The sequence below is a fragment of the Streptomyces sp. A5-4 genome, assembly GCF_051131715.1.
GTDB lineage: Bacteria > Actinomycetota > Actinomycetes > Streptomycetales > Streptomycetaceae > Streptomyces.
The window spans coordinates 4995115-5051789 of the sequence record NZ_CP178591.1 but is presented as its reverse complement, the minus strand read 5'-3'; the positions used below and the strand labels follow the sequence as shown (position 1 = coordinate 5051789).

Annotated in this window: 50 protein-coding genes, 1 tRNA gene and 2 pseudogenes (1 of these 53 running past the window's edge); 19 read left to right on the top strand and 34 right to left on the bottom strand. The window is 70.5% G+C overall.

The genetic code is table 11. The features are described from left to right. Positions 1-15 precede the first annotated feature (15 nt). The 3 genes and pseudogenes from ACLLJJ_RS23515 to ACLLJJ_RS23505 form a co-directional block, all read left to right on the top strand. Positions 16-1317 carry an amidohydrolase family protein gene (locus tag ACLLJJ_RS23515; protein WP_434594929.1) on the top strand — a complete coding sequence of 434 codons (1302 nt, stop codon included), beginning with the start codon at positions 16-18 and terminating at the stop codon, positions 1315-1317. 34 nt (positions 1318-1351) lie between these two features. Further along, the gene (locus tag ACLLJJ_RS23510) at positions 1352-2008 is read left to right on the top strand and encodes an SDR family oxidoreductase (RefSeq protein WP_434594926.1); all 657 of its coding nucleotides are present in this window, start codon (positions 1352-1354) and stop codon (positions 2006-2008) included. Positions 2009-2152: 144 nt separating this feature from the next. Next, positions 2153-2611 (top strand): annotated as a pseudogene (locus ACLLJJ_RS23505) (GyrI-like domain-containing protein); the annotation flags it as partial. Positions 2612-2694: 83 nt separating this feature from the next. On the opposite strand, the gene ACLLJJ_RS23500 reads toward ACLLJJ_RS23505, so the two are convergent. After that, positions 2695-2776: transfer RNA gene (locus ACLLJJ_RS23500), tRNA-Tyr, on the bottom strand. 218 nt (positions 2777-2994) lie between these two features. On the opposite strand from ACLLJJ_RS23500, the gene ACLLJJ_RS23495 reads away from it, so the two are divergent. The 3 genes from ACLLJJ_RS23495 (at position 2995) to ACLLJJ_RS23485 (ending at position 4833) form a co-directional block, all read left to right on the top strand. Then, complete coding sequence (locus ACLLJJ_RS23495) at positions 2995-3483, top strand: YajQ family cyclic di-GMP-binding protein (protein WP_434594923.1); 489 nt, start codon at positions 2995-2997, stop codon at positions 3481-3483. Positions 3484-3664: 181 nt separating this feature from the next. Then, a complete protein-coding gene (locus ACLLJJ_RS23490) occupies positions 3665-4174 on the top strand; it encodes a methylated-DNA--[protein]-cysteine S-methyltransferase (protein WP_434594921.1) in 510 nt (169 codons plus the stop codon). Further along, on the top strand, positions 4171-4833 hold the full coding sequence (locus ACLLJJ_RS23485; protein WP_434594918.1) for an alpha-ketoglutarate-dependent dioxygenase AlkB family protein: 663 nt from the start codon (positions 4171-4173) through the stop codon (positions 4831-4833). The genes ACLLJJ_RS23490 and ACLLJJ_RS23485 overlap by 4 nt, the downstream gene beginning before the upstream one ends. A gap of 72 nt (positions 4834-4905) precedes the next feature. On the opposite strand, the gene ACLLJJ_RS23480 is transcribed toward ACLLJJ_RS23485, so the two are convergent. The 13 genes from ACLLJJ_RS23480 to ACLLJJ_RS23420 all read right to left on the bottom strand — a co-directional run bounded on the left by ACLLJJ_RS23480 (position 4906) and on the right by ACLLJJ_RS23420 (position 16864). Continuing rightward, positions 4906-5175 carry a GlsB/YeaQ/YmgE family stress response membrane protein gene (locus ACLLJJ_RS23480; RefSeq protein ID WP_434594915.1) on the bottom strand — a complete coding sequence of 90 codons (270 nt, stop codon included), beginning with the start codon at positions 5173-5175 and terminating at the stop codon, positions 4906-4908. Positions 5176-5318: 143 nt separating this feature from the next. Continuing rightward, the gene (locus tag ACLLJJ_RS23475; RefSeq protein WP_434594912.1) at positions 5319-5711 is read right to left on the bottom strand and encodes a YccF domain-containing protein; all 393 of its coding nucleotides are present in this window, start codon (positions 5709-5711) and stop codon (positions 5319-5321) included. Positions 5712-5713: 2 nt separating this feature from the next. Then, complete coding sequence (gene htpX / locus ACLLJJ_RS23470; protein WP_434594910.1) at positions 5714-6571, bottom strand: zinc metalloprotease HtpX; 858 nt, start codon at positions 6569-6571, stop codon at positions 5714-5716. A gap of 209 nt (positions 6572-6780) precedes the next feature. After that, positions 6781-8325: an NADH-quinone oxidoreductase subunit N gene (locus ACLLJJ_RS23465; RefSeq protein WP_434594907.1), complete on the bottom strand. Its 1545-nt coding sequence runs from the start codon at positions 8323-8325 to the stop codon at positions 6781-6783. Further along, positions 8322-9872, bottom strand: a complete 1551-nt coding sequence (locus ACLLJJ_RS23460) for a complex I subunit 4 family protein (protein WP_434600500.1) — start codon at positions 9870-9872, stop codon at positions 8322-8324. The genes ACLLJJ_RS23465 and ACLLJJ_RS23460 overlap by 4 nt, the downstream gene beginning before the upstream one ends. Positions 9873-9899: 27 nt before the next feature. Then, positions 9900-11897 (bottom strand): NADH-quinone oxidoreductase subunit 5 family protein, encoded by a 1998-nt coding sequence (locus ACLLJJ_RS23455; protein ID WP_434594904.1) that lies wholly within the window; start codon positions 11895-11897, stop codon positions 9900-9902. After that, entirely contained in the window at positions 11894-12253 is a 360-nt protein-coding gene (gene nuoK, locus ACLLJJ_RS23450) for an NADH-quinone oxidoreductase subunit NuoK (protein WP_434594901.1), read from the bottom strand. The genes ACLLJJ_RS23455 and nuoK (ACLLJJ_RS23450) overlap by 4 nt, the downstream gene beginning before the upstream one ends. Further along, on the bottom strand, positions 12253-12852 hold the full coding sequence (locus tag ACLLJJ_RS23445; protein WP_434594898.1) for an NADH-quinone oxidoreductase subunit J family protein: 600 nt from the start codon (positions 12850-12852) through the stop codon (positions 12253-12255). Before ACLLJJ_RS23445 ends, nuoK (ACLLJJ_RS23450) begins: the two co-directional genes overlap by 1 nt. Then, on the bottom strand, positions 12849-13457 hold the full coding sequence (locus ACLLJJ_RS23440; protein WP_434594897.1) for a NuoI/complex I 23 kDa subunit family protein: 609 nt from the start codon (positions 13455-13457) through the stop codon (positions 12849-12851). Before ACLLJJ_RS23440 ends, ACLLJJ_RS23445 begins: the two co-directional genes overlap by 4 nt. Then, positions 13457-14425 carry a complex I subunit 1/NuoH family protein gene (locus ACLLJJ_RS23435; protein ID WP_283520188.1) on the bottom strand — a complete coding sequence of 323 codons (969 nt, stop codon included), beginning with the start codon at positions 14423-14425 and terminating at the stop codon, positions 13457-13459. Before ACLLJJ_RS23435 ends, ACLLJJ_RS23440 begins: the two co-directional genes overlap by 1 nt. Further along, positions 14422-15804, bottom strand: a complete 1383-nt coding sequence (locus tag ACLLJJ_RS23430) for an NADH-quinone oxidoreductase subunit C (protein ID WP_434600499.1) — start codon at positions 15802-15804, stop codon at positions 14422-14424. The genes ACLLJJ_RS23435 and ACLLJJ_RS23430 overlap by 4 nt, the downstream gene beginning before the upstream one ends. A gap of 35 nt (positions 15805-15839) precedes the next feature. Next, the gene (locus ACLLJJ_RS23425; protein WP_434594893.1) at positions 15840-16466 is read right to left on the bottom strand and encodes an NADH-quinone oxidoreductase subunit B; all 627 of its coding nucleotides are present in this window, start codon (positions 16464-16466) and stop codon (positions 15840-15842) included. Continuing rightward, on the bottom strand, positions 16436-16864 hold the full coding sequence (locus ACLLJJ_RS23420) for an NADH-quinone oxidoreductase subunit A (RefSeq protein ID WP_434594891.1): 429 nt from the start codon (positions 16862-16864) through the stop codon (positions 16436-16438). Before ACLLJJ_RS23420 ends, ACLLJJ_RS23425 begins: the two co-directional genes overlap by 31 nt. A 222-nt stretch (positions 16865-17086) precedes the next feature. Between ACLLJJ_RS23420 and ACLLJJ_RS23415 the strand changes: the two genes are divergently transcribed. From ACLLJJ_RS23415 to ACLLJJ_RS23395, 5 genes are all read left to right on the top strand, one after another. Next, positions 17087-18289 (top strand): sensor histidine kinase, encoded by a 1203-nt coding sequence (locus tag ACLLJJ_RS23415; RefSeq protein WP_434594889.1) that lies wholly within the window; start codon positions 17087-17089, stop codon positions 18287-18289. Between the two features lie 290 nt (positions 18290-18579). Further along, positions 18580-19923 (top strand): sensor histidine kinase, encoded by a 1344-nt coding sequence (locus ACLLJJ_RS23410; RefSeq protein ID WP_434594886.1) that lies wholly within the window; start codon positions 18580-18582, stop codon positions 19921-19923. A gap of 152 nt (positions 19924-20075) precedes the next feature. Beyond that, on the top strand, positions 20076-20735 hold the full coding sequence (locus ACLLJJ_RS23405; protein ID WP_434600498.1) for a LuxR C-terminal-related transcriptional regulator: 660 nt from the start codon (positions 20076-20078) through the stop codon (positions 20733-20735). A 271-nt stretch (positions 20736-21006) separates the two neighbouring features. Further along, positions 21007-22974 (top strand): 2-oxoacid:acceptor oxidoreductase subunit alpha, encoded by a 1968-nt coding sequence (locus ACLLJJ_RS23400; protein ID WP_434594884.1) that lies wholly within the window; start codon positions 21007-21009, stop codon positions 22972-22974. Then, positions 22967-24016 carry a 2-oxoacid:ferredoxin oxidoreductase subunit beta gene (locus ACLLJJ_RS23395; protein WP_434594881.1) on the top strand — a complete coding sequence of 350 codons (1050 nt, stop codon included), beginning with the start codon at positions 22967-22969 and terminating at the stop codon, positions 24014-24016. Before ACLLJJ_RS23400 ends, ACLLJJ_RS23395 begins: the two co-directional genes overlap by 8 nt. Before the next feature lie 51 nt (positions 24017-24067). Here the strand turns inward: ACLLJJ_RS23395 and ACLLJJ_RS23390 are convergent, their stop codons facing one another. Further along, positions 24068-24463: a winged helix-turn-helix transcriptional regulator gene (locus ACLLJJ_RS23390; protein WP_434594879.1), complete on the bottom strand. Its 396-nt coding sequence runs from the start codon at positions 24461-24463 to the stop codon at positions 24068-24070. A gap of 92 nt (positions 24464-24555) precedes the next feature. Here ACLLJJ_RS23390 and ACLLJJ_RS23385 point away from each other — a divergent pair, with 92 nt between their 5' ends. Both ACLLJJ_RS23385 and rarD read left to right on the top strand, forming a co-directional pair. Next, positions 24556-25416, top strand: coding sequence for an SDR family oxidoreductase (locus tag ACLLJJ_RS23385; protein ID WP_434594878.1), 861 nt, complete (start codon positions 24556-24558; stop codon positions 25414-25416). A gap of 152 nt (positions 25417-25568) precedes the next feature. Beyond that, a complete protein-coding gene (rarD, locus tag ACLLJJ_RS23380) occupies positions 25569-26570 on the top strand; it encodes an EamA family transporter RarD (protein ID WP_434594875.1) in 1002 nt (333 codons plus the stop codon). An 18-nt stretch (positions 26571-26588) separates the two neighbouring features. Here the strand turns inward: rarD and ACLLJJ_RS23375 are convergent, their stop codons facing one another. Together ACLLJJ_RS23375 and ACLLJJ_RS23370 are read right to left on the bottom strand one after the other, a co-directional pair. Continuing rightward, complete coding sequence (locus ACLLJJ_RS23375; protein ID WP_434594872.1) at positions 26589-26990, bottom strand: SRPBCC family protein; 402 nt, start codon at positions 26988-26990, stop codon at positions 26589-26591. Beyond that, positions 26990-27637 (bottom strand): CGNR zinc finger domain-containing protein, encoded by a 648-nt coding sequence (locus ACLLJJ_RS23370; protein WP_434594870.1) that lies wholly within the window; start codon positions 27635-27637, stop codon positions 26990-26992. Before ACLLJJ_RS23370 ends, ACLLJJ_RS23375 begins: the two co-directional genes overlap by 1 nt. 37 nt (positions 27638-27674) lie before the next feature. Between ACLLJJ_RS23370 and ACLLJJ_RS23365 the strand changes: the two genes are divergently transcribed. Together ACLLJJ_RS23365 and ACLLJJ_RS23360 are read left to right on the top strand one after the other, a co-directional pair. Continuing rightward, on the top strand, positions 27675-28124 hold the full coding sequence (locus ACLLJJ_RS23365; protein ID WP_434594867.1) for a VOC family protein: 450 nt from the start codon (positions 27675-27677) through the stop codon (positions 28122-28124). A 256-nt stretch (positions 28125-28380) separates the two neighbouring features. Further along, on the top strand, positions 28381-29688 hold the full coding sequence (locus ACLLJJ_RS23360; protein WP_434594865.1) for a M28 family peptidase: 1308 nt from the start codon (positions 28381-28383) through the stop codon (positions 29686-29688). Positions 29689-29709: 21 nt separating this feature from the next. Here ACLLJJ_RS23360 and ACLLJJ_RS23355 read toward each other — a convergent pair whose 3' ends face one another. The 6 genes from ACLLJJ_RS23355 to ACLLJJ_RS23330 form a co-directional block, all read right to left on the bottom strand. Next, positions 29710-30309 (bottom strand): TetR/AcrR family transcriptional regulator, encoded by a 600-nt coding sequence (locus tag ACLLJJ_RS23355; RefSeq protein ID WP_434594862.1) that lies wholly within the window; start codon positions 30307-30309, stop codon positions 29710-29712. A 206-nt stretch (positions 30310-30515) separates the two neighbouring features. Further along, entirely contained in the window at positions 30516-31400 is an 885-nt protein-coding gene (locus ACLLJJ_RS23350) for an ABC transporter permease (RefSeq protein WP_434594859.1), read from the bottom strand. Then, the gene (locus tag ACLLJJ_RS23345) at positions 31387-32346 is read right to left on the bottom strand and encodes an ABC transporter ATP-binding protein (protein ID WP_434594857.1); all 960 of its coding nucleotides are present in this window, start codon (positions 32344-32346) and stop codon (positions 31387-31389) included. Before ACLLJJ_RS23345 ends, ACLLJJ_RS23350 begins: the two co-directional genes overlap by 14 nt. Before the next feature lie 38 nt (positions 32347-32384). Beyond that, positions 32385-33680, bottom strand: a complete 1296-nt coding sequence (locus ACLLJJ_RS23340; protein WP_434594854.1) for a LolA family protein — start codon at positions 33678-33680, stop codon at positions 32385-32387. Between the two features lie 255 nt (positions 33681-33935). Continuing rightward, complete coding sequence (locus tag ACLLJJ_RS23335; RefSeq protein WP_434594851.1) at positions 33936-34916, bottom strand: CHRD domain-containing protein; 981 nt, start codon at positions 34914-34916, stop codon at positions 33936-33938. Between the two features lie 122 nt (positions 34917-35038). Beyond that, positions 35039-36049 (bottom strand): polyprenyl synthetase family protein, encoded by a 1011-nt coding sequence (locus ACLLJJ_RS23330; protein ID WP_434594849.1) that lies wholly within the window; start codon positions 36047-36049, stop codon positions 35039-35041. A gap of 177 nt (positions 36050-36226) precedes the next feature. Here ACLLJJ_RS23330 and ACLLJJ_RS23325 point away from each other — a divergent pair. Both ACLLJJ_RS23325 and ACLLJJ_RS23320 read left to right on the top strand, forming a co-directional pair. Continuing rightward, positions 36227-37589, top strand: a pseudogene (locus tag ACLLJJ_RS23325) (peptide MFS transporter). 8 nt (positions 37590-37597) lie between these two features. Beyond that, positions 37598-39601 (top strand): CocE/NonD family hydrolase, encoded by a 2004-nt coding sequence (locus tag ACLLJJ_RS23320; protein ID WP_434594846.1) that lies wholly within the window; start codon positions 37598-37600, stop codon positions 39599-39601. Between the two features lie 232 nt (positions 39602-39833). Here the strand turns inward: ACLLJJ_RS23320 and ACLLJJ_RS23315 are convergent, their stop codons facing one another. Continuing rightward, on the bottom strand, positions 39834-41033 hold the full coding sequence (locus ACLLJJ_RS23315) for an NAD(P)-binding domain-containing protein (RefSeq protein ID WP_434594843.1): 1200 nt from the start codon (positions 41031-41033) through the stop codon (positions 39834-39836). Between the two features lie 26 nt (positions 41034-41059). After that, complete coding sequence (locus tag ACLLJJ_RS23310) at positions 41060-42307, bottom strand: ATP-grasp domain-containing protein (protein ID WP_434594840.1); 1248 nt, start codon at positions 42305-42307, stop codon at positions 41060-41062. Between the two features lie 231 nt (positions 42308-42538). Here ACLLJJ_RS23310 and fahA point away from each other — a divergent pair, with 231 nt between their 5' ends. Further along, positions 42539-43765, top strand: coding sequence for a fumarylacetoacetase (gene fahA, locus ACLLJJ_RS23305; protein WP_434594837.1), 1227 nt, complete (start codon positions 42539-42541; stop codon positions 43763-43765). Continuing rightward, entirely contained in the window at positions 43765-44448 is a 684-nt protein-coding gene (locus tag ACLLJJ_RS23300) for a GOLPH3/VPS74 family protein (protein WP_434594835.1), read from the top strand. Before fahA ends, ACLLJJ_RS23300 begins: the two co-directional genes overlap by 1 nt. 189 nt (positions 44449-44637) lie before the next feature. Here the strand turns inward: ACLLJJ_RS23300 and recQ are convergent, their stop codons facing one another. From recQ to ACLLJJ_RS23255, 9 genes are all read right to left on the bottom strand, one after another. After that, positions 44638-46719: a DNA helicase RecQ gene (recQ, locus tag ACLLJJ_RS23295; protein WP_434594833.1), complete on the bottom strand. Its 2082-nt coding sequence runs from the start codon at positions 46717-46719 to the stop codon at positions 44638-44640. A 188-nt stretch (positions 46720-46907) separates the two neighbouring features. Further along, positions 46908-48563 (bottom strand): NADH-quinone oxidoreductase subunit NuoN, encoded by a 1656-nt coding sequence (nuoN, locus tag ACLLJJ_RS23290; protein ID WP_434594830.1) that lies wholly within the window; start codon positions 48561-48563, stop codon positions 46908-46910. Then, positions 48560-50170, bottom strand: coding sequence for an NADH-quinone oxidoreductase subunit M (locus ACLLJJ_RS23285; protein WP_434594827.1), 1611 nt, complete (start codon positions 50168-50170; stop codon positions 48560-48562). The genes nuoN and ACLLJJ_RS23285 overlap by 4 nt, the downstream gene beginning before the upstream one ends. 5 nt (positions 50171-50175) lie before the next feature. Further along, positions 50176-52128, bottom strand: a complete 1953-nt coding sequence (gene nuoL, locus ACLLJJ_RS23280; protein WP_434594824.1) for an NADH-quinone oxidoreductase subunit L — start codon at positions 52126-52128, stop codon at positions 50176-50178. A 15-nt stretch (positions 52129-52143) separates the two neighbouring features. Then, positions 52144-52443 carry an NADH-quinone oxidoreductase subunit NuoK gene (gene nuoK / locus ACLLJJ_RS23275; RefSeq protein WP_018101339.1) on the bottom strand — a complete coding sequence of 100 codons (300 nt, stop codon included), beginning with the start codon at positions 52441-52443 and terminating at the stop codon, positions 52144-52146. Next, positions 52440-53267: an NADH-quinone oxidoreductase subunit J gene (locus ACLLJJ_RS23270; protein WP_434594819.1), complete on the bottom strand. Its 828-nt coding sequence runs from the start codon at positions 53265-53267 to the stop codon at positions 52440-52442. The genes nuoK (ACLLJJ_RS23275) and ACLLJJ_RS23270 overlap by 4 nt, the downstream gene beginning before the upstream one ends. After that, complete coding sequence (gene nuoI / locus ACLLJJ_RS23265; protein WP_434594817.1) at positions 53264-53881, bottom strand: NADH-quinone oxidoreductase subunit NuoI; 618 nt, start codon at positions 53879-53881, stop codon at positions 53264-53266. The genes ACLLJJ_RS23270 and nuoI overlap by 4 nt, the downstream gene beginning before the upstream one ends. Then, positions 53874-55226 carry an NADH-quinone oxidoreductase subunit NuoH gene (gene nuoH / locus ACLLJJ_RS23260; RefSeq protein ID WP_434594814.1) on the bottom strand — a complete coding sequence of 451 codons (1353 nt, stop codon included), beginning with the start codon at positions 55224-55226 and terminating at the stop codon, positions 53874-53876. Before nuoH ends, nuoI begins: the two co-directional genes overlap by 8 nt. After that, a protein-coding gene (locus tag ACLLJJ_RS23255) for an NADH-quinone oxidoreductase subunit G (protein WP_434594812.1) crosses the window boundary here: on the bottom strand, positions 55223-56675 show its 3' portion. The gene runs 1043 nt beyond the window's last position; the window shows 1453 of its 2496 coding nt (coding positions 1044-2496); the start codon falls outside the window, past its right edge — the gene reads right to left on this strand; its stop codon occupies positions 55223-55225. Before ACLLJJ_RS23255 ends, nuoH begins: the two co-directional genes overlap by 4 nt.

Here is a 56675-nt window from a genome sequence, read left to right as displayed (position 1 = left end):
CCCACCAGGAGCCCGATGTCGGACAGCCAGCAACAGCCTCCCCGCCCCTCGGGCAACTCGGGAAACTCGGAGAACTCAGGCACCTCGGGGGCCCCGGGAAGCGGCGGCGGAAGCGGCACCGACACCACCTCGCTCCTGCTGTGCGGCGCCCGTCTCACCGACGGCCGCACAGTGGACGTCAGGCTCGGCGCCGGGCGCATCGAGGCGGTCGGCACCGTGGGCAGCCTGCCCACGTCGGGCGCCCGCGTCGACCTCACGGGCTACCTGCTGCTGCCCGCCCCCGCCGAGCCGCACGCCCACAGCGACACCGCCCTGTCCGCCGACGACGGCGGACCGGTGTCGTACGCGGCCGAGGACGTCCAGCGCCGCACCACCGAGGCCGCGCTGCTGCAGCTCGGCCACGGCGCGACCGCGCTGCGCTCGCACGTGCGGATCGGCGATGTGCAGGGGCTCGGGCCGATGGAGGCGGTGCTCCAGTCCCGGCGCTCGCTGCGCGGCCTGGCCGACCTGACGGCGGTCGCCGTGCCCCGGCTGCTCACCGGGATCGCCGGGGCCGACGGGCTCGCGATGCTGCGGGACGCCGTGAAGATGGGCGCCGGCGTGGTCGGCGGCTGCCCGGACCTCGACCCCGACCCGGCGGGCTACGCGGAGGCCGTCCTGGAGATCGCCGCCGAGCACGGCCGCCCGGTGGATCTGCACACGGAGGGTGACGATCCGGCCCGGCTGGCCCGGCTCGCCGCGATGGCCGGCGGACTGCGGCCCGGCGTCGTGATCGGCCCCTGCGCCGGCCTGTCCCGCCTCCCCTCGGCTTCCGCCGCCCGCGCCGCGGACCAGCTGGCGGCCGCCGGGGTGACCGTGGTCTGCCTGCCACAGGGCGACTGCGCGGGCCTGGAGCGGCGGGGCGCCGGATCGGCCCCGGTGCGGCTGCTGCGCGCGGCCGGGGTTCGGGTCGCGGCGGGCAGCGGGGCGCTGCGGGACGTCGCCAACCCGGTGGGGCGCGGCGACCCCCTGGAGGCCGCCTACCTGCTGGTCTCGCAGGGCGGGATGCGGGCGCCGGACGCGTACGGGGCGGTGAGCTCGGCCGCGCGTGAGGCGATGGGGCTGCCCGACGTACGGGTGGAGGCGGGCTTCCCCGCCGAGCTGGTCGCGGTGCGCGGAGAGCGGCTCACGGGGGTGCTGTCCCTGGCGTACAGCCGCATCGTCATCCACCGCGGGCGAGTGGTGGCCCGTACCAGCGCGATGCGCGAATACTGCGACTCGGCGGTCGCCGTCGCGCTCGATCTGCCCCGTCAGGGGCGAATCGAGCCGGGACCCTGAGCACGGCCGGGCCCGTACGCGTACCGTCTGAATCATGCGCATTGTCATCGCAGGTGGACACGGTCAGATCGCGCTGCGGCTGGAGCGTTTGCTCGCCGCACGCGGACATGGGGTCGCGGGCATCGTCCGCGACGCCGGGCAGAGCGACGATCTGCGGGAGGTGGGCGCGGAGCCGGTCGTACTCGACCTGGAATCGGCCTCCGTCGAGCAGGTCGCGGAGGCGCTGAGCGGCGCCGACGCCGTCGTCTTCGCGGCGGGCGCCGGACCCGGCAGCAGCACCGAGCGCAAGGAGACGGTGGACCGCGACGCGGCCGTGCTCCTCGCGGACGCGGCGGAGCGGGCGGGCGTGCGCCGGTACGTCATCGTGTCGTCGATGGGCGCGGACGCGGAGCACCAGGGCGACGAGATCTTCGACGCGTATCTGCGGGCCAAGGGCGCTGCCGACGACGCCGTGCGCTCCCGGGCCGGCCTGGACTGGACGGTCCTGCGGCCGGGCGCGCTGACCAACGACGCGGGCACCGGGCTGGTGACGCTCGAGGCCTCGACGGGGCGTGGGCCCGTACCGCGCGACGATGTGGCGGCGGCCCTCGCGGAGCTCCTGGAAACGCCGTCGACGGCGGGCCTGACGCTGGAACTCATCAGCGGCGCGGTGCCTGTCACGGTCGCGGTGAAGGACGTCGCCGGTAACTGACCAGGGGGCGTGGACGAGCGTGCCGGGTGGGTGAACGGCCCTGGTGGATGAACGGTCCCGGTGGATGAACGTCCCCGATCGGCCGATGAGTTCCGGACCGTTTCGATGTCCTACGTGGACAACTAGTGGGGCGAGCAGCCCTATGCGGCGATCAGGGGGCAGCTCACCATGGAGACCGTCGGCCTGATCGCCGACCGGATGCCGGAGCTCTTCGCCTGGGTGGCCACGCATGGAACCGAACCGGTCGGCGGGCCGTTCTTCCGGTACAACGTCATCGGCGCGGACGGCCAGTTGGAGGTCGAGGCCGGTGTGCCCGTCTCGACCGCCCCGGAGCCGGAGGGTGACGTCCTGGTCCGCCTGCTGCCGGCCGGGCGGTATGTGACGATCACTCACGTCGGACATCCGGACCGGCCGATCGAGGTCACCGAGCGGCTGCTGGCCTGGGCGACGGAGCGCGGCCTGGAGTGGGACCTGGTCCGGACAGACGACGGGGGCGCGCGGTGGGCCTGCCGTCTGGAGATCTTCAAGACGGACCCGCGCGTGGAGATCGATCCCGCGAAGTGGGAGGCGGAGGTCGCCCTCCGGCTCGCGGACAGCTCCTGACTCACGGCACCGCTCCTGGGCCGCACGCACGAAAAACCCCTTCGGGACTGCATTTCTGCAGTCCCGAAGGGGTTCTCGACCTGTGGCGGCGCCAGGATTCGAACCTGGGAAGGCTAAGCCGGCGGATTTACAGTCCGCTCCCATTGGCCACTCGGGCACACCGCCATGGGATGTCGCCGGTGGAGTGGACCGCCTGGGCGGTGCTCCGTGGCAACGACGTAAACGATACCTGATTCCCGGGGGTGCTACGCCACTGGATTGATCAGCCCGCCGGGCGGGTGGGGGTGGCTAGGCTTGCGGCAGCGGTTGGGGGCGGCCCGGCCGCGTACGGCGCCCAGCAGAGGCATCGATACCAAGCACCCCGATACAAGGAGCCACAGGACATGGCCGACTCCAGTTTCGACATCGTCTCGAAGGTCGAGCGGCAAGAGGTCGACAACGCCCTCAACCAGACCGTGAAGGAGATCGCTCAGCGCTACGACTTCAAGAACGTCGGAGCTTCGATCGATTGGTCCGGCGAGAAGATCCTGATGCAGGCGAACTCCGAGGACCGCGTCAACGCGATCCTCGACGTCTTCCAGAGCAAGCTGATCAAGCGCGGGATCTCGCTGAAGGCGCTGGACGCCGGTGAGCCGCAGCTGTCCGGCAAGGAGTACAAGATCTTCGCGTCCATCGAGGAGGGCATCTCCCAGGACAACGCCAAGAAGGTGGCGAAGATCATCCGCGATGAGGGCCCCAAGGGCGTCAAGGCACTGGTGCAGGGCGACGAGCTGCGGGTCAGCTCGAAGAGCAGGGACGACCTGCAGACGGTGCAGTCGCTGCTCAAGGGCAAGGACTTCGACTTCGCGCTGCAGTACGTGAACTACCGCTGACCTGGCGGTTCGCAGTATGGCGGGGGTGGGGGCGGCGCGGCCGGCACCACCCCCGCCGCGATGTCCGAATCCCGCCGGACTCGGCGGGACGGGCGTCGCACACTCGTCACATACGGATGCGGATACGGATGCGGACGCACTGGAGTGTCCGGGTGACGTGTGGTGAGGGAAGGAACTGACGATGACGGTCTACGCGACCATGGACAGCCCCCTGGGCGAACTGCTGCTGGTCGGCGAGGAGTCCGCGACCGCCGCCGGTGGTACCGCACTGGCCTCGCTGTCCGTACCGGGACAGAAGGGCGGGGCCGTCGTCCAGGAAGGCCTGCGTCACGCCCCTGGCGCCTTCGACGAGATCGTGCGGCAGGTCCGGGCGTACTTCGGCGGGGAGCTGACGCACTTCGACGTGGAGTACGCGGCAGGCGGCGGCACGGAGTTCCAGCGGCGGGTGTGGGACGCGCTGGACAGCGTTCCGTACGGGACGACCACTTCGTACGGCAAGCTCGCCGAGCGGATCGGGGTCTCGCGGGCCGGGGTGCGGGCGCTGGGCACTGCGATCGGGCGCAATCCGCTGCTCGTCGTGCGGCCGTGCCACCGGGTGATCGGCGCGGACGGCTCGCTGACCGGTTACGCGGGCGGCCTCGACCGCAAGAAGCGGCTGCTGGATCTCGAAGGCGGCGGGACGAGGGCGTGACAGGGCTGTTCCCGCGTCCCCGGGCGCTGGTGGCACCGGGGGCGGTGCACGTGCCCGATTGGCTGTCTGTGGAGGAGCAGCGGGCGCTGGTGGGGGCGTGCCGCGCGTGGGCGCGGGGGCCCGTACCGATTCGGCACACCCAACTGCCGAACGGCGGGGTCATGTCGGTGCGCACCATGTGCGTCGGGTGGCACTGGCAGCCGTACCGGTACACGCGCACGGCGGGCGATGTGAACGGCGCGCCGGTCGCGCCGTTCCCGGACTGGTTGGCGGAGCTGGGGCGCCGGGCGCTGGCTGAGGCGTACGGCGAGGGGGCCAACCCCGGTGGGCCGGAGTACGCGCCGGACACCGCGCTGGTGAACTTCTACGACGGCGACGCGCGGATGGGCATGCACCAGGACAAGGACGAGAAGTCCGGGGCCCCGGTGGTGTCGTTGAGCATCGGCGACACCTGTGTCTTCCGGTTCGGGAACGCCGAGGGACGCGGGCGGCCCTACACCGACGTGGAGTTGGCCTCGGGCGACCTCTTCGTGTTCGGCGGGCCCTCGCGCTTCGCGTACCACGGCGTGCCCAAAGTGCTGCCGGGAAGCGGGGATCCGGCGACAGGGATGGCCGGTGGGCGGCTCAACATCACCATGCGCGAGACCGGGCTCGGGTAGGTGACGGGCCTCGGCCGTCGAGCGGACCGACTGCCCTCGCCCCCCCAGCCCGCAGCCGGTGGCCCTCAGCCCTCAGCGGGAGCGTGAGTTGCCGAAGAGGAGCCGGTAGACGATCAGGAGGGCGAGCGCGCCACCGATGGCGGCGGCCCAGGTGGCGCCGTCGTAGAACTCGTTGGAGATGGGGCGGTCGAGCCAGCGGGCCGAGGCCCAGCCGCCGATGAACGCGCCCGCTATGCCAATGAGGGTGGTGCCGATCAGGCCGCCCGGGTCGCGGCCCGGGAGCAGGATCTTGGCGGCGGCTCCGGCCAGCAGTCCGAGGATGATCCAGCTGATGATGCCCATGCCATGAGCCCCTTTCGTCGTAGTGCGTCTCTCGTGGCTCGTAGGTGGAGACGCCAGGGGGCACGGAGGCGGTTGCGCAGCTCAGCGAGGTGCGGCGCAGGACACAGGGGCGCGGTCGGTACCCGCGGACCCCGTGTGCCCGGCTAGCGGGTAGCGAACGGCTGGTCCGTCGGGACGATTTCGCGGCCCATCGGCAGCAGCGAGAGCGGGATCATCTTGAAGTTGGCGATGCCGAACGGGATGCCGATGATCGTGACGCAGAGCGCGATGCCCGTCACGATGTGGCCGATCGCCAGCCACCAGCCCGCGAGGACCAGCCACAGGACGTTGCCGACGAAGGAGGGCGCTCCGGCGTCGCGGCGCTCAACTGCCGTGTAGCCGAAGGGCCACAGGGCGTACCTGCCGATGCGGAAGGACGCCAGCCCGAAGGGGATCCCGATGATCGTGATGCATAGCAGGAGACCTGCCAGCAGGTAGCCCAGGAACAGCCAGAAGCCGCTGAGGACCAGCCAGATGACGTTGAGGATTGTCTTCACGGTCAGTGACCTGCCATTTTTTCGAGCCGGGCGATGCGCTCCGCCATCGGCGGGTGGGTGGAAAACATCTTGGCCATGCCCTGGCCGGGGCGGAAGGGGTTCACGATCATCATGTGGCTCGCGGCCTCGATCCGGGGCTCGGGCGGCAGCGGCAGCTGCTTCGTACCGGCGTCGAGCTTGCGCAGCGCGCTCGCGAGCGCGAGTGGGTCCCCGGTGAGCTGGGCGCCCGCGGCGTCCGCCTGGTACTCGCGGGAGCGGCTGACGGCGAGCTGGATGACGGAGGCGGCCAGCGGGCCCAGGATCATGATCAGCAGCATGCCGACGATGCCGGGGCCCTCGTCGTCGTTCGACCGGCCGATGGGGATCAGCCAGGCGAAGTTCACCAGGAACATCACCACGGAGGCCAGGGCGCCCGCCACGGACGAGATCAGGATGTCCCGGTTGTAGACATGGCTGAGCTCGTGCCCGAGGACGCCGCGCAGCTCGCGCTCGTCGAGGATCCGCAGGATCCCGTCCGTGCAGCAGACGGCGGCATTGCGGGGGTTGCGCCCGGTCGCGAAGGCGTTGGGGGCCTGGGTCGGGGAGATGTACAGGCGGGGCATGGGCTGGCGGGCGGCCGTCGACAGCTCACGGACCATGCGGTACAGCTGCGGCGCCTCGAATTCGCTCACAGGGCGGGCCCGCATGGCACGCAGGGCCAGCTTGTCGCTGTTCCAGTACGCGTACCCGTTGGTACCGACTGCGACGACAAGCGCGACAATCAGGCCCGTACGGCCGAAGAAACTGCCGATGAGGATGATGAGCGCGGACAGTCCCCCGAGGAGTACGGCCGTCCTCAACCCGTTGTGCCGGCGGTGCACGGTACGCCCTCCAAATGGTGCGGCGGGGAACCCCTTGCTGGGTGGGTTTGCTGGATGGGTGCTTCCACATCCAGTGGACCCTTCCTCACCGGTCAACGCGAGGCGAGGGGGGCTAGTTCCCTTGTGCACGCGCGCGCGGACCCGACCGTCGGTGGGCCGTACGGGAGAAGGGCCCGGGGCGTGCGGCCCACTGCCCCCGGGCGTACGGCCTACTGGAAGAGGTCGCCTGTGGCGAAGCGCAGCACCAGCTGGGGGGCGCCGGACAGGGCGATGCCCGCGACGGCCGTGAGAGTGATGGCGACGGCGACCGGCATGGGCACCGCGTGCTCGACCCGCTCGCCCGGGGCGTCCGCCCCACCCTCGGCCCCCGCCTCGTCCTCGGCGGGTGCGCGGAAGAGGGCGGTGGTCCACTGGAGGTAGTAGTAGAGCGCGATCACGACGTTCACTGCCATGACGACGGCGAGCCAGCCGAGGCCCGCGTCGACGGCCGCGGAGAAGACCGTGACCTTGGCGAACAGGCCGATGATGCCGGGCGGCAGGCCGGCCAGGCAGAGCAGGAAGAAACCGAGGGCCAGGGCCGCGAGGGGGCGGGTCGCGTAGAGGCCGCGGTAGTCGGCGATGCGGTTCAGCGGGTTCGTACGGGCGACGAGGGCGGCGACCGCGAAGGCGCCCAGATTCACCACGGCGTACATCAGGGCGTACGCGACGGTGGCGCCGATCTGGTCGTCGCTGGAGTAGGCGGCGGCAGCGATCGGGACCAGGAGGTAGCCGGCCTGCGCGACGGAGGACCAGGCCAGCAGGCGAACCGCGCTGTACGCGCGCGTGGCGGACTGGCGCAGGGCCGCCACATTGCCGACGGTCATGGTGAGCGCGGCCAGCCCCGCGATCGCGGGGCCCCACACGTCCGCGTACGACGGGAAGGCGACGACGGTGACGAGGATGAGCCCCGTGAAGCCGACCGCCTTGCCGACGACCGACAGGTAGGCCGCGACGGGAAGGGGCGCCCCCACGTAGGTGTCGGGGACCCAGAAGTGGAACGGAACGGCGGCCGTTTTGAAGGCGAAGCCGACGAGCGTCAGGGCGACCCCCGCCTTGGCCAGCGTGTCCAGCTGCGCCGGCACGTCGTCCAGGTGGCTGGCGATCTCCGTGAGGTGCAGGGTGCCGGTCGTCGCGTACACGAAGCTGACGCCGAGGAGCATCACGGCGGTCGCGGTGACGGATGACAGGAAGAACTTCAACGCCGCTTCCGAGGAGAGGCGGTCACCGCGCTTGAGCCCCACGAGGGCGAAGGCCGGCAGCGAGGCCACTTCGAGGGCCACTACGAGCGTGGCGAGGTCCCGCGAGGCGGGCAGCAGGGCGGCGCCCGCCGCCGACGACAGCAGCAGGAACCAGAATTCGCCGGCCGGGAGCTTCTTCGTCCCGGTCAGCGAGAGCAGCGCCGTGAGCAGCGCGCCGCCGAGCACCAGCAGCTGGACGACCAGTGTGAAGTGGTCCGCGGTGTAGCTGCAGACAGCGGCGTCGGAGGTGAGGCAGAACGTCGAACGGTCCCCCTCGCGCAGCGGCAGCAGGGCGAGCAGGGCCACGACGAGACCGGCGATCGAGATCCACCCGAGGAGCTGTTTCCTGCTCTCGCGTACGAAGAGATCGGCGACCAGGACGAGCAGGCCGACCGCCGCCGTGATCGTCGGCGGTGCGATCGCCGCCCAGTCGACGGACTGGACGAGGCTGGCTGCGCTTTCGGCGGCCACGGTCACGACTTGCCTCCTGCGAGGAGCTTCTGCACGGCCGGGTCGGTGAGGCCGAGGAGGACCGCGGGCCAGAGTCCGGCGAGGACGGTGAGGGCGACGAGCGGGGTCCAGGCGGCGAACTCGTAGCCCTGGATGTCGGCGATGGGCTCGGGGGTTTCGCGCTGCTCCCCCATGCAGACACGGCGTACGACGAGGAGCAGGTACGCGGCGGTGAGCAGGGTGCCGATGCCGGCGATCACCATGAAGGTCAGGAACGCGGGGCGGCTGAGCCCTTCGGCGGGCTGGAAGGCGCCGAACATCGTGAGCATCTCGCCCCAGAACCCGGCGAGGCCCGGCAGGCCGAGCGAGGCGACGGCGCCGAAGGCGAGCAGGCCGCCGAGGCGGGGGGCCCGGCCGTAGAGGGCGGCGCCGGTGGCTCCGGCCAGGGTGTCGAGGTCCGCGGTGCCGTAACGGTCCTTGAGGGCGCCGACCAGGAAGAACAGCAGGCCGGTGATCAGTCCGTGGGCGATGTTGGCGAAGAGCGCGCCGTTGACGCCGGTGGGGGTCATGGACGCGATGCCGAGGAGCACGAAGCCCATGTGGCCGACGGAGGAGTACGCGATGAGGCGCTTGAGGTCGCCCTTGGCGCCCTTGCGGGCGAGGGCGAGGCAGGCCAGGGATCCGTAGATGATGCCGACGACCGCGAAGGCGGCGAGGTACGGCGCGAAGGTGTGCATGCCGTCGGGGGTGATGGGCAGCGCGATCCGGACGAAGCCGTACGTGCCCATCTTGAGCAGGACGCCCGCGAGAAGGACCGAGCCGATGGTCGGGGCGGCGGTGTGGGCATCCGGGAGCCAGCTGTGCAGTGGCCACATCGGGGTCTTCACGGCGAGCCCGATGCCGATCGCGAGAACGGCTACGACCTGCACCGATGTGGTCAGGCCACCGCCGTTGTCAGTGGCGAGTGCCACCATGTCGAATGTGCCCGATTTCAGTCCGATGAGGAGGATGCCGAGCAGCATGACGACGGAGCCGAGCAGCGTGTAGAGGATGAACTTCCAGGCGGCGGCCTGCTTCTGGGCGCCGCCCCAGCGGGCGATCAGGAAGTACATCGGGATGAGGACCATCTCGAACGCCAGGAAGAACAGCAGCAGATCGAGGACGGCGAAGGTCGCCAGGGTGCCGGACTCCAGGACGAGCACCAGGGCGACGAATGCCTTCGGGGACGGGCCCGTTGGCATCTTGAAGTAGCTGTAGAGCGCGCAGAGGAAGGTCAGCAGCGCGGTCAGTACGAGAAGGGGGAGCGAGATGCCGTCGATGCCGAGGTGGATCCTGACGTCGAGCGCCGGGATCCAGCTGATGTCGGTCGTGGCCTGCATCTTCGACGGGTGGTCGTGGTCGAAGCCGAGCGCCAGGACCACGGCGGCGATGAGAATCGCGCCGGTGACGACCATGCCGTGGCGGAGCACGGCCTGGTCGGGGTTGTTGCCCTTGAGCCCGGGAGGGGCCGGCAGGAGCGCGGCGGCGGCGCCGACGAGCGGGGCGACGACGATGAACGCCAGGAGGAACTGCATCACGGACGGGCTGATATCGATCACTGCTCACGCTCCGACGGCGGCGACGATGACGGCGGCGATCGCCAGGACGACGGACCCGGCGAGCAGTGCGCTGAGATAGGTCTGCACATTGCCGGTCTGGGCGCGGCGGACGCCCGCGCCGAGCAGCCGCGGGAGGTTGCCCGCGCCGCGTACGTAGGTGTCGACGACCTCGCGGTCCAGGAAGCGGACCAGCTCGGCGGCTGCTTGGACGGGCCGTACGAAGAGGGTGTGGTAGACGGCGTCGAGGTGGAATCCGGCGGCGGCGTGCCGATGGAATGGGCCGAGCAGGAGCCGGCCGGGGTCCGCCGGGTCGGGGGCCGACGCGATGTCACCGTAGGCGGCGGTGTGGGTGGCGATGGCTTCGGCCTCGGAGGTGGCCGGGTCGGCGTCCGGGTGGGCGGCGACGGCGCCGATCGGGGGCCGGGCCGCCGCGTGGGCCGTCGTGTGGCGCCAGGCACCGTAGGTGACGAGGCCGCCGACCAGGGCTACGCCGGTGCCGAGGACGGCGGTGGTGACGGTCGGGGTGAGGGAGTGGACGTCGAACCAGCCCGCGAGTTGGCCGACGGTGAGGCCAAGTCCGAGTGAGGGGACTGCCAGGAGCCACAGCACGCCGTTCATGGCGAGTGGCTGCTTGCCGTGGTCCGGCGCGGCGGGGCCGCGGCCCCGGAAGGCCAGCAGCCACAGGCGGATGGCGTACGCGGCGGTGAGGAGGGCGGTGGCCAGGCCCGCGACGAGCACGATCCAGCCGACGCCGGAGGGGACCCCTCGGGTGTCGCCGAGGGAGGCGTGCTCGGCGGCGACGAGGACGGCTTCCTTGGAGAAGAAGCCGGCGAAGGGCGGGATCGCGGCGAGCGCCAGCAGGGCGATCGTCATCGTCCAGTAGGCGTCGGGGATGCGCTTGGCGAGGCCGCCCATGCGGGACATGGCGGCCAGCGAGTTGGTGCCGGCGGCGTGGATGATCACGCCCGCGCCGAGGAAGAGGAGCGCCTTGAAGGCGCCGTGGGTCAGGAGGTGGAAGACGGCCGCGCCGCGGTCACCGACGGCCAGGGCGCCGGTCATGTAGCCGAGTTGGCCGATGGTCGAGTAGGCGAGGACACGCTTGATGTCGTCCTGGGCCAAGGCGGCGAGCGCCGATCCGACCATGGTGACGGCGGCCATCACGGCGAGGACGGTCAGGGCCGCGGCGGAGGACGCGAAGACGGGGAGGAGGCGGGCCACGAAGTACACACCGGCGGCGACCATCGTCGCGGCGTGGATCAGCGCGGAGACGGGCGTGGGGCCCGCCATCGCGTCGGGCAGCCAGGTGTGCAGCGGGAACTGCGCCGACTTGCCGGCGACGCCCGCGAGGAGCAGCAGCGCGATCAGGGTGGGGTGGTCGAGGCCCCGGTCGCCGACCACGTCCAGGATCGTGGAGATCTTGAAGGAGTTCGCGTCGGCTGCGAGCGCGAACAGGCCGAACAGGAAGGGGACATCACCGAGCTTGGTGACCAGGAAGGCCTTCAGGGAGGCGGCGCGGGCCTCGGGCGTCTCCCAGTAGTGGCCGACGAGGAAGTACGAGCAGATGCCCATGATCTCCCAGCCGACCAGGAGCACCATCAGGTCGCCGGAGTAGACGACGAGCAGCATCGCGGAGGTGAACAGGGAGACCAGGGCGGCGTACGAGGGGTAGCGCGGATCGTCGCGCAGATAGCCCGTCGAGTAGATCTGCACGCAGGTCGCGACGACCCCGACCAGGACGGCGACCAGGACCGCGAAGCCGTCGAGGTGCAGGGCCAGGTCGATCGGGACCGAGCCGGTGGGGGTGAGCCGGGTCGAGGCCCCGATGTCCTTGCCGCCGCCCTGGCGTACGGCGACGAGCACGGCCAGCACGGCGGCGGCCACGGTCGGCAGTACGGCCAGGGGCCGCACGAACCCGGGGGCGGTGCGGCCGAGCAGCAGACCGGCCACGGCACCCAGGAACGGAAGGAGCGGAACGAGGACGGCGAGGGTCGTGATGGTCACGCGGCGGCCTCAGCCTTCTGTGCCGGGGCGGAAGCTTCGTCGTCGGCGGGGCCTTCGGCGGTGTCGCGAAGCCGGTCGATGTCCGAGGTGCCGCGGTTGCGGTAGACCGTCAGGACGATCGCCAGGCCGATGCCGATCTCCGCCGCGGCGATGGCGATGGTGAAGAGCGTGAGGGCCTGGCCGGAGTGCAGCGCGTCGCGGAGCCAGACGTCGAAGGCGACGAGGTTGAGGTTGACGGCGTTGAGCATCAGCTCGACGGACATCAGGACCAGGATCGCGTTGCGCCGGGCGAGTACGCCGTACAGCCCGGTGCAGAAGAGGAGGGCGGCGAGCACGGCGGGATAGGCGAGGTGCATCAGCGCTTGTCCTCCGGGGCGGTGGCGGCCGGGCTGGTGGCGGCGTTCGGGTCGTCGGTGTCCTTGCGGGAGAGGACGATCGCGCCGACCAGCGCGGCCAGCAGCAGGACCGAGAGCGCCTCGAAGGGCAGTACCCAGTGCTGGAAAAGGATCTCGCCGGTCACCTTGGTGGAGCCCTGGGCGGGCCCGTCCAGGTCGATCCAGGTCGTACGGAACGCGTCGACGACCACCCACACGAGGGCCGCCGCCGCGGCGAGGGCCACGGTGAGAGCGACCCAGCGGTTGCCCGAATCGGCGTCCGGGGAGCGGCCGATGGGGGCCTTCGTGAGCATCAGGCCGAAGAGGAGGAGGACAACGACGGACCCGACGTAGATGAGGACCTGGACCCAGGCGATGAACTCGGCCGTCAGCAGGAGGTACTCGACGGCGATGCCGCCGAGCGCCACGACCAGCCAGAGGGCGGCGTGCACCAGCTGCTTGGTCGTGACGGTGATGACGGCCGCGCCGAGGGTGGCGATGCCGACGAGCAGGAAGGCGATCTCGACGCCGGTCGGGGAGAGGAAACCGGGCGCGGCGGCGGCTGCGGCGAGGTGGCTCATTCGGTGGCCCCCTCTTCGTCCTGCCCCGGCCGGGCTGTGCGCTCCTGGGCGGCTGTCTGGTCCTGCTGGGCGGCCTGTTCCTGGGCGGCTGCGAGCTTGTCGGCGGTTTTGCGGGCTGCCGCGATCTCCTTTGGCTCCTCGGCCGCCGGGTCGAGCGCGGGCGGCGCGGGCACCGTCCACATCCACTCGCGCAGCTTGTCCCGCTCATGGGTCAGCTCGTGAATGTCCGTCTCCGCGTACTCGAACTCCGGGGACCAGAAGAGCGCGTCGAAAGGACACACCTCGATGCAGATACCGCAGTACATGCAGAGCGAGAAGTCGATCGCGAAGCGGTCCAGGACGTTGCGGCTGCGCTCGCGCCCGCCGGGCGCGGCGGCCGGCAGGGTTTCCTTGTGGGAGTCGATGTAGATGCACCAGTCGGGGCACTCACGGGCGCAGAGCATGCAGACGGTGCAGTTCTCCTCGAACAGGCCGATCACGCCGCGCGAGCGGGGCGGGAGGTCGGGCTGGACGTTGGGGTACTGCGCGGTGACGGTCTTCTTCGTCATGGTGCGGAGCGTGACGGCCAGGCCCTTGGCGAGGCCGGACCCGGGGATCGGGGCCATTACTGGATCGCCACCTTCACGATGCCGGTGAGCGCGATCTGCGCGAGAGCGAGCGGGATGAGCACGGTCCAGGCGAGCTTCTGCAACTGGTCCTCGCGCAGGCGCGGGTAGGTGACGCGCAGCCAGATGACGCCGAAGGCGAGGATCGCGGTCTTCAGGAGCGTCCAGACCCAGCCGAGTCCGTCCGCGCCCCACGGGCCGTGCCAGCCGCCGAGGAACAGGACGGTGGTCAGGCCGCAGAGGACGACGATTCCGGCGTACTCGGCGAGCAGGAAGAGAGCGAAGCGGAGGCCCGTGTACTCGGTGTACGCGCCGAAGATGATCTCCGAGTCGGCGACGGGCATGTCGAAGGGCGGGCGCTGGAGTTCGGCGAGACCGGCCACGAAGAAGACGAGCGCGCCAACGATCTGCCACGGCAGCCACCACCACTCGAAGGCATTGAGGATGCCGGGGAGCGAGACCGTGCCGGCCGCCATCGCCACGGACGCGGCGGTGAGCAGCATCGGCAGTTCGTACGCGAGCAGCTGAGCGGCGGTGCGCAGGCCGCCCAGGAGGGAGAACTTGTTGGCCGAGGCCCAGCCCGCCATGAGCGAGCCGAGCACACCGACGCCCATGACGGCGAGCACGAAGAAGATGCCCGCGTCGACGACCTGGCCGACCGCGCCCTCGCTCGGGCCGATCGGGATCGCGACCAGGACGAGGAGGTAAGGGAGAAGGGCGACGGCGGGTGCGAGCTGGAAGATACGGCGGTCGGCGTTGGCCGGGACAATGTCTTCCTTCTGGGCGAACTTCACGCCGTCCGCGACGAGTTGGGCCCAGCCATGGAAGCCGCCCGCGTACATGGGGCCGAGCCGGCCCTGCATGTGCGCCATCACCTTGTGCTCGGTCTGGCCCACGACGAGCGGGAGCACCAGGAACACGGCGAAGACGATGAGCAGCCGGAGGGCGACATCGAGTACGTCGTTCACGCGTCGCTCCCTCGTTCGTCGGCGGGACGGTCGGCGTCGGCGTCGGCATCGGCATCGGCATCGGCATCGGCATCGGTACTTCCGGCCGAGTCGCCCGAGTCGGCAGAATCCGCCGCGTCGGTCGCTTGCGTCGCTTCCGTGTCCGGAGAGGCGCCGGCCTCTTTCGTAGAGTCCGCGTCGCGGACGTTGTGCCACGGGGTGTCCGTGGAGCGTGCGGGCGGCGTGGGCCGGTTCGGCGTCGGCTCCGATGCGGGCGCCGGTTCCGGTGCGGGCGCCGGTTCCGGTGCGGGCGGCTGCGGCCCGGCAGGTACGTCGCCCTCGGCTGCCGCGCCCGCCGGTGCGGCCTCAGTGGTGGGAGGCGGCGTGGCTCGCGGGGGCCGCGTGGATTCCGGCGGACCCCCCGCTGCCTGCGGGGTCGGTACGGCCGCATCCGGAGACGGCGAGGTCTGCGGAGTCCCCGAGGCCTGCGGAGCAGAGGATGCCTGCGGGGCATCCGGGACCTGCGGAGCGACCGGGGCATCCGGCACCACCGGGGCCTCCGGGACCTGTGCCGACTGCGGCGTGGCCTCCGGCCCCTGCTCGCCCACCGGAGCCTGCGGGGCACCCGAGGCCGAAGCCTCCGGCACCACCGAAGCATCCGGCACCGCCGGGGTCTTCGGTGGCTCCTGGGTCTGGCTTGTCGAGCCCGCGCTCACGCTGCGGGCTCGGCGGGGCGGGCGGTCGGGTGCCGCAGCTCCCGCTGCTCCCGCCGCGCCTGCTCCCGCCGCGCGTGGGGTGCGGGCCTGGCGGGCCGGGGCCGGGGGGAGCTGGCCCTTCAAGGGGCCCCATTCGTTCGGGTCGGGGACGCCGGGCGGGAGCATCTGGCGGCGCTTGGGGCCGCCGTGGTCGGACTCCCCCGGCTCCTTCGCGCCCGGCCACGCCTTGGCGACCCGGGCCGCCAGGACGAAGTCCTTGCGCAGCGGGTGGCCCTCGAAGCCGTCCGGCAGGAGGAGCGGGACGAGGTGGGGGTGGTCCGTGAAGTCGACGCCGAACATCTCGTGCGTCTCCCGCTCGTGCCATGCCGCGCCCGCGTAGATCTCCACGGCCGTGGGGACGACCGGCGCCGAGTGCGGGACGGTCGTACGGATGAGGAGGCGGCGTACCCGGCGATTCTCCAGGGCCACGACATGGGCACAGACCTGGAAGCCGGTGCCCGGCTCGTCGACCGCGCTCAGCCAGTCGAAATAGGTGCAGCCCAGCTTGGAGCGGGCGATCTCCAGGGCCGCGATCCACGAGCCGATCGGGACATCGACGGTGAGCAGGTCGTAGGAGTGAGTGACGGTCGCCTCCTCGCCGAAGATCTCGGTGACGGCGTCGGGGAGGGTGTCGTACGCCGTCACGGTGTTCTCGTCCGGGGCGCTCACTGTCGGCTCGCTCACTTCGCGTCGTCCTCCCCCGGAGCCGGGGCGGGAGCGGGCGGCGGTGCGAGCAGGCCGCTCTGCAACGCGGCGGCCGACGGAGGCCGTCCGTAGCCGTAGCGCTCGCTCAGCGACTCGCGGGAGATCTTTTCCTGAAGCTTGAGAATGCCCTGAAGCAGCGCCTCGGGGCGGGGCGGGCAGCCCGGGACGTACACATCGACCGGAATGATCTGGTCGACACCCTTCGTCACGGAGTACGAATCCCAGTACGGGCCGCCGCAGTTGGAGCAGGCGCCGAAGGAGATGACGTACTTGGGCTCGGGCATCTGCTCGTACAGCCGCTTCACGGCCGGGGCCATCTTGTCCGTCACCGTGCCGGAGACGACCATCAGGTCCGCCTGGCGCGGGCCCGGCGCGAAGGGGATCACGCCGAGGCGGATGAAGTCGTGGCGCGCCATGGACGCCGCGATGAACTCGATCGCGCAGCAGGCGAGTCCGAAGTTGAAGACCCACAGGCTGTAGCGGCGGCCCCAGTTGAGAACCACCTTCATGGGTTCCGGCGCGAGCCGTGAGAGCACGCCCAGGCGTTGTGGCTCCGGCAGATCGACAGGGGTCACGCCCATTCGAGGACGCCCTTCTTCCATGCGTACAGCAGTCCCACGGCCAGGAAGCCGAGGAAGATGAACATCTCGACCAGGGTCGTGGCGCCGTACCCGGCCGCGGCGAAGATCGTCGCCCACGGGAACAGGAAGATCGAGTCGACGGCGAAGATCACGTACAGAAAGGCGTAGACGTAGTAGCGGACCTGAGTGTGCGCCCAGCCCTCGCCGACCGGGTCCACTCCGCACTCGTACGTGAGCATCTTCTCCGGGGTCGGCACGACGGGCCGCAGCAGCCGCCCGGCCCCGAAGGCCACGGCGACGAACAGCACACCGACGATCGCGAGCAGCCCGACTACCGAGTAACTCTCGAAGTAGTCGGTGGGCTCCGTCGCGAGACTCGTGGCGAGATCCGTCGCGAGATCCACGGCGGGATTCGTCACGGCATTCGTCGTGGGTTGCGCCGCAAGAACAGTCGATTCCGGCACGTCCGCCCCTCACTCCCTGGCCTCGTTGCGTCCTGTTCGACGATCTGTACGCACGGGAGTCTAGGCCCTGGTAAAGACTGGGTAAGCAGCCGCGTCACACCGGGGTGGGGATATCCCTACTTCCGTACACCCAGCTACCCCATGGCATCCGCGGCGTCGGCGCGGCAGGCTGGGCAGATGACCGCCAGCACCAGCGACTTCCTCTCCCCTTCCGGCAGGTCCGACCGGCCGCCGCCCGCGCGTTTCCCGTACGGGCCGCACGTCTGGAAGGAGATCGCGCATCTCCTTCTCAATCTGCCGATGGCCCTGATCGGCTTCACGTTCGTCGTGGTGGCCCTCCTGTTGGGCTGCGGTCTGTCCGTCACCGTCATCGGACTGCCGCTGCTGGCCCTGAGCCTTATGGGCGCCAGGTACCTCGGCAGGATCGAGCGGGCACGCGCGCGTGCGCTGCTCGGCGAATGGGTCGACGAGCCGAGCCCGGCCCGGGCGGGGCTGCGGGACCGCGGCTTCTTCCCGTGGCTGTGGGCGAGCCTGAAGGACCCGGTGGGCTGGCGGACGGCGCTGTACGCACTGGTCCGGCTGCCCTGGGGCGTACTGACGTTCGCGGTGGTCATGGTGGGTCTGTTCGTGCTCTGGCCCGTCCTGCCATTCATCGTGCGGGCGCTGGCCAACGGCGACCGGGCGATGGTGCGGGGGCTGCTGTGCCCCTCCGACGAGCTGGAGCGGCGGATCGCCGAGCTGGAGTCGGACCGGGGCGTCGTCGTCGACACCGCCGCCGCGGACCTGCGGCGCATCGAGCGCGACCTGCACGACGGCGCGCAGGCCAGGCTCGTCGCCCTCGCCATCGGGCTCGGCATGGCCAAGGAGAAGCTGACCGGCGACTTCAGGGACCCGGTCGCCGCCGCGGCGATGGTCGACGAGGCGCACGGCGAGGTGAAGCTGGCCCTGCAGGAGCTGCGTGACCTGGCGCGCGGCATCCACCCGGCCGTCCTGACGGACCGCGGCCTGGACGCGGCGCTCTCCTCCATCGCGTCGCGCTGCACGGCCCCGGTGAAGGTCACGGTCGAGCTGACCGGGCGCCCGGCCCAGGCCATCGAGGGCATCGCGTACTTCACCGTCTCCGAGCTCCTGCAGAACGTCAGCAAGCACAGCGGCGCGCGCAACGCGTCCGTCGATGTGTGGCAGGCAGGCAACCGGCTGCTGATCCAGGTGGAGGACGACGGGCGCGGCGGCGCGCGACTGGACGGCGGCACCGGCATGTCCGGTCTCGCGGACCGGCTCGGCGCGGTCGACGGGGTCTTCGTCCTCGACTCTCCGACGGGCGGGCCCACGACGGTCACGGCCGAACTGCCCTGGCGCGACCGCGAAGGTGACCGGTAGCGCACCGGTGCCCGGCCGGGGCGCCAGTGGCCGCCGGTTCCCCCGTGGCCGCCGAAGCGCCGCTCGGGCACCCGCGACCGCCAGAGGCCCTGGTCACCGGGCCGGCGCGTAGCGAGGCGCGGGGGCGTGGCGCGGAGTCGGCGCGGGGCGGGGCGGGGCGGGGCGGGGTAGGGAAAACCCCCGCCCACAAACGGTGACGGCCCTCATGGTCCTGCGCCCCGCGCCCCAGCATTCTTGAGGAAGACGCTCACACAGGCTCCGCAGCAGCAGAGCAGAAACGGACGGCAGCGATGACCACGGAGTACGCACCGCGGATCCGCGACCGGTGGGAGCCCGAGCACGGTTCCCCGCGAAGGCACCTGCTGCCTCCGGTGCTTCGCGCGCCCGTCGAGGCCCGCACCTGGCGCGAGCTCGCCCATCTCGTCCTGAGCGTGCCGATCAGCCTGCTGGCCTTCAGCTTCGCCGTCACCATGACGTCGCTCAGCGCAGGCCTGCTCGTCACCTTCGTCGGCGTGCCCCTGCTAGCGGCGGTCCTAGCCTGCTGCCGGGGCCTCGGGATGGTGGAGCGAGCCCGTGCCAGGGGACTGCTGAAGGTGGACGTCGCCGAACCGACGCCCCTGCGCCCCAAGGCGACGGGCCTGATGCCCTGGATCGGCGCGATGCTCAAGAGCGGAGTGTCCTGGCGGCACCTGCTCTACTCCGTACTGCACATGCCGTGGGCGCTCTTCGCGTTCACCGTCGCCGTGACTGTCTGGTCGTGGGGCTGGGCGATGCTCACGTATCCACTGTGGCAGTGGGCCTTCCCCACGTACGCCGGGGTGGGCGGCATCCAGCTGTACGGCGACGGGGCGCACAACATCTATCTCGACAGCCCCTGGGAACTGGCTGTGACCAGTGCGTTCGGCCTGATCGTCACCCTGGCCGCCCCGTGGATCATCCGCGGCCTGACCTCCGTCGACCGGTTGATGGTGACCGGGCTGCTGGGCCCGTCCCAGCTCGCCAGTCGCGTGTCCGAGCTGGAGTCGGACCGGGGCGTCGTCGTCGACACCGCCGCCGCGGACCTGCGGCGCATCGAGCGCGACCTGCACGACGGCGCGCAGGCCAGGCTCGTCGCCCTCGCCATGGGCCTGGGTCTGGCGAAGGAGAAGCTGACGGAGGACCCCGAGGCCGCGGCCCGCATGGTGGGCGAGGCGCACGGTGAGGTGAAGGTCGCCCTGCAGGAGCTGCGTGACCTCGCCCGCGGCATCCATCCGGCCGTCCTGACCGACCGGGGTCTGGACGCGGCGCTCTCCGCGGTCGCCTCCCGGTGCACGGTGCCGGTGCGGGTCGAGGTGGATCTGCCGACGCGGCCGACCCAGGCCATCGAGGGCATCGCGTACTTCACCGTCTCCGAGCTCCTCCAGAACGTCAGCAAGCACGCACGGGCGAGCCGGGCCTCGATCGATGTGTGGCAGTCGACGGACCGGCTACTGCTGCAGGTGAGCGACGACGGGCAGGGCGGCGCGGACACCGGGTCCGGTTCCGGCCTGGCGGGGCTCGCGGAGCGGCTCGACGCGGTCGACGGCATCCTGGTCATCGACTCCCCGGTGGGCGGACCGACCACGGTCACGGCCGAACTGCCCTGGCGCGGCTGACCCCCGCGCGGGCCGGCCCGAGCCCCCTGCCCGAGTCGTACGCCACTATTCCCAACGCCCGGACGCACACCGGGTCGCGGTACTGGGATGCTGGTGGGCGACAGGTGGGAAGCAAACAATTGCTGGGGGGCTACACGGTCGTGGAGGACAGAGTGCGAGTGGTCATCGCCGAGGATTCAGTACTGCTTCGGGAGGGCCTGACTCGGCTGCTGACCGACCGCGGACACGACGTCGTGGCGGGCGTCGGGGACGCGGATGCGCTGATCAAGACAATCGCCGATCTGGCGGCGCAGGACGCCGTACCGGATGTGGTGGTCGCGGACGTCCGGATGCCGCCGACACACACCGACGAAGGGGTACGGGCAGCGGTGCAGCTGCGCCGGGACTACCCGGGGATCGGGGTGCTTGTCCTGTCGCAGTACGTCGAGGAGCAGTACGCGACGGAGTTGCTGGCCGGATCGAGTCGCGGTGTCGGCTATCTGCTGAAGGACCGGGTGGCCGAGGTACGTGAGTTCGTCGAGGCCGTTGTCCGGGTGGCCCAGGGCGGAACCGCGCTCGACCCCGAGGTGGTGGCCCAGCTGCTGGGTCGCAGCCGCAAGCAGGACGTCCTCGCGGGGCTGACACCGCGTGAGCGGGAGGTCCTGGGTCTGATGGCCGAGGGACGGACGAACTCGGCGGTCGCCAAGCAGCTGGTGGTGAGTGACGGTGCGGTCGAGAAGCACGTCAGCAACATCTTCCTCAAGCTCGGGCTCTCACCGAGCGTGGGGGACCACCGGCGGGTGCTGGCCGTACTGACCTATCTGAATTCCTGATGAGCTGACACCCTGTCAGATGCAGTCGGAGCCGCGGACCGGAGACGAGCCGGTCCGCGGGCCCAGAACCAAAGGATGAGTACGGAGCGTCTTCAAGGAGAGCGCCGGGGGGCGATGGAACCATGACAAACCAGCACAATGGGTTATGTCAGAAGAAGGTCCGGATTACGAGCATCCCAGGGAACGGCCCCCTCCCAGACGTAGGGTGGGCTCCATGGCCGCCGGTGAGCCGGCCGGTCCGGAGCAGCCGCCTCGAGGGAGGTCCAGTTCAGTGACCAGCCAGGTCAGTAGCCCAACCGGGCAGACCGATGGAGCCGACGGAACCGACGAAGCCGGCGAGGCCGTCGTCGGGGAGCAGCGCGGCGCACCGACACCGCAACCCCTGGAAAAAGAGATCCGCCGCCTCGATCGGGTGATCATTCGGTTCGCCGGTGACTCGGGTGACGGGATGCAGCTGACGGGGGACCGGTTCACGTCGGAGACGGCGACTTTCGGGAACGATCTGTCGACGCTGCCGAACTTTCCCGCCGAGATCCGCGCACCGGCCGGGACCCTGCCCGGCGTCTCCAGCTTCCAGCTGCACTTCGCCGACCACGACATCCTCACCCCCGGCGACGCGCCGAACGTGCTGGTCGCGATGAACCCCGCCGCACTGAAGGCCAACATCGGTGACGTACCGCGCGGCGCGGAGATCATCGTGAACACCGACGAGTTCACCAAACGCCCGATGGCCAAGGTCGGCTACGACACCTCACCCCTGGAAGACGGCTCACTGGACGCCTACCAGGTCCACCCGGTGCCACTGACGACACTGACCCTCGAAGCGCTCAAAGACTTCGGACTCCCCCGCAAGGAAGCCGAGCGGTCGAAGAACATGTTCGCCCTGGGCCTCCTGTCGTGGATGTACCACCGGCCGACCGAAGGCACCGAAAAGTTCCTGCGGACGAAGTTCGCGAAGAAGCCACAGATCGCCGAGGCGAACGTGGCCGCGTTCCGGGCCGGCTGGAACTTCGGCGAGACCACCGAGGACTTCGCCGTCTCCTACGAAGTCGCCCCCGCCACCCAAGCGTTCGCCGCCGGCACCTACCGCAACATCTCCGGCAACCTCGCCCTGTCCTACGGCCTGATCGCCGCCGGACAACAAGCCGACCTGCCCCTGTACCTGGGCTCCTATCCGATCACCCCGGCCTCCGACATCCTGCACGAACTCAGCAAGCACAAAAATTTCGGCGTCCGCACCTTCCAGGCCGAAGACGAAATCGCCGCCATCGGAGCGGCACTCGGCGCCGCCTTCGGCGGACAGCTGGCCGTCACCACCACCTCCGGCCCCGGCGTAGCACTGAAGTCGGAAACCATCGGACTGGCCGTCTCACTGGAACTCCCCCTGCTCGTCGTGGCCATCCAGCGCGGCGGCCCCTCCACCGGACTGCCGACCAAAACCGAACAGGCCGACCTCCTCCAAGCCATGTACGGCCGCAACGGCGAAGCACCCGTACCCATCGTGGCCCCCCGCACCCCCGGCGACTGCTTCGACACCGCCATGGACGCCGCCCGTATCGCGCTGACATACCGCACCCCGGTGTTCCTGCTCTCCGACGGCTACCTCGCCAACGGCTCCGAGCCCTGGCGCATCCCGGAAGTAGACGAACTCCCCGACCTGCGCGTGCAGTTCGCGACCGGGCCCAACCATGAGCTGGCCGACGGCACCGAAGTGTTCTGGCCCTACAAACGAGACCCGCACACCCTGGCCCGCCCCTGGGCGGTACCCGGCACCCCCGGCCTCGAACACCGCATCGGCGGGATCGAGAAGCAGGACGGCACCGGCAACATCTCCTACGACCCCGCCAACCACGACTTCATGGTCCGCACCCGCCAGGCCAAAATCGACGGCATCAAAGTCCCCGACCTCGAAGTCGACGACCCCGCACAAGCCACCACCCTCGTCCTCGGCTGGGGCTCCACCTACGGACCCATCACCGCCGCCGTCCGCCGCCTGCGCACCACCAACACCCCCATCGCACAAGCCCACCTGCGCCACCTCAACCCCTTCCCCCGAAACCTCGGCGAGGTGCTGGCACGCTACGAGAAAGTCGTGATCCCCGAGATGAACCTCGGGCAGCTCGCCACCCTCGTACGAGCCAAATACCTGGTCAACGCGCACTCGTACAACCAGGTCAACGGAATGCCGTTCAAGGCCGAGCAACTCGCACAGGCCCTCAAGGAGGCCATCAATGACTGAGGCGCTCTCGCTGGTACCCAAGGCCGAAGCCAAGCAATCCATGAAGGACTTCAAGTCCGATCAGGAAGTGCGCTGGTGCCCCGGCTGCGGTGACTACGCGGTCCTCGCCGCCGTACAGGGCTTCATGCCCGAACTCGGCCTGGCGAAAGAGAACATCGTCTTCGTCTCCGGGATCGGCTGCTCCTCCCGCTTCCCCTACTACATGAACACCTACGGGATGCACTCCATCCACGGCCGCGCCCCCGCCATCGCCACCGGACTCGCCTCCTCCCGCCGCGACTTGAGCGTCTGGGTCGTCACCGGCGACGGCGACGCCCTGTCCATCGGCGGCAACCACCTCATCCACGCCCTGCGCCGCAACGTGAACCTCAAGATCCTGCTCTTCAACAACCGGATCTACGGGCTCACCAAAGGCCAGTACTCCCCCACCTCCGAAGTCGGCAAAATCACCAAGTCCACCCCCATGGGCTCCCTCGACGCACCCTTCAACCCCGTCTCACTCGCCATCGGAGCCGAAGCCAGCTTCGTCGCCCGCACCGTCGACTCCGACCGCAAACACCTCACCAGCGTCCTGCGCCAAGCCGCCGACCACCCCGGCACCGCCCTCGTCGAGATCTACCAGAACTGCAACATCTTCAACGACGGCGCCTTCGAAGCCCTCAAAGACAAACAACAAGCCGAAGAAGCCGTCATCCGCCTCGAACACGGCGAACAGATCCGCTTCGGCGCCGACCGCGCCAAGGGTGTCACCCGCGACCCCACCACCGGCGACCTCAAAGCCATCACCGTCACCCCCGACAACGAGTCCCAGATCCTGGTCCACGACGCACACGCGACAAGCCCCACCACAGCCTTCGCACTCTCACGCCTCGCCGACCCCGACACCCTGCACCACACCCCCATCGGAGTACTCCGCAGCATCCACCGACCCGTCTACGACACCCTCATGGCCGACCAGCTCGACACCGCCATCGAGAGAGACGGCAAAGGCGACCTCGCCGCACTACTCGCCGGCAACGACACCTGGACCGTGGTCGGCTGACCGTTCGCGGGCGACCCACATATCGTCGCGAGGCCCGGCCCCGAGCTCACTTCAGGGCCGGGCCTCGTCGTACGTCTCCCGCGCCCGGAGCACCAGGTCCATCCGCCGCTCGGTCCAGCGCGCCAGCGCCCAGACCTGATCGGCCGCCTCCCGGCCCAGCTCCGTCAGCGTGTAGTCGACGCGGGGCGGGATCACGGGCTTGGCGTCGCGGTCGACGAAGCCGTCGCGCTCCAGCGTCTGGAGGGTCTGGGCGAGCATTTTCTCGCTCACCCCGCCGATCTCGCGGCGCAGCTCACTGAAGCGGTACGAACGCTCCAGCAGCGCGGCGAGCACCAGCACGCCCCAGCGACTGGTGACGTGCTCAAGCACGACCCGCGAGGGGCAGACGGCCCGATTCACGTCGGGGCTCCGGCTCGCCCCCGTGTTCACTTCTTCGCTTACTGACATGTAGGTACCTTACTTCAAAGTGGGTACTTACTCGCAGTTAGTACCTGCCGTAGGGTGAGTTCTCGAATCCCCGATAGCAGGAGAAAACACCCATGAGCATTGTTGTCACCGGAGCCACTGGCGCCCTGGGCCGTCTCGTCATCGACGAGTTGCTCACCCAGGTACCGGCGGCCGACGTCGCCGCCGTCGTACGCGACAAGGAGAAGGCGGCGGACCTCGCGGAGCGCGGGGTGGAGATCCGGGTCGCGGACTACAGCGTGCCCGCGACCCTGGTCGGCGCCTTCCGCCCCGGCGAGCGCGTCCTGCTGATCTCCGGCAGCGAGGTCGGACAGCGCGTCCCGCAGCACACCGCGGTGATCGACGCCGCGAAGGCGGCGGGGGTCGCGCAGCTCGCGTACACCGGCATCCTCGGCGGGCCCGACGCGGACTTCCTGCTGGCCGACGAGCACAAGGCCACCGAGCAGCTGATCCTCGACTCCGGGCTGCCGTACACCTTCCTGCGCAACGGCTGGTACACCGAGAACTACACCGGCCGGCTCGGTGCGGTGCTGGAGCACGGCGCCGTCGTCAGCAACGCGGGCGAGGGCAGGGTCGCCTCCGCCGGCCGCGCCGACTTCGCCGCCGCCGCGGCCGCCGTCCTGGCCGGTGACCGCGAGGCGCACGTGGGGCGCGCGTACGAGCTGAGCGGTGACGCGTCCTGGAGCTTCGGCGAGTACGCGGCCGAGGTCGCGAAGGCTTCCGGCAAGGCCGTCTCGTACAACGCCGTCCCGGCCGCCGAGCACCAGCGGATCCTGGTCGCGGCCGGGCTCCCCGAGGGCTTCGCCACGCTCCTCGTGGACGTGGACAAGGCCATCGCACGGGGTCTGCTCGCCGGGACGAGCGGCGATCTGGCGCGACTCATCGGCCGGCCCACCACCCCGCTCGCGGCAACCGTCGCCGCCTCTCTCGCCTGACCCGCGCACGCCGGGAGCGGCCCCCGACCCGCCCCGTATGACCCGCGCCACAAACGGCACCCCTGTCACGACCGTCATGCGATACGGACATGACAGGCGGGCCGGGGCGGCGTTACCGTCGACGCGACATCGGGTGCGGGGCGGGAGACTCAGTGAAGACGATCAGCGAGCAGCGGACCGGCCTGCTGTACGGCGTGGGCGCCTACGGGATGTGGGGACTCGTCCCGCTGTTCTGGCCGCTGCTCAAGCCGTCCGGCGCGATGGAGATCCTCGCCCACCGGATGGTCTGGTCGCTGGCCGTCGTCGCCGTCGCCCTGCTGGCACTGCGCCGCTGGGCGTGGGTGGGCGAGTTGATACGCCAGCCCCGCCGACTGGCGCTGATAGCCGTCGCCGCGGCCGTCATCACGGTCAACTGGGGCCTGTACATCTGGTCCGTCAACAACGGCCATGTCGTCGAGGCCTCCCTCGGCTACTTCATCAATCCGCTGGTCACCATCGCCATGGGCGTCCTGCTCCTCAAGGAACGGCTGCGGCTCGCCCAGTGGATCGCCGTCGGCATCGGCTTCGCGGCGGTGCTCGTGCTGGCGATCGGGTACGGGCAGCCGCCGTGGATCTCGCTGACGCTGGCGTTCTCGTTCGCGACGTACGGCCTGGTCAAGAAGAAGGTCAACCTCGGCGGGGTGGAGTCGCTCTCCGCCGAGACCGCGATCCTCTTCCTGCCCGCGCTCGGCTACCTGCTCTGGACCGGCTCCCAGGGCGGCTCCACCTTCGCCGCCCAGGGCATGGGCCATGCGGCGCTGCTGGCCGCGACCGGGCTGGTCACCGCCGTCCCGCTGGTCTGCTTCGGCGCGGCGGCGATCAGGGTGCCGCTGTCGACGCTGGGGCTGCTGCAGTACCTCGCGCCGGTCTTCCAATTCGTCCTGGGCATCACGTACTTCCACGAGGCCATGCCGCCCGAGCGGTGGGCGGGCTTCGCCCTGGTCTGGGCGGCGCTGGCCCTCCTGACCTGGGACGCGCTGCGTACGGCGCGACGCACCAGGGCGGACGCGGTGCGGCTGCGAGCGGCGCGGGCGGCCACGGCCGCGCTCGCGGACACCATGTCGGCGGCCGGCCCCGAGGCCGTTGCCGCGCCGCCCCGCGAACCGGCGACGTAACCCTCCCCCACATCCGCCTCAGGCGCCGCCGAGCGCCGCGGCCACCGTGTCCAGCACCGCGCGCCAGTGCTCGCGCGCGGCCTCCCGCTCCCCGGCGCTCGCCAGCTGCTCCTGGTGGAAGCGGAGTACGGCCTTCTCCCCGGCACCGGAGGCCGCACCCGACACCGTGACCTGGACGGTGGTCGCGCCGTGGGTGAGCCGGATCCGGTCGTTCGGGCGGTAGCCGCGGACCTCCCCGGTCATGCCCTCGTCCGTGCGATACGCGGCCCCCTTCTCCGGGGTGAGTTCCGCGCCCGCGCCGAGCCACAGCACGACGCCCTCGGGGCTCGCGACGAACTCCCATACGGCGGAGGGCGGGTGCGGCAGCGTCCGCGAGACGCCGATCTCCCAACCCGCGTCCTGTGTCGGTCCCGTAGGCATCAGCTTTCCCCTTCGTTCCGGTCGCTCCGGCCGCTCCCGCCGCTCCGGCGGGCCCGGTGGGCCCGCACCTTGTGGCGGTTGCCGCAGCGTTCCATCGCGCACCAGCGGCGCCGTCCCGGGCGGGAGGTGTCTACGAAGAGCAGCGCGCAGTCATGGGCGCCGCAGATCCGGACGCGGTGCGCGAACGCCCCCGTGAACAGGTCGATCGCGTCGCGCGCCACCGTCGACAGCAGCTGGTCCCCGGTCGCCCCCGGCGCCCACCCGCGCACGGCACCACCGCCCGCGCCGGCGTCGGCCGGCCGGTCGATACGGGCGACCAACGCCGCGCGCGCCGCCCGCGCATTGACCACGTCCAACTCGGCCACGGACAGGGCGCGGCCGTGCGCGCGGTCCTCGGCCAGCCGCCACAGCGCGTCGCGCAGCGCCCGCGCGTCCACCAGCTCCGCCTCGCTCACCAGCACATCGAGGCCGCCGGGCAGCCTGCTCTCCGCCGCCCAGCGCACCAGGTCGGCGGGGGTGTGCAGGACCTCGTACCGGGCGTAGGCACCGGGGCCACCGGTCGGCAGCAACTCCAGGCAGAGCGCGCCGGGATCGAACAGGAACGGGCGGCCCTCCGGCGTACGCAGGGTCAGTCCTGGCGTGTCCATTGCCGCCTCCATCACGTAACCAGTATAAGTGGTTGCCATGACACTGCACTGGAAGCTCGTCATCGACGCCGCCGACCCGCACGCCCAGGCCGACTTCTGGGCCGCGACCCTCGGCTACGAGGTGGAGGACAACAGCGGCCTCATCGAACGCCTGCTCGGCATCGGCGCCGCGCCCCCCGAAGCGACGGTGCAATTCCACGGCCGCCGCGCGTGGCGCGAACTGGTCGCCGTCCGGCATCCGGACGACCCGTACGACGCGGACAGCGGCACGGGCCTCGGCCGCCGCCTGCTGTTCCAGCACGTACCGGAGGTGAAGACCGGCAAGAACCGGCTCCACATCGACGTGCACACCGCCCAGGGGACCCGGGCGGCCGAAGTCACGCGCCTGGAAGGGCTCGGCGCGAGCGTCCTGCACCAGGTCAAGGAGCCGGGCGGGGAGTGGCTCGTGATGGCCGATCCCGAAGGCAATGAATTCTGCCTCCACTGAGGACGCGCACCGGGGGCCCGGCGGGCCACTGGACACCGCCCGCCGGGCCCCCGGCAGTCCGCCGAAAACGCACACAGTCCCGATATACGAACACCAGTGTCCGGTTTCCGCTCTTGACTGGGCATCGGGCCCGCGCTGAACATGCAGCACGCACAGCGCACCACCAGCTTCAGTACAGCTCCTACGCCCCGCGTCACACCCATCGCGGGGCGTCTCGCACGTTCCGTCCTGTCCCCACGGAATCCGGAGCCCCCACATGAACCTCTCCACCTCCAGACGCACCGCCGCCGCGGCCGCACTCGCGCTCGCCGGGCTGCTCGCCGTCACCTCGCCGTCGGCGTCCGCCGCCCCGCAGGCCGCGCTCGCCGCCCCCGACATACCGATAGCCAACGTCAAGGCGCACCTCAACCAGCTCCAGTCGATAGCCACCGCCAACGGCGGCAACCGCGCGCACGGCAGGCCCGGTTACAAGGCGTCCATCGACTATGTGAAGGCCAAGCTGGACGCCGCCGGATTCACCACCTCCGTGCAGCAGTTCACCTCCAGCGGCGCCACGGGCTACAACCTGATCGCCGACTGGCCCGGCGGTGACGCGAACCAGGTCCTGATGGCCGGCGCGCACCTCGACTCGGTCACCTCGGGCGCCGGGATCAACGACAACGGGACCGGCTCGGCCGCCGTACTGGAGACCGCACTCGCCGTCTCCCGCGCCCAGCTCAAGCCCACGAAGCATCTGCGATTCGGCTGGTGGGGCGCGGAGGAGCTCGGGCTGGTGGGCTCGAAGTACTACGTCAGCCAACTGCCGAGCACCGAGCGTTCGAAGTTCTCCGGGTACCTGAACTTCGACATGATCGGCTCGCCGAACCCCGGCTACTTCGTCTACGACGACGACCCGGCCATCGAGAAGACCTTCAAGGACTTCTACACCGGCCTCGGCGTCCCGACCGAGATCGAGACCGAGGGCGACGGCCGCTCGGACCACGCCAGCTTCAAGAACGTCGGCATCCCCGTCGGCGGCCTCTTCACGGGCGCCAGCCGTACGAAGTCGGCCGCCCAGGCGCAGAAGTGGGGCGGCACGTCGGGCACGGCCTTCGACCGCTGCTACCACTCCTCGTGCGACACCACGGCGAACGTCAACGACACCGCCCTGGACCGCAACAGCGACGCCATCGCCCACGCGATCTGGACGCTGGGCGCCGGGACGACCACGCCGCCCGGTGAATCCACCGAGAACACCACCGACGTCGCGATTCCCGACAACGGCGCGGCCGTCACCTCTCCCGTCACCATCGCCGGCCGCACGGGCAATGCTCCCGCCGCGCTCAGTGTCGGCGTGGACGTCAAGCACACCTGGCGCGGCGATGTGGTGCTCGACCTGGTGGCGCCCGACGGAACGGCGTACCGGCTGAAGAACTCCAGCAGCAACGACTCGGCCGACAACGTCATCACCAGCTACACGGTGAACGCGTCGAGCGAGACGGCCAATGGGATCTGGAAGCTGCGCGCCCAGGACGTGGCCGCGCAGGACACCGGATACATCGACAGCTGGAAGCTCACCTTCTGAACGACCCGGGCCCCGAGGAGCTCAGGGCCTGAAGGCGCGCAGAACGTGGTCGATCAGCTCCCCGACACGGGCGGGGCTGTGCAGTGACTGCCGGAGGACGTAGCGATAGTAGAGCGGGCCGTAGAGCATCTCCGCGGCCAGTTCGAGGTCGGTGTCCTCCGGCAGTTCGCCCTGTAACTGCGCGCTGCGCAGCCGGTTCTTCGCCGCGGCGAAGCGCTGCGAGATCAACTGCTCGTTGAGCGTCCGCGCCAGCGCGTCGTCGTGCAGCACCTCGGAGAGGATGCCGGCGTACGCGGGACCGTACGGCGCGGTGGCGAACAGCACCGTGAGGCCGGTCATGTGCGTCCACAGATCGGCCGCGAGGTCGCCGGTGTCGACGAAGGGCGTGCCGCCCTCCACCCCGTCCGTCACGGCTTCGAGCACCACCGCGCCCTTGGACGGCCACCAGCGGTAGATGGTCTTCTTGCTCACACCGGCGCTCGCCGCGATCGCCTCGATCGTGACGCCGCCGTACCCCTTTTCCGCGCAGAGTTCCAGTGCTGCGGTGAGGATCGCCTGCCGCGACTTGGCGCTGCGGCGCCGCGGGTTGGGCGAGCCCGGCGGACTAGCTGGTGTGGCCATTCGGTGAGCATAGGGCGGTACGACACGCTCCGTGTTGACAGCTCTTTGTCCGAACGCGAACAATGCCCTGAGGAAACGGTACGTGTCGTGTCGAGCCGAGTCGGGGGACAGCTCGACGGCATCCCGTACGGGGCCCCGCGTCACAGCGGGGCCCCCGCCTTGTTCCCGGGCCCGCGCGCGACGAAGCCCAGGCCCGGCCGGGGCTCTCAGGCCGTGATGTCCTTCGTGGTGAAGCGCGCCCAGGCCGCGGAGCCGAACACCGCCACGTACAGCCCCTGGAGCCCCAGGTTCTTCAGCACCTCGTCCCAGTAGACCGGCTCGCGCAGCAGGTCCGTGAAGGACAGCCAGTAGTGCGGGAAGAGATACGGGTGGATCGCCTGCAACTGCGGGATCGTGTCCAGGATCTGCACCGTGATCAGCAGTCCGACCGTCGCCGCCATGGCCGCGATGCCACTGCCGGTGAGGGTCGAGATGAACAGGCCGAGGGCGGCGAGCCCGGTCAGTGAGGCGGCCACGACGGCCGCGATCAGCACCGTACGCACCATTGCGTCGCCGAAGCCGATCCGCGTCCCCGAAATGGTCATGACGTCACCGAGCGGGAACAGCAGCGCCCCGGTGACCAGCGCGGACACCGCCACCACCAGGGTCGCGACCAGGCAAAAGGCCATGGTGGCCGTGTACTTGGCGAGGAGCAGACGGGTGCGGCCGGCCGGAGCGACCAGCAGATAGCGCAGGGTCCCGGCGTTCGACTCCCCCGCGACCGAGTCGCCCGCGACGACACCGACGGCCATCGGCAGGAAGACCGGCAGGGTCGCTGCGAGCGCCGCGAAGACCAGGAACAACCCGTTGTTGGTGATCTGAGTGAGGAAGGCGGGGCCCTCTCCGCCACCGCCGCCGACCGACGAGCCGTCGCCCGTCTCGATCTTCACGGCGATGCCGATCAGTACGGGCACGGCGGCCAGCACCGCGAGCAGCGCGAGCGTGCGCCAGCGGCGGAAGGTGAGGGTGAGCTCGGACCGGAAGAGACCGAGGGCCCACAGCGCGCTCCGGCCCGCGGGCCGGCCCTCGGGCAGCGTCTCAGCCCGCGACATCGAAGCCCTCCCCGGTCAGCGCCACGAAGGCGTCCTCCAGTGAGGCCCGCTCGATCCCGAAGGCCCGCACCCGGACCCCGGCCCGCACCAGCGCGGCATTGAGGTCCGCCAATTCCGTTTCCCCCGGGGGTGGTTCGCCGGTCACCCGGTCCTCGTCGACGGCCAGTCCGGTGACGCCGAGCTCCTTGAGCACCCGCGTCGCGTCGGCCGTGTCCGGGGTGGTGACGGCGAGGCGCCCGCGCGCACCGGCCGCGAGGTCGGCGACCGGGCCCTGGACGAGCAGCCGCCCCTGAGCCATCACCGCGGCGTGGGTGCAGACCTGCTCGATCTCGTCGAGCAGGTGCGAGGAGAGGAAGACCGTGGTGCCCTCCGCCGCCAACTCCCGTACCAGCGACCGGATTTCCCGCATGCCCTGCGGGTCGAGGCCGTTGGTCGGCTCGTCGAGTACGAGCAGTCTGCGGGGCTGGAGCAGCGCGGCAGCGAGCCCGAGCCGCTGCTTCATCCCCAGCGAGTACGCCTTGGCCTTCTTGGCCCCGGCCGCCGTGAGACCCACCCGGTCGAGCGCCGCCGCGACCCGGACCCGCCGGGTGCGCGGGTCGGCGGCCGGGTCCGCGGAGTCGTATCGGATCAGGTTGTCGCGCCCAGACAGGAAGCCGTACAGCGCGGGCCCCTCGATGAGCGCGCCCACCTCGGGAAGCACGTCGCGCACGGAACGCGGTACGGGCCTGCCGAGCATCGTCGCCGTGCCCGACGTCGGCTCGATCAGGCCCATCAGCATCCGGATCGTGGTCGTCTTCCCCGAGCCGTTGGGCCCGAGGAAGCCGAACACGCTGCCGGCCGGGACCGTGAGGTCGAGGCCGTCGACGGCGAGCTGCCCGCCGCGGAACCGCTTGGTGAGCCCGCGGGTATCGATCACGGACCCACCTGCGGCGGACAGCTCCTCCATCTACCTACCTGCTCCCGGTTCCTGGCTCAATACGCCGACTACTTGGCCTCGTTGGCGGCCTTCACCAGGGCGTCCTTGGTGACCGCACCGACGTACACCGTGCCGTCGTCCGTCATCAGGGCGTTGACCAGGCGGGTCGAGAAGACCGTGCCGGTGCCGAACTCGCCGGACACCTTGTCGCCCAGCGCGTCCAGGAACTGCTCGGCCTCGGGCGGCAGGTCGCCGCTCTTCTCGCCGGGCTTGCCCTCCGCCTTGGGCGCCATGCCCTCGCCCGCGGGCGACTTGATCACGGCGACCGAGGACCAGCCCTCACCGAGGACGTTGAGACCCTGGAGGTCCTCAAGGCCGGTGGGCAGCTCGCCCTTGCCGCCCTCGAAGTCCTTCTTGAACTCCTGGACGTCCTGGTCGCCCTTGCCGTGCTCCTTCAGCTCGTCGGCCTCGGTCACCTTCGCGCCCTTGGGCGGACTGAACGTGAAGGTGTCCGCGGACGGCTTGCCGAAGTCGACCTTGGTGAAGCCCGCGTCGATCGCGGCCTTGCCGCCGCTGCTCGGCGAGAGCGTGAACTTCAGCGGTACGCCGTTGTCGGCGTCGACCGCGACCCTGATGGCGCCGATCGTCGAGCCGGCCTGCTTGGGCTTGATGAGCAGCTGGTACGCATCGCGGCCCGCGACCTGCGTCGTGCCGTCGACGGTCACCGACGTGGTGTCGTCCGCGGCCTTCAGGACCTCTTCGGCGAGTGCCTTCGGGGTGGTCGGGACACCCTCGGGCAGCTTCTCCCGCTTGCCGGCGTCCTTGCCGGAGTCCCCGGCGCCCGCGGGCTCCTTCCCGTGGAAGGCCTCGTTCGAGGCGCTGTCGTACGCCCAGACCTCGCCGCCATTGTGAATGAGGCTGTACTCGGCGGCGTCCTCAAGGATCGACACCCGCTGCTTGTCGGGACCGTCCGCCGCGACCCGCAGCGTGTGCGTGCCGGAGGCCAGCTCCATCAGCTTGTCCTTGGGGTCGGCCGAGGCGCCCTCGCCGCCGTCCTTGGGGCCCATGCTGCTCGCCAGGCCCTCGGCCAGGCCGCCCAGCGAGGGGATGCCCAGGTCGGTGCTGATCTTCACGGTGCCGGACAGCCGCTGGGTGTCGGATGCCGCGATCTTCTCGATGAGCTGCTGCGCGGAGATCTTCGGAAGGTCGGGGTCGCCGGAGTTGGCGAGCGCCGGTACGAGCCCGATGGTTGCCGCCGCCACCCCCGCCACCGCGACCGGGACGATGTAGCGGGCGGCCCTGCGCCGGCTCGCCACGAATCCCTTGGTCTCCTCGGTGGGCTGCGCGCTGTCGTTCGGTGCCATGTGTGCTCTACCTCCGTGGTTGGCGGCCGTCGTCAGTTGCACTCATCCACCCCGCGCCGCCATTCTCACCCGAATTGGTGGGGAGTGGTGATTACCATCTGACCAAATCGGCGGAGCCAAAGCGTCAGCCCCCGGGATCAACTCCATCTACTGCTGCGGTATGACACAGAGCACCGGCGTCTCCCCCGCCGGGCAGGAGAAGACGCCGGTGCCCCTTGCAGCTATCTCGTGTTCCTCAGCGGTCGATCGCCCCGGTCAGCGCGGGACGAAGACATAGTCGGCCCGGTACGAGACCGCGGCCAGCGAGCCTTCCGTGCAGCTGCCGGCAGGGGCGACGCCGCCCACCGTGTTCAGCCGCAGGATCTCGCCGGTGTGCGCGAGCAGCCCGCGCTTCTTGCCCGACTGCTGCGCGCGGAGGTTCAGCTCGGGGATGTTCGCGGCGCCGTTGGGCGTCTTGGAGATCACCGCGCCGGTGACCGCGCTGCGGTCCGGGGCGATCCACTCCGGGGTGCCGGAGTCCGGCTCGGCGAAGGAGTGCGCGATGTCGCCGGCGAGTACGGCCCGTACGTCGCGCTGCTGGAACGAGAACTTCCCGTCCGTGCCCTTCTTGCACGCGTAGATCTGCCTGCCCCTGAGCACCGGGGCCTGGACGCTCCTCAGCGCGTGGCCGAAGTCGAAGGCGTCGGCCACCTGGTGGAACTGGCCGCGTACCGCGCCGCCCGGGAACTCCGCGGTGTGCAGGTTGGCGTAAAAGCCCGTCGGACCGGCCTTGAGCGCGTCCAGCAGCGCCGCGTCCCGCACCTCGACGGACCCGGTGAGGCTGTGGCCCTTGCCCTTGCCCTTGTCCTTGTCCTTGCCGAGCTGATCAGTGAAGTCGATCTTGACTTCGCCGTTGACGCCCCTGCCGCCCTGATGGATGTGCAGGGCAGTCGGCCGGTCGGTGCCGCGCCACTTCACGGCGAAGGACACGGTGCTGCCCTCGACCTTGAGGAACTCCAGCGCGGCCCCGTCCCTGTCGCCCGCGGCGGGGCCGCCCGGCACGGGTACCTCGTTGGCGCCGTTGAGGCTCGCCGCGAAGAAGGCGGCGTCGCCGCGGGTACTGGTACTGCCCCTCGTGCTGCCGCTGTCGGCGGAGGCCGGCAGCGCGGTGAGCGTGACGCCCACCGCGACCGCGGCCGCGGTGGTGGCGATCAGGATGGTCTTTCGAGTAAGTCGTCGCTGCGCAATGTCGCTCATGCCCGGAATTCTCCCCGCATCCCGTGCCATCGCCCCCTGCGACGGCATCGGGCATACGTACGAACCGGACCCGGGCCTGGACTCAACCCCAGAATGTGACCTGCGCCACATTCGGCGCGGCACTATCCGGCGCGATGCACCACGGTGTCGCACAGCTCTTCCAGAGCCGACTTCGCATAGCACTCGGGCAGCGGCGCCAGCGTGTCGCGGGCCTCCTGCGCGTACCGCACGGTGTCGCGGCGCGCCTGCTCCAGGGCCGGGTGCTCGCGCATGCGCCGCAGCACCTCCGCGAGCCTGCCGTCGTCCGTCAGATCGCCGTCGAGCAGCTCGCACAGCTCCACGTCCGCCGGACGCCCGTGCGCCGCCGCCTGCGCCCTCAGATGCAGCACCGGCAGCGTGGGGATGCCCTCGCGCAGGTCCGTGCCGGGCGTCTTGCCCGACTCGTGGCCCTCGCTGGAGATGTCCAGCAGATCGTCCGCCAGCTGGAAGGCGACGCCGAGGCGCTCGCCGTACTGCGTGAGGATGTCGACGACCCGGTCGTCGGCGCCGGACATTATGGCGCCGAACCGCCCGGAGACGGCGACCAGTGAGCCGGTCTTGCCCGCGATGACGTCCAGGTAGTGATCCACCGGGTCGCGACCGTCGCGCGGCCCCGAGGTCTCCAGGATCTGGCCGGTGACCAGGCGCTCGAACGCCTCCGCCTGGACACGTACGGCGTCGAGTCCGAGATCGGCCAGTATGTGCGACGCCCGCGCGAACAGGAAGTCACCGGTGAGCACCGCGACCGAGTTGCCCCAGCGCGCGTTGGCGCTGGCCACTCCGCGGCGCACATCCGCCTCGTCCATGACGTCGTCGTGGTACAGCGTCGCCAGATGCGTCAGCTCGACGACCACGGCGGACGGCACGATGCCCGGCGCGTGCGGATCACCGAACTGCGAGGCCAGCATGACAAGGAGCGGACGGAACCGCTTGCCGCCCGCGCGCACCAGGTGCCGGGCGGCGTCCGTGATGAAGGGGACCTCACTCTTGGTGGCGTCGAGCAGTCCCTCCTCGACAGCCGCCAATCCGGCCTGCACATCGGTCTCAAGAGCCTGGTCCCGCACGCTCAGTCCGAACGGCCCGACGACGGTCACGAGGGTTACTCCTGTCTGCTGACGATCACACGGATTGTCGATCTGTCGCTGTCCACAACTCAAGTCAGCGTATCCGGTCAGCTTTCGATCGCCGAGAGCGCCTTCCCGTCGCCCCGCGCACAGTCCGATGCACCCCGGTATGTTCGTGCTCAGCTCATACGACCAGGAGTAGGCCCTTTGTCCCGCACTGTGCCCGACACCGAGTCAGACCAGCCGCCGCCCGAGGACGACCACGCCTTCTTCGGGCAGCCGCGTGGCCTGATGCCCCTCTCCGGCCTGGAGGGCGGGGAACGTTTCTCGTTCCTGGGCATGCAGGCCATCCTCGTCCTGTACTTCGCCGACGCCGTCTCCGACGGTGGCATGGGCATGGATCCGGCCACCGCCGCCTCGGTCTCCGCGGCGTACGGAACCATGGTCTATCTGGTCTCCGTGGCCGGTGACTGGCTGGCCGACCGCATCCTCGGCTCCTACCGGGCCGTGCTGTGGGGCGGCATCCTCATCGCCTGCGGCCACTATTCGATGGCCGTCCCCACCGACGGCATGACCTGGGTGGGGCTCGGCCTGATCAGCGCCGGTACGGGCCTGCTCAAGCCCAATGTCGCCAGCATGGTCGGCAAGCTCTACCGCACCGACGACGACCGCCGCGACGTCGGCTTCGCCCTCTACTGCGTGGGCATCAACATCGGCGCCTTCGCCGGCCCGCTGGTCACCGGCTGGCTCGGTGACCACAAGGGCTGGCACTGGGGTTTCTCGGCCGCCGCGATCGGCATGACCTTCGGCCTGATCCAGTACGTGATGGGCCGCCGTCACCTGGCCGGGCGCAAGGCCTCCGCCGAATTCGCGCTGCCGGCCGACGGCATGCGCCGGGCCGTACGCCTGATCGTCGCCGGGGTCCTGGGTTTCGCCGCCGTCGCGACCCTGCTCGTGCTCGTCGGCTGGCCGACCATGGACCGTTTCGTCGACGTGCTCACCCTGGTCTCGGTGATCACGCCGATCGTCTACTTCGTGGTGATGTTCCGCAGCCCGCGGGTCTCCCCCGAGGAACGGGGCCGGCTGCGCCCGTACATCGTGCTGTTCCCGGCCTCGCTCGCACCCGTCGTCGCCGCGGTCTGGGTCCGGATGGGCCCCCGCCAGCCGCACGCCTCCACCAAGATCGCGTTCGGGGTGATTCTCGGTGGTCTCTGGTTCCTGCTGATGGTCCTGCCGACGTCGGGGCACAGCGGTGACACGTACCGAATGGCCGTGTGGTGGATCGTCGGCTCGTATCTGCTGCTCGGACTCGGTGGCGTACTCCTGGAGACGTCCGGTCTCTCCGCCAGCGGCAAGCTCGCCCCCAGGGCGTTCGCCAGCCAGACCATGGCGCTCTGGTTTCCTGTCGCTGGCCCTCGCCAACGGCATCCAGGCGCAGGTCGTGAAGTTGTACGGCGAGGTGTCCAACCCCGTGTACTTCGGCGTCAACGGCGCCGTCGCGGTAGCGGTCGGCCTGGCCGTGATCGCCGCCGCTCCCCGGCTCAAGCGCACCATGCACCCCGTCCACTGAGGTGATCCATGCAGATCCATGTCCGGCCCGCTTCCGACTTCCCGTACCGCACGACCCAGGAGGACGTACGGATCCCGCTCCCCGACGGGACGCGCCTGTACGCCCGCATCTGGCGTCCGGTGACCGAGGAGCCCGTACCGGCGCTGCTCGAATACCTCCCGTACCGGCTGAGCGACTGGACGGCGCCGCGCGACGCGCAGCGCCACCCCTGGTACGCGGGGCACGGCTACGCCTCGGTGCGGGTGGATGTGCGCGGGCACGGCAACAGCGAGGGCATGCCGGGCGACGAGTACGACGCGACGGAGCTGGCGGACGGCGTCGCGGTGGTGAACTGGCTCGCCGAGCAGCCCTGGTGCACCGGCAAGGTCGGCATGTTCGGCATCTCCTGGGGCGGTTTCAACTCCCTGCAGATCGCGGCGCTCGCCCCCGAGCCGCTCAAGGCGATCGTCACGGTCTGCTCGTCGGACGACCGCTACGACAACGACGTGCACTACATGGGCGGCTCCGTACTGGCCGTCGACATGCACGCCTGGGCGGCGACCATGCTCGCCTTCGTCGCACGCCCCCCGGACCCGGCGCAGGTGGGCGACGCCTGGCGGGACATGTGGCTGGCCCGCCTGGAGAAGGTCGAGCCCTTCATCCACACCTGGCTGACCCACCAGACGCGCGACGCGTACTGGAAGCACGGCAGCGTGTGCGAGGACTACGGCGCGATCGACGCGGCGGTGCTCGCGGTGGGCGGCTGGCACGACCCGTACCGCGACACGGCACTGCGGCTGGTCGAGCATCTGGATCCCAACCGGGTACGGGGCCTGATCGGCCCGTGGTCGCACCAGTACCCGGACCGGGGGCTGCCGCCCGGCCCGGCCATCGGCTTCCTCCAGGAGACGCTGCGCTGGTGGGACCACTGGCTGAAGGACTCCGACGACACCGACGTCATGGCGGAGCCGCTGCTGCGCTCCTGGATCAGCGACTCGCACCCGCCACGGACGGTGTACGAGGAGCTGCCGGGCCGCTGGGTGGGCGACGCGGTCTGGCCGTCGCCGCACATCACCAGCGTCCCGTTCGCCCTCCAGGGCGACCCGATCGTCGTCGACTCGCCGCAGCACACCGGCCTGGACGCGGGCCGCTTCTTCCCCTTCGGCAACGACGCGGACCTGCCGCCGGACCAGCGGGAGGAGGACGCGAAGTCGGCGAGCTTCGAATTCCCGGTGGGTGAGAGTGCCATCGAGATCCTGGGCCGCCCCAGGGTCCGGCTGCGCCTGACCCTGGGCGTGCCGTTCGGTCAGGCCGCGGCCCGGATCTGCGACGTGGCGCCGGACGGCTCGTCGACGCTGATCACCAGGGGCGTGCTCAACCTCTCGGCGCGCAACGGACGCGACCGGGCGGACGCGTGGCCGCTGGGCGCGACCAAGGACGTCACCTTCGAGCTGAACGGCATCGGCCACAGCTTCCCGCCCGGCCACCGCATCCGGCTGTCGGTCTCATCGGCGTACTGGCCGTGGATCTGGCCGCAGGCGGACTCGGCGGGCTTCACCCTCGACCCGGCGGGCAGCACCCTGGAGCTCCCGGTCAGGACCCCGACGCACGACTCCATCACCTTCGCCCCGCCGGAGCAGTCGGCCGCCCTGGCCGTCGCCTTCCCCGAGAACCCGGACCAGCGCCCCGAACGCCTCATCACCCGCGATGTGGCCGCCGGCGAATGGCGCATGGAGGTCGACCCGCGCTACGGCGGGACCCGGGTCTATCCGGACGGCCTGGAGTTCACCGAGGACGCGCTGGAGACGTACACGATCAACGAGTCGGACCCGCAGAGCGCGCGCACCCGCTCGGACTGGACGATCCGGCTGCACCGCCCGGAGACGGGCTGGGACGTTCACGTCAGCACGCGTTCCGAGATCGCCTGCGACGCGGCGGACTTCATCACGTCGAACGAGGTGACGTGCCGGGAGGGCGACGAGGTGGTCTTCCACCGGACGTGGGAAAAGCGGATTCCGCGCACGGCGGGGTGAGGCGGTGGCGCGGGGTGCGGGTTGCCAGGCTGGGGCTCCGCCCCAGACCCCGGCCCTCAAACGCCGGCCGGGTTGAACATCAGCCCGGCCGGCGTTTGAGGACACGCCCGTAGGGTGTCCAGGGGGCCCGGGGGTCTCCCCCGCCACGCGGCGGCAGCCGCGAAATGACACAGCGGGAAGGGGCCGGTACGGGGAAACAGCCCGCCGCGGGCGATCCGCGCCCGCCGCCCCCTCACCCCCGCGTCACAGCCCCCGCAACGCGCGGCGACGCATACTCCGTGCCGCACACGAACCGCATCACCGGCCCGAACGAGGCCGCCGCGGGCAACCCCGTGAAGTGCAGCCCCCGCACCGAAGACCCGTACCCGGCGTCGAGCTGCGGCGCCCCCCGCGTCACCGTCAGGTCCGCCCGCAGTTCGTGCCCGAGGAAGTCCAGCGCCGCCACGTCCGTCCGGTAGCCCGTCGCGGCCATCACATGGTCCGCGGACAGCTCGCGCTGCGCGCCCCGGCCCCCGCTCAGCGTCAGCACCGGGCGGCCGTCCCGCACCCGCGCACCCACGATCCGGCGCCCGTCCGTCACCTGGATCCGCCCCGCCAGGAAACGCTCGCGCAGCCACCACGCGCCGAGCGGCCCCAGCACCCGGCGCACCAGGTAGTGGCGCGCGGGCGCGGGCAGCCGGCGTACGTGCGTGGCGTGGTACGACAGCGCGTACAACGACCAGGCCCGGCCGAACGGCGACTCGGGACGCAGCCGCGACTGCCGGTCGGGGGCGTCCCCGAAGGACACCGCCCCCGACCCCCGCGCCACGATCCGCACGGACGCCGCACCCGCCTCCGCCAACAGCACCGCGTTCTCCAGCGCGGACTGCCCCGCGCCGACGACAACGACGTCCTGCCCCGCGAAGCGCGACAGGTCGCGGTGGAACGAGGCGTGCGAGATCGGACCGCTCGCCGACAGGCCTTCCGGCACCGCCGCCGCCAGCTCGCGCGGCAGCCGCGCCAGGCCCGCCAGGCCCGTCGCCACCACGACCGCCCTCGCCACGAACTGCTCGCCCGAGTCGAGCTTCAGCTCGAAGCCCTCGCGCGACCGGTCCACGGACACCACCCGCACCTGCTCCAGGTCCGGAAGCAGCTTCCTGGCGAACCACTGCCCGTACTCCGCGAACGTCTCCACCGGGATCAGGTCCCAGTCGGACTCGTAGCGCCGACGACCCGTCTCCGCGCAGAAGTCGATCAGATCGTGGCCCGGCTGCGGGGCGTCGATGTTGGATGCCACCGGCGTCGACTTGAGCAACATCCCGGCGGGCATGTTCTCGTGCCAGCTCACCATCGGTGAACCGAACACGCGGACCGGAATGCCGCGGGCCCGCAGATGGGCCGCGGTGGACAGGCCGTAGGGCCCTGCCCCGATGACCACTACCGGACGGATCACGTGAAGTCCCCTCCCTTGGGCGTCACTTACTCAGCACTGCTCTGGCCGGCGTCACTCGCCGGCCGCACCTTGACCGCGGGATCGCGACGAGCCGGACGCGCGCCCCGCCACATCTGGTACAGGTGCTTGATGCCGGGCCGCACGAGCCGGGCCAGCATCGTCAGGAACGGCCCCATGTCGTCCGCCGCGAGCCACGCCAGCTCCGTGCTGTCCGCGCGGGCGGGGGCGTGCGGCGTCGTGTAGCCGCTGCGGCGGTACGCGACCAGAGCCGCCAGATCAATGTTCTCCACGACGTAACGGTGACCGGCCCGCTGCTCGCCCTCCGGGACCTTGCGCCCGGTCAGATGCAGATGCTGGGCCCGTACGACGTCGATCCCGGCCTCGTTCTCGAAGAGCCGGAACTGCGCGCCCATGCGCGGATTGAAGTCGAGCAGCTTGTACTGCCCGTCGCGCCGGTCGAAACGCAGATCGAGGTCGACGACCCCACTGAACCCGACCTGCTTGATGAACTGCGCCGCGATCTGCGCGAGTTCGGGGTTGTCCACGACATACGCACTCGCCGTCATCCCCGCGTGCGGGGGCCAGGACCGCACCTTCACCCCGGTGAACATCGCCAGCGCCGTACTGTCCGCGTCGAAATAGGCGTGGACGATCCAGTCCTCCGCCTCCTCGCGCGGCAGGTACTCCTGCAGGATGACGCCCGGCCGTTCGCCCCAGCCGCGCGCGAGCGCGAGCAGCTGCTCGGGCCCCGCTATTCGCGTCGTGCCGTTCACCGCGGGCTGCCTGCGGCGTACGAACGCCTCGCGGTTCTTGGCCACCACCGGGAACGTCGCCACCGCGGCGTACGCCTCCACATCGGCGTACGACTCGGGAAAGGCCGCGGCGGGCGACGGCACCCCGTGCTCGACGCACAGCTCGTGCAGCCCCTGCTTGCTCGCGAGACCGCGCGGCAGGCGCGCGTCGACGCGCGGGAAGAGGAAGGGCCCCGCGAGCGCGTCCTGGTGCTCGGCGATCAGCACGGCCGCCTCCTCATCGGTGGGCAGCAGCACCGTGGGACGGCCGATTTGGCGGCCGATCCGCAGCAGCCCGTCCACCAGCCGCTCGGGATCCTCCGTTCCGGTGGTCGGCCATACGAAGGGGCGCTTTAGATAGCGGGAGCGCGCGGCCGGGGTCCACCGGTCCTCGGTGATCGCGTACATGGGCACACCGAGTCGCCCCAGACTGCGGATCGCCCCCACCCCGCCGTGGTGCAGCGGATAATTCCCGATCTTCACGATCAGCCCGGGTACATCCCGGTCGGCCGTGAGTAAAGCGCTACGGCTCGCCACCTGTTTCCCCCCTAGCGGGCATGGCCCACCCCTGCCCTTTGCCCCAAAGGACGCTAAGCCGGAATTCTGCATTCCAGCAAGGCTTTTCCGGACATTGCGAACTCTTTAGGCACTGCCATGCCGGGCGTCGGCCACGTAACGTGTTCCTCTCACGACCTGGAAAGCGAGGCAGCACCGATGCCCGAGCAAAGCCCGCTCGACCTGGCCGAAGGCGACCTCTTCGGCCCGCACAACCTCCCCTACGGCGTCTTCTCCACCCCGGAGGAGCCAGAGCGCCGCCGGGTCGGCGTCCGTATCGGCGGCCATGTGCTGGACGTGGGAGCAGCCGCGCTCGTCCTGGGCTCGCCGTACGCCGCGCTGCTCGCCCGGCCCACGCTCAATCCGCTGCTCGCCGCGGGCCGCACCGCGTGGCGCGACGTGCGCCGCGCGCTGACCGCCTGGGTGACGAGCCCGGCGCACCGCGCCGAGATCGAGCCACTGCTGCACCCGCTCACGGCGGTCACACTGCACCTTCCGTACGACGTCGCGGACTACGTCGACTTCTACGCGAGCGAGCACCACGCCACCAACGTCGGCAAGATCTTCCGGCCGGACGGGGACGCGCTGACGCCCAACTGGAAGCATCTGCCGATCGGTTACCACGGCCGGTCGGGCACCGTCGTCGTCTCCGGCACCGACGTGGTGCGCCCGTCCGGCCAGCGCAAGGCCCCGGCCGACCCGGCGCCCGTCTTCGGCCCGTCCATCAAGCTGGACATCGAGGCGGAGGTCGGCTTTGTCGTCGGCACCCCCTCCGAGCAGGGCGCTCCCGTCGCACTCGGCGACTTCCGGGAGCACGTCTTCGGCCTGTCCCTCCTCAACGACTGGTCGGCGCGGGACATCCAGGCCTGGGAGTACGTGCCGCTCGGCCCGTTCCTGGGCAAGTCCTTCGCCACGTCCGTATCGGCGTGGGTGACCCCGCTGGAGGCGTTGGAGGCGGCCCATGTCGCGCCGCCCGCCCGGGACTTCCCGCTGCTGCCCTACCTGGACGACGCGGACGAGGAGGAGCCCGGCGGCTTCGACATCCGGATCGAGGTGCGGATCAACGGCGAGCTGGTCGCCGAGCCGCCCTTCTCCACCATGTACTGGACGGCCGCCCAGCAACTGGCCCAGATGACGGCCAACGGCGCCTCGCTGCGCACGGGCGACCTGTACGGCTCGGGCACGGTCAGCGGCCCGGCCGCCGAACAGCGCGGCTCCCTCCTGGAGCTGACCTGGAACGGGCGTGACCCGCTCGACCTGACCAACGGCAAGCGCACCTTCCTGGAGGATGGCGACGAGGTCACCCTGACCGCGTGGGCGCCGGGCGCACACGGCACGCGGGTCGGCCTGGGCGAGGTCACCGGGATCATCAGGCCCGCCGTCTGATGCCGACGCGCTTCTCCCTCCCCGAGGAACTCCTGCTGCTGGGCCTGGACCCGCAGCGGGGGAGCGCACGCGTGCGCATGCGGTACGTCGAGTACGGCATGGCCGGCGCCGTACTCGCGGAGCTGGAACTGAGCGGCCATGTCGCGGAGGAGCGCGGCCGGATCCAGGTGATCAACCCCCTCGCGCCCGCCGACCCGGTCGCCGCCCAAGTGCTGGCGAGCCTGCCTGCGCCGGGCAAGGGCCGCGGGGGCAAGGGGGAGCGCACGAAGGGCTGGGTCAGGAGCACCGGGCGGCACATCACGGAGCTGTACCTGAACCGTCTGGTGGAGCAAGGCGCACTGCGCCGGGAGACGCGCCGGTTCTTGGGCCTCTTCCCGTACCACCGCCACCCCGCGGGCCCGGAGGACTCGTCGGCGGCGGTGTGGCAGCGCCTCGCCGCGTCGATCCGCGCCGACTCCCCGGACGGGCGCGACCGGGCCCTCGCGGCCCTGCTGTCGGCGACCGACCTGGCCGGCAGATACTTCCCGGGCTTCGGCGCCCGCACGACCCGCTCCGCCCTGCGCCACCTGGCCCGTGAACACTGGCCTGCGGTCGCGGTGCACCGCGCGGTCAAGCAGGACAAGGCAGCGGCGAGCAACAGTGGCGGAGGCGACGGGGGCGGGGGCGGGGGCGGCGGGGACTGAGGCCCCCGGACGGGCTGTAATTCAGCCCGTCCAGAATTCAGCCCGTCCGGCGTTTGAGGACCGGGCCCGGGGCGGAGCTGCGGACAGGCTGAATTCCAGCCCGTCCGGCGTTTGAGGACCGGGGCCCGGGCGGAGCCCCGGTACGGGAAGGGGCGGGTAGGGGACAGCGCCGCAGGCACCCCGAACCGCTCACCCCTCCGGCGGCTCCGCGTCGTCCCACTCGGGCTCCCGCCCCCAGTCCGGCTCCGGGTCGTGCCCGGCCTCCGCCGCGGGCACCGGCCGCGCGGCGGGCACCGGCACGACCGGTGCGGTCACCGCGGCCGGGGCGACCGGGGCGGCGGGAGCGGCCGGGGGCGTAGGCCCGGGGCCCTGGGCCGGCTCCGCGGCGCCCGCCGCATCCGCGAGCCCGGCCAGCACCTCCAGCACCCCTTCCCCGTACGTGGCCAGCTTCTTCTCGCCGAGCCCGGCGATGCCACCCAGCTCCTCCACGGACCCTGGCCGCGCGGTCGCGATCTCCCGCAGCGTCGCGTCGTGGAAGACGACGTACGCCGGGACACCCTGCTCCCGCGCCTGCTCCGCCCGCCACGCCCGCAGCACCTCGAACACCGGCACGGCCTCCGGGGCCAGCTCCGCGGTCGCCGCCGCGGCCTTCGACTTGCGCTCGCCCTTCGCGGAACGGGCCGCCGCCGTCGGCTTCGTCTCCTTGCGCAGCCGCACCTCACGCTCCCGGCTCAGCACGGACGCGCTCTCCTCGGTCAGCACGAGCGTCCCGTACTCCCCCTCGACGGCGAGCAGCCCCTGCGCCAGCAACTGCCGCACCACGCCCCGCCATTCCGCCTCGGCCAGCTCCTCGCCGATGCCGAAGACCGACAGCTGGTCGTGGTCGAACTGGATCACCTTCGCGGTCTTGCGCCCCATCAGGATGTCGATGATCTGCCCCGCGCCGAACTTCTGCCTGCGCTCCCGCTGCAACCGCACCACCGCGGAGAGGACCTTCTGCGCGGGCACCGTCCCGTCCAGCGTCTCGGGCGGGCTGAGGCACGTGTCGCAGTTCCCGCAGGACGGTGCCGTGGGGTCTTGGCCGAAATAGGCCAGCAGCTGCGCCCGCCGGCACTCCGTGGTCTCGCAGAGCGCCAGCATCGCGTCGAGATGCGACGCCGCGCGCCGCCGGAACGCCTCGTCGCCGTCCCCGCCCTGGATCATCTTGCGCTGCTGCACCACGTCCTGGAGCCCGTACGCCATCCAGGCCGTCGACGGCATCCCGTCGCGGCCCGCGCGGCCCGTCTCCTGGTAGTAGCCCTCGACGGACTTGGGCAGGTCGAGGTGGGCGACGAACCGCACGTCGGGCTTGTCGATGCCCATGCCGAAGGCGATGGTCGCCACGACGACCAGGCCCTCCTCCCGCAGGAACCGGGACTGGTGCGCCGCACGCGTCCCCCCGTCGAGACCCGCGTGGTACGGCACGGCCGCCACGCCGTTGCGGCAGAGGAACTCCGCCGTCTTGTCGACGGAGTTGCGCGAGAGGCAATAGACAATGCCCGCGTCCCCCGCGTGCTCCTCGCGCAGAAAGGTCAGCAGCTGCTTCTTCGGGTCGGCCTTGGGCACGATCCGGTACTGGATGTTGGGCCGGTCGAAGCTCGCCTCGAAGTGCCTGGCGTCGGGCATCCCGAGCCGCTGGGTCATCTCCTTGTGCGTGGCGTGCGTCGCCGTCGCCGTCAGGGCGATCCGCGGCACGTCCGGCCACCGCTCGCCCAGCACGGACAGGGCCAGATAGTCCGGCCGGAAGTCGTGCCCCCACGACGCGACGCAGTGCGCTTCGTCGATCGCGAACACGGAGATCTTGGCCCGGCCCAGCAGGTCCAGCGTGGCGTCGAGCCGCAGCCGCTCCGGGGCCAGATAGAGCAGGTCGAGCTCCCCTGCGAGGAACTCCGCCTCCATCACGCGCCGCGTGTCGTAGTCCTGGGTGGAGTTGAGGAACCCGGCGCGCACGCCGAGCGCCCGCAGCGCGTCGACCTGGTCCTGCATGAGCGCGATCAGCGGCGAGATCACAATGCCGGTACCGGGCCTGACCAGCGCCGGGATCTGATAGCAGAGCGACTTTCCGCCGCCGGTCGGCATGAGTACCACGGCGTCCCCGCCGTCCACCACATGCTCGATGACGTCCGCCTGCGCCCCACGGAACGTCTCGTACCCGAAGACGCGGTGCAGCGTCCGCAGCGCGTCGCTCTCCGTCACGCCGCCGATGTCACCCGTCGTGGTCATCCCTGCCATACCAGCCGTCCCGTCCATCGCACTGTCCCCCCGCACCTGATCCGTCACCCCCACCCACGGTAGAGGCCCGCACTGACACCCCGGACCAAAAGCCGCCGCCCGGCACCCCTCCCTCCAAGATCCAAGATCCGGGAGGAGAAGCACCGGGCGGCAGAACCACACGGACACACAGGCCGGGCGAACCTCGGTCAGCGGACGAAGACCCCCGCCTGGCTCGCCAGATCCAGGAAGTACTGCGGGGCCACGCCGAGCACCACCGTCACCACCACACCCATCGCGATCGCCGTCATCGTCAGCGGCGAGGGCACGGCGACCGTGGGGCCGTCCGCCTTCGGCTCGCTGAAGAACATCAGGACGATCACCCGGATGTAGAAGAACGCGGCGATGGCCGACGAGAGCACACCGACCACGACCAGCGCACCCGCGCCGCCCTCGGCCGCCGCCTTGAACACCGCGAACTTCCCGGCGAAGCCGGAGGTCAGCGGGATACCGGCGAAGGCCAGGAGGAACACCGCGAAGACCGCGGCGACCAGCGGCGAGCGCCGCCCCAGGCCGGCCCACTTCGACAGGTGCGTCGCCTCGCCGCCCGCGTCGCGCACCAGCGTGACCACGGCGAACGCGCCGATCGTCACGAAGGAGTACGCCAGCAGGTAGAAGAGGACCGACGAGATGCCCTCGGGGGTGGTCGCGATGACACCGGCCAGGATGAACCCGGCATGCGCGATCGAGGAGTACGCCAGGAGCCGCTTGATGTCGGTCTGGGTGATCGCGACGATCGCGCCGCCCAGCATCGTGACGACCGCGATGCCCCACATCACCGGGCGCCAGTCCCAGGTGAGGCCCGGCAGGACGACGTACAGCAGCCGCAGCAGCGCGCCGAAGGCGGCCACCTTGGTCGCCGCGGCCATGAAGCCGGTCACCGGCGTCGGGGCGCCCTGGTAGACGTCCGGGGTCCACATGTGGAACGGGACCGCGCCGACCTTGAAGAGCAGGCCCATGAGGATCATCGCGGCGCCGATGAGCAGCAGCGCGTCATTGCCCATGGTGTCGCCCAGTGCCGGGTCGATCTGCTTGATCGAGCCGTCGACGATGCCCGCGATCTTCGCGTACGAGACGGAGCCCGCGTACCCGTACATCAGGGCGATGCCGAACAGCAGGAACGCCGACGAGAAGGCGCCGAGCAGGAAGTACTTGACCGCGGCCTCCTGCGACATCAGCCGCTTGCGGCGGGCGACGGCGCACAGCAGGTACAGCGGGAGCGAGAAGACTTCCAGCGCCACGAACAGCGTCAGCAGGTCGTTGGCGGCGGGGAAGACCAGCATCCCGGCCACCGCGAACAGCATGAGCGGGAAGACCTCGGTGGTGGTGAACCCGGCCTTGACGGCCGCCTGCTCACTGTCGCTGCCGGGCGTGGACGCGGCCTGCGCCGCGAAGGAGTCGACCCGGTTGCCGTGGGCGTCCGGGTCGAGCCTGCGCTCGGCGAAGGTGAACACCGCGACCAGCGAGGCCAGCACGATCGTGCCCTGCAGGAAGAGCGCCGGGCCGTCGACGGCGATGGCGCCCTCCGCCGCGATGTGCGCCTTGGTCGTGCCGTATCCGGCGGCCGCGAGCCCCACGATCGCCGCGAAGGCGGCGGCGAGGGCGACGACCGACAGGAACAGCTGGGCGTGATAACGGGCCCTGCGCGGCACGAATGCCTCGACGAGTACGCCGATGACGGCCGCGCCGATGACGATCAGCGTCGGTGACAGCTGCGCGTACTCGATGTGCGGGGCCGTGAAACCGTCCGCGGCGCCGGGCGCCGCGACGGTCGTCCACAGGCTGTGGACAGCTGATGTGCTCACTTGGCCGCCTCCACCTCGGGCTTGGGGTCCTTCTTCTGGACGTCGGACATGGTGTGCTTCACGGCCGGATTGACGATCTCGGTCAGCGGCTTGGGATAGACGCCGAGGAGAAGCAGCAGCGCGATCAGCGGGGCGACGACCACGAGCTCACGGATCTTGAGGTCGGGCATCGCCTTGACCTCGGCCACCACGGGGCCGGTCATCGTCCGCTGGTAGAGCACGAGCGAGTAGAGCGCGCCGAGGACAATGCCCAGCGTCGCGATGATCCCGGCCACCGGGTAGGCGGCGAACACCCCGACCAGCACCAGGAATTCGCTGACGAACGGCGCGAGTCCCGGCAGCGACAGGGTGGCGAGGCTGCCGATGAGGAACGTCCCCGCGAGCACCGGGGCGACCTTCTGGACACCGCCGTAGTCGGCGATGAGCCGCGAGCCGCGCCGGGTGATCAGGAAGCCGGCCACCAGCATCAGCGCGGCGGTCGAGATCCCGTGGTTGACCATGTACAGCGTCGCGCCCGACTGGCCCTGGCTGGTCATCGCGAAGATGCCCAGCACGATGAAGCCGAAGTGCGAGATCGACGCGTACGCGATCAGGCGCTTGATGTCGCGCTGGCCGACCGCGAGCAGCGCGCCGTAGATGATGCTGATCAGCGCCAGGACGATGATCACGGGCGTGGCCCACTTCGACGCCTCCGGGAAGAGCTGGAGGCAGAAGCGCAGCATCGCGAACGTGCCGACCTTGTCGACGACCGCGGTGATCAGCACCGCGACCGGGGTGGTCGCCTCGCCCATCGCGTTGGGCAGCCAGGTGTGCAACGGCCACAGCGGCGCCTTCACCGCGAAGGCGAAGAAGAAGCCGAGGAAGAGCAGCCGCTCGGTGTTGGTCGCCATCTCCAACGACCCGTTGGCGCGGGCCTCGGCGATCTCCGCGAGCGAGAAGCTCCCGGCGACCACGTACAGACCGATGACGGCGGCCAGCATGATCAGGCCGCCGACCAGGTTGTAGAGGAGGAACTTGACGGCGGCGTACGAGCGTTGGGTGGCCGCCGCCCCGTCGGTGCCCGCGTGCGCCCGGTCCCCGAAGCCTCCGATGAGGAAGTACATCGGGATGAGCATCGCTTCGAAGAAGATGTAGAAGAGGAAGACGTCGGTGGCCTCGAAGGAGAGGATCACCATCGCTTCGACCATCAGGATCAGCGCGAAGAAGCCCTGGGTCGGGCGCCATCGATAGTTCTTCGTTTCAACGGGGCCTCCCCCGCTCGAACGAATTTGAGAGCTTGGGGAAGGGTCGGCGTCGTGCCAGCCCGCCAGGATGATGAAGGGGATCAGCAGGGCGGTGAGCGCGATCAGCGCGACGGCGATGCCGTCCACGCCCAGCTCGTACCTGACCCCGAAGTCCGGGATCCAGGCATGGGATTCGGTGAGCTGGTAGCGGTCGCCGCCGGGCTCGAAGCGGACGACCACCAGGGCCGCCAGCACGAACGTGCCCAGCGAGAAGGCCAGCGCCAGCCACTTTGCGGTGGTGCGGCGCGCGGCGGGGACGGCGGCGGTCAGGACCGCACCGACCGCCGGGAGCGCCGCGGCCGCGGTGAGCAGTGGGAAGGACATGGAGATCAGACCGCCCTCATCAGCAGGGTCGCGGCAATGAGGATCGCCGTACCGCCGAACATCGAGACCGCGTACGTGCGGGCGTAGCCGTTCTGCAGCTTGCGCAGCCGGCCGGAGAGCCCGCCGAACGAGGCCGCCGTGCCGTTGACCACCCCGTCGACCAGCGAGTGGTCGACGTACACGAGCGAGCGGGTGAGGTGCTCGCCGCCACGGACCAGGACGACGTGGTTGAAGTCGTCCTGGAGGAGATCGCGCCGGGCGGCGCGGGTGAGCAGCGAGCCGCGCGGGGCGAGCAACGGGACGGGCCTGCGCCCGTACTGGAGGTACGCGACGGCGACTCCTGCGAGCAGGACGACGACCGTCAGGCCCGTGATCACCGGCACGCTGATCGGCGGGTGCGGGTGCTCGAACTGCGTGACCGGCTCCAGCCATCCGACGAAACGGTCGCCGATGCTGAAGAACCCTCCCGCGAACACCGACCCGAAGGCCAGCACGATCATGGGGATCGTCATCGACTTCGGCGACTCGTGCGGCTGGGGCAGCTCACCGGGGCTCGCCCCGGCGACCGGCTCCACATCGGCCGTCTTGTCCGCGGCGGGGGCCGGCTGCCAGCGCTTCTCGCCGAAGAACGTCAGGATCATCACGCGCGTCATGTAGTACGCCGTGAGGCCCGCGCCCAGCAGGGTCACCGATCCGAGGATCCAGCCCTGGGCGCCGCCCGAGGCGAAGGCCGCCTCGATGATCTTGTCCTTGGAGAAGAAGCCGGACAGGCCGGGGAAGCCGATGATCGCGAGATAGCCGAGGCCGAACGTCACGAACGTCACCGGCATGTACTTCCGCAGGCCGCCGTACTTCCGCATGTCGACCTCGTCGTTCATGCCGTGCATGACCGATCCGGCGCCGAGGAAGAGGCCCGCCTTGAAGAAGCCGTGCGTCACCAGGTGCATGATCGCGAAGGCGTAACCGATCGGGCCGAGGCCCGCCGCCAGGATCATGTAGCCGATCTGCGACATCGTCGAGCCCGCCAGGGCCTTCTTGATGTCGTCCTTCGCGCAACCGACGATCGCACCGAAGAGGAGCGTCACCGCGCCCACCACCACAACCGCCGTCTGCGCGTCGGGCGCCGCGTTGAAGATCGCGCCGGACCGGGTGATGAGGTAGACGCCGGCGGTCACCATGGTCGCGGCGTGGATGAGGGCGGAGACCGGGGTCGGGCCCTCCATCGCGTCGCCGAGCCAGGACTGCAGCGGTACCTGCGCCGACTTGCCGCACGCGGCGAGCAGCAGCATCAGGCCGATGACCGTCAGCTTGCCCTCGCTCGCCCCGCCTTCACCGCTCGCTTCGAGAACCGACCCGAAGGTGAAGGTCCCGAAGGTGGTGAACATCAGCATGATCGCGATGGACAGCCCCATGTCACCAACCCGGTTGACCAGGAAGGCCTTCTTGGCGGCGGTGGCCGCGCTGGGCTTGTGCTGCCAGAAGCCGATGAGCAGGTACGACGCCAGACCGACGCCCTCCCAGCCCACGTAGAGCAGCAGGTAGTTGTCGGCGACGACCAGCAGGAGCATCGCCGCGAGGAACAGGTTGAGATAGCCGAAGAAGCGGCGGCGGCGCTCGTCGTGCTCCATGTAGCCGATCGAGTAGATGTGGATCAGCGTGCCCACACCGGTGATCAGCAGAACGAAGGTCATTGACAACTGGTCGAGCTGGAAGGCGACATCCGCCTGGAATCCCTCGACGGGAATCCAGCTGAACAGCTTCTGGTGCATGGCGCGGTCCTCGGCGCCCTTGCCCAGCATGTTCAGGAACAGCAGCGCGCCGATGACGAACGACGCGGCCGAGAGCACCGTGCCGAGCCAGTGGCCCGTACGGTCGAGCCGCCTGCCGCCGCACAGCAGCACGGCCGCTCCGAGCAGGGGCGCCGCGACAAGCAGCGCAATCATGTTCTCTGCGTTCATAGTTCCAGCGCCCCCTTACAGCTTCATCAGGCTGGCGTCGTCGACCGAGGCCGAGTGGCGCGAGCGGAACAGCGACACGATGATCGCGAGCCCGACCACGACTTCGGCTGCGGCGACGACCATCGTGAAGAACGCGATGATCTGCCCGTCGAGATTGCCGTGCATCCGGGAGAAGGTGACGAACGCGAGGTTGCAGGCGTTGAGCATCAGCTCGACGCACATGAAGACCACGATCGCGTTCCGCCGGATCAGCACACCTGCCGCACCGATGGTGAACAACAGGGCGGCTAGGTACAGATAGTTGACCGGGTTCACTTGGCGGCCCCCTCTTCGTGCGGTTCCTGGTCCCGGCCGAGGCGCTCCTCGGAGCGCTGCTCCAGAGCCTTGAGGTCGGCCATGGCCTCGCTCGACACATCGCGGATCTGGCCGCGGTCGCGCAGGGTCCGCATGACCGTGAGCTCGGACGGCGTGCCGTCCGGCAGCAGGCCCGCGATGTCCACCGCGTTGTGCCGGGCGTAGACGCCGGGGGCGGGCAGCGGCGGGAGGTGCTTGCCGCGTACGCGCTCCTCGGACATCTCGCGCTGCGTCTTGGCGCGCTCGGTGCGCTCCTTGTGCGTGAGCACCATCGCGCCGATCGTCGCCGTGATGAGCAGCGCGCCGGTGAGCTCGAAGGCGAAGACGTACTTGGTGAAGATGAGCTCGGCCAGTCCCTCGACGTTGCCCCCGCGGGCGGCGTTGGCCTTGCCGAGGCCGTTGAAGGTCGACAGCGAGGCGTTGCCGATGCCGGCGATCAGCAGGATGCCGAAGCCGAGACCGCAGCCCACGGCCAGCCAGCGCTGGCCCTTGAGCGTCTCCTTGAGGGAGTCCGCGGCGGTGACGCCGACCAGCATGACCACGAAGAGGAACAGCATCATGATCGCGCCGGTGTAGACGACGATCTGGACGACACCCAGGAAGTACGCGCCGTTGGCGAGGTAGAAGACCGCCAGAATGATCATGGTCCCGGCGAGGCAGAGCGCGCTGTGCACGGCCCGCCGCATCAGGATGGTGCACAGGGCGCCGATGACGGCGACCGATCCCAGCACCCAGAACTGCACGGCCTCCCCGGTCGAAGTGGCGGTGACGGCAAGAGCATTCATGCCCCGATCACCCTCTTCGACGCGGGCTCGTCCTCACCGAAGGTCGAAGCGGCCTCCTGCGGACGCTCCCCCTTGCTCAGGGCGACCTGCCGCTCGGTGCCCGGCGCCGCCTCGGTGACCAGGCCCCGGTAGTAGTCCTGCTCGTCGGTGCCCGGGAAGATCGAGTGCGGCGACTCGACCATGCCTTCCTCCAGGCCCGCCATCAGCTGTTCCTTCGTATAGATGAGGGCTTCGCGGCTGCTGTCGGCGAGCTCGAACTCATTGGTCATGGTCAGCGCGCGCGTCGGGCAGGCCTCGATGCACAGGCCGCACAGAATGCAGCGGGCGTAGTTGATCTGGTAGACGCGGCCGTAGCGCTCGCCCGGGGAGTAGCGCTCCTCCTCGGTGTTGTCCGCGCCCTCCACATAGATCGCGTCGGCCGGACAGGCCCATGCGCACAGCTCGCAGCCGATGCACTTCTCCAGGCCATCCGGATGGCGGTTGAGCTGGTGACGTCCGTGGAAGCGCGGCGCCGTGGTCTTCTGCTCCTCCGGGTACTGCTCGGTCAGCCGCTTCTTGAACATGGCCTTGAAGGTCACGCCGAAGCCGGCTACCGGATTCTGAAAATCAGACACCGTCGGCCTCCTTTCCGTCACTTGTAGTGTCCGGCCCACCACTGACAATCAACTCGCGCTCCTGGTGCGAGCGCCTGCGCGGCACCGGTGGCATCTCTTGGCCGGGCAGTGGTGGCACGGGGAATCCGCCCGCCATCGGGTCGAAGGCCGGTTCGGGCTCGGCCTGCGCCGCGAGCGCCTTCTCCTTCTTGTCGCGGAACATGTCCGCGACGAAGGACAGCAGCAGGATGCCGATGATCGCCCCGGCGACGTAGAGCACGATGTTCTGGAAGTCCATGTTCTCGTTGCGCATCACGCGCACCGTGGCGACCAGCATCAGCCAGACCACCGAGACCGGGATCAGGACCTTCCAGCCGAGCTTCATCAGCTGGTCGTAGCGCACGCGGGGCAGCGTGCCGCGCAGCCAGATGAAGAAGAACAGCAGCAGCTGGAGCTTGATGACGAACCAGAGCATCGGCCACCAACCGTGGTTGGCGCCCTCCCAGAAGGTGCTGATCGGGTACGGCGCGCGCCAGCCGCCCAGGAAGAGGGTGACGGAGACCGCCGAGACGGTGACCATGTTGACGTACTCCGCCAGCATGAACAGCGCGAACTTGATCGAGCTGTACTCGGTGTTGAAGCCGCCGACGAGATCGCCCTCGGACTCCGGCATGTCGAAGGGGGCGCGGTTGGTCTCGCCCACCATCGTGATGATGTAGATGATGAAGGAGACCGGCAGCAGGATGATGAACCAGCGGTCCGCCTGCGCCTCGACGATCGCCGACGTCGACATCGACCCGGAGTAGAGGAACACCGAGGCGAAGGCCGCACCCATCGCGATCTCGTACGAGATCATCTGCGCGCACGAGCGCAGGCCGCCGAGCAGCGGATACGTCGAGCCCGACGACCAGCCCGCGAGGACGATGCCGTAGATGCCGACGGAGGCGATGGCCAGGACGTAGAGCATCGCGATCGGCAGGTCGGTCAGCTGCATCGTGGTGCGCTGACCGAAGATCGAGACCTCGTTGCCCGCCGGGCCGAACGGGATGACCGCGATGGCCATGAACGCCGGGATCGCCGCGATGATCGGCGCGAGGACATAGATGACCTTGTCCGCGCGCTTGACGACCAGGTCCTCCTTGAGCATCAGCTTGACGCCGTCCGCGAGGGACTGGAGAAGGCCCCAGGGGCCGTGCCGGTTGGGGCCGATGCGCAGCTGCATCCAGGCGACGACCTTGCGCTCCCACACGATGGAGAACAGCACGGTGATCATCAGGAACGCGAAGCAGAAGACAGCCTTGACGGCGACGAGCCACCAGGGGTCGCGGCCGAACATCGACAGGTCTTCAGCGGCGAGATACATCATGCTTCCACCTCCGTCGCGGCAGTCGTGACCGGTGCGATGCGGACCGGATCGCCCGGCCGGGCACCCGCGTCGTTGAGGACTCCGCCGCCCGTCGAGTTGAGCGGCAGCCACACCACCCGGTCGGGCATCGGCGTGACCTGGAGCGGCAGTCGCACCGTGCCGGTGGGGCCGGAGACGGCGAGCTGGTCGCCGTCCTTCACGCCCGTCTCGGCCGCGGTGGCCGCGGAGAGCCGGGCGACGGCCGCGTGCCGGGTGCCGGCGAGCGCCTCGTCGCCGTCCTGCATGCGGCCCTGGTCGAGCAGCAGCCGGTGCCCCGCGAGGGCGGCCTCGCCGTCGCCGGGACGCGGCAGCGGCCGGGCCGACTCGGTCGGGCCCGTGGCGTACGGGCCGCCCCAGGAGCCGAGCCGGTCGAGCTCGCCGCGTACGGCGCGTACATCGCCGAGTGCGAGGCGTACGTCGAGCGCGTCGGCCAGCATGTGCAGGACGTACGCGTCGCTCGGGGCGAGCCGGCGCGTCATCTGCTCGGGCTTGAGCGCCGCCTCGAACATCCGGGCCCGGCCCTCCCAGTTGAGGAAGGTGCCCGGCTTCTCGGCGACGGCGGCGACCGGCAGCACGACGTCCGCGCGTTCGGTCACCTCGCTGGGCCGCAGCTCCAGGGAGAGCAGGAAACCGACCTGGTCCAGGGCTTCACGCGCGCGCAGCGGGTCCGGCAGGTCGCCGACCTCGACGCCCGCGACGACCAGGGCGGCCAGCTCACCGGTGGCCGCGGCCTCGATGATCTGGCCGGTGTCCAGGCCGAAACGGTGCGGCAGTTCGGCGACGCCCCAGGCCGCCGCCACCTCGTCACGCGCGCGTGGGTCGGTGGCGGGGCGCCCGCCGGGCAGCAGGGACGGCAGCGCGCCCGCCTCGACGGCGCCGCGCTCACCGGCCCGGCGCGGGATCCACACGAGCGAGGCGCCGGTGGCGGTGGCCGCCCGCACGGCGGCGGTGAGTGCGCCGGGCACGGCGGCGAGCCGCTCACCGACGACGATCACGGCGCCCTCGGCACGGAGCGCCTCGGCGGCCAGGCTCCCCGCGTCGTCGAGCCCCGCGTGGCCCGCGAGCGCGTCCAGCCACTCGGTCTCGGTGCCGGGCGCGGCGGGCAGCAGTGTGCCGCCCGCCTTCTCCAGGCCGCGGGTGGCGTGGGTGGCGAGGGCGAAGGTGCGCTGCCCGTGCAGCCGGTGGGCCTTGCGCAGCCGCAGGAAGACGCCGGGCGCCTCCTCCTCGGACTCGATCCCGGCGAGCAGGACGGCCGGGGCCTTTTCGAGGGAGGTGTACGTGACGCCCGTACCGTCGAGGTCCCGGCCGCGCCCGGCGACGCGGGCGGCCAGGAAGTCGGCCTCCTCGCTGCTGTGGACGCGGGCCCGGAAGTCGATGTCGTTGGTGCCCAGCGTGACCCGCGCGAACTTG

Coding starts and splice junctions, on each gene's coding strand:
- ACLLJJ_RS23515 (WP_434594929.1), top strand. CDS start 16: ATGTCGGACAGCCAGCAACAGCCTCCCCGCCCCTCGGGCAACTCGGGA.
- ACLLJJ_RS23510 (WP_434594926.1), top strand. CDS start 1,352: ATGCGCATTGTCATCGCAGGTGGACACGGTCAGATCGCGCTGCGGCTG.
- ACLLJJ_RS23495 (WP_434594923.1), top strand. CDS start 2,995: ATGGCCGACTCCAGTTTCGACATCGTCTCGAAGGTCGAGCGGCAAGAG.
- ACLLJJ_RS23490 (WP_434594921.1), top strand. CDS start 3,665: ATGACGGTCTACGCGACCATGGACAGCCCCCTGGGCGAACTGCTGCTG.
- ACLLJJ_RS23480 (WP_434594915.1), bottom strand. CDS start 5,175: ATGGGCATCATCAGCTGGATCATCCTCGGACTGCTGGCCGGAGCCGCC.
- ACLLJJ_RS23460 (WP_434600500.1), bottom strand. CDS start 9,872: ATGCAGTTCCTCCTGGCGTTCATCGTCGTCGCCCCGCTCGTCGGCGCC.
- nuoK (WP_434594901.1), bottom strand. CDS start 12,253: ATGCACCTCGCCTATCCCGCCGTGCTCGCCGCCCTCCTCTTCTGCACC.
- ACLLJJ_RS23445 (WP_434594898.1), bottom strand. CDS start 12,852: ATGAGCCACCTCGCCGCAGCCGCCGCCGCGCCCGGTTTCCTCTCCCCG.
- ACLLJJ_RS23440 (WP_434594897.1), bottom strand. CDS start 13,457: ATGGCCCCGATCCCCGGGTCCGGCCTCGCCAAGGGCCTGGCCGTCACG.
- ACLLJJ_RS23425 (WP_434594893.1), bottom strand. CDS start 16,466: ATGGAAGAAGGGCGTCCTCGAATGGGCGTGACCCCTGTCGATCTGCCG.
- ACLLJJ_RS23415 (WP_434594889.1), top strand. CDS start 17,087: ATGACCGCCAGCACCAGCGACTTCCTCTCCCCTTCCGGCAGGTCCGAC.
- ACLLJJ_RS23410 (WP_434594886.1), top strand. CDS start 18,580: ATGACCACGGAGTACGCACCGCGGATCCGCGACCGGTGGGAGCCCGAG.
- ACLLJJ_RS23395 (WP_434594881.1), top strand. CDS start 22,967: ATGACTGAGGCGCTCTCGCTGGTACCCAAGGCCGAAGCCAAGCAATCC.
- ACLLJJ_RS23390 (WP_434594879.1), bottom strand. CDS start 24,463: ATGTCAGTAAGCGAAGAAGTGAACACGGGGGCGAGCCGGAGCCCCGAC.
- ACLLJJ_RS23385 (WP_434594878.1), top strand. CDS start 24,556: ATGAGCATTGTTGTCACCGGAGCCACTGGCGCCCTGGGCCGTCTCGTC.
- ACLLJJ_RS23375 (WP_434594872.1), bottom strand. CDS start 26,990: ATGCCTACGGGACCGACACAGGACGCGGGTTGGGAGATCGGCGTCTCG.
- ACLLJJ_RS23370 (WP_434594870.1), bottom strand. CDS start 27,637: ATGGACACGCCAGGACTGACCCTGCGTACGCCGGAGGGCCGCCCGTTC.
- ACLLJJ_RS23365 (WP_434594867.1), top strand. CDS start 27,675: ATGACACTGCACTGGAAGCTCGTCATCGACGCCGCCGACCCGCACGCC.
- ACLLJJ_RS23360 (WP_434594865.1), top strand. CDS start 28,381: ATGAACCTCTCCACCTCCAGACGCACCGCCGCCGCGGCCGCACTCGCG.
- ACLLJJ_RS23355 (WP_434594862.1), bottom strand. CDS start 30,309: ATGGCCACACCAGCTAGTCCGCCGGGCTCGCCCAACCCGCGGCGCCGC.
- ACLLJJ_RS23350 (WP_434594859.1), bottom strand. CDS start 31,400: ATGTCGCGGGCTGAGACGCTGCCCGAGGGCCGGCCCGCGGGCCGGAGC.
- ACLLJJ_RS23345 (WP_434594857.1), bottom strand. CDS start 32,346: ATGGAGGAGCTGTCCGCCGCAGGTGGGTCCGTGATCGATACCCGCGGG.
- ACLLJJ_RS23340 (WP_434594854.1), bottom strand. CDS start 33,680: ATGGCACCGAACGACAGCGCGCAGCCCACCGAGGAGACCAAGGGATTC.
- ACLLJJ_RS23335 (WP_434594851.1), bottom strand. CDS start 34,916: ATGAGCGACATTGCGCAGCGACGACTTACTCGAAAGACCATCCTGATC.
- ACLLJJ_RS23320 (WP_434594846.1), top strand. CDS start 37,598: ATGCAGATCCATGTCCGGCCCGCTTCCGACTTCCCGTACCGCACGACC.
- fahA (WP_434594837.1), top strand. CDS start 42,539: ATGCCCGAGCAAAGCCCGCTCGACCTGGCCGAAGGCGACCTCTTCGGC.
- ACLLJJ_RS23300 (WP_434594835.1), top strand. CDS start 43,765: ATGCCGACGCGCTTCTCCCTCCCCGAGGAACTCCTGCTGCTGGGCCTG.
- recQ (WP_434594833.1), bottom strand. CDS start 46,719: ATGGCAGGGATGACCACGACGGGTGACATCGGCGGCGTGACGGAGAGC.
- ACLLJJ_RS23285 (WP_434594827.1), bottom strand. CDS start 50,170: ATGTCCTTCCCACTGCTCACCGCGGCCGCGGCGCTCCCGGCGGTCGGT.
- nuoL (WP_434594824.1), bottom strand. CDS start 52,128: ATGAACGCAGAGAACATGATTGCGCTGCTTGTCGCGGCGCCCCTGCTC.
- ACLLJJ_RS23270 (WP_434594819.1), bottom strand. CDS start 53,267: ATGAATGCTCTTGCCGTCACCGCCACTTCGACCGGGGAGGCCGTGCAG.
- nuoH (WP_434594814.1), bottom strand. CDS start 55,226: ATGATGTATCTCGCCGCTGAAGACCTGTCGATGTTCGGCCGCGACCCC.